Here is a 57,671-nt window from a genome sequence, read left to right as displayed (position 1 = left end):
GTGATCGCCGCGCTGCGCCGCTTCGTCACCACGTCCGCCGCGGTCGCCCTGGCCCTGCTGGCGATGATCGGCACCGCCGTGCTCGTCTCGGCACCCCGGCCCGCCGAGGCCGCCAGTGCCAATTCGGCGGTGACGGTCTCCGGCCAAGGCCCTTACGCGAACCTGAAGGTGACTGTCAGTCAGACCAGGGACCTGGTCAACCAGGTCCTCAAGGTCACCTGGAAGGGCGCCGCCCCCACGATCTCCGACACCACCTACGCCGCCAACTACCTGCAGATCATGCAGTGCTGGGGCGACGGCAAGTCCGGACCCGACCCCGAGCAGTGCCAGTTCGGCGGCTCCTCCGCGCTGGGCGCGGGCACCGGCAGCCAGGCCGCAGGCGCGTACACCAACACCCGGCAGCTGAACTACGGCTCGCTGGAGGACGGCGAGCAGAAGCTGCCGCCGCCCACCAAGACGGGCAACTCGTACGTCCCGTTCCACTCGGTCACCAACGACGTGAGCCAGCCGGGGAACTGGAACGATTTCTACGACGTCAACACGACCAACGAGGTCCCCTACGCCCGCACCGGCCCCGACGGCACCGGCGAGGTCTACTTCGAGGCCCAGACAGGCATCGAGGCACCCGGCCTCGGCTGCGGCGAGGTACCCGACGGGACCTCCGGAGCGACGTCGGGCCGTAAGTGCTGGCTGGTCGTCGTCCCGCGCGGCGAGACCGAGGTGGACGGCTCCTCGTACACCGAGCAGGCCAGCGGAATGCTCCAGTCGTCACCGCTCAGCGCGAGCAACTGGAAGCAGCGTCTCGTCGTACCGCTGAGCTTCGAACCGATGGGCAACTTCTGCCCGCTCGGCGCCGACGAGCGCAGCACCCTCGGCAACGAGATGGCCGCCGAGGCCGTCATCCGCTGGCAGCCCGCCCTGTGCCAGTCCAAGAGCAAGACGATCTACAGCTACGCGCAGATCACCGACGACACCGCCCGCGCCAAGCTGGTCTCCGGCACACCCGGCATGGTCTTCCTCGGCCGCCCCGCCACCGGCGACCAGGTCCCGGCCGACCAGCGGCCCGTCTACGCGCCCGTGGCCCTGTCCGGCCTGACCTTCGGCTTCTTCATCGAGAGCCAGGCCGGCTTCAGCGCGCCCGACTCGGTCAGAGCGCGTGACGGAGCCCGGCTGACCTCGCTCGACCTCACCCCGCGCCTGGTCGCCAAGCTGCTCACCGAGTCGTACCAGGACGGCAACTCGCGCTTCGCGAAGAGCACCGAGGGCAACCCCTTCAACCTTGCCCGCGACCCGGAGTTCCTCAAGTACAACCCCGGCTACCAGGACCTCGACTTCGGTGGCGCACTCGGTGACGTGATCGTGCCCGAGGCGCTGTCCGACTCGGCGTGGCAGCTGTGGAAGTGGGTGGACAGCGACCCGGCGGCCCGGGAGTTCCTCGACGGCACCCCCGACAACGAGGGCCGCTACGGCGATCCTGGCTTCGCGGGCATGAAGGTCAACCCGAACTACAAGAACATGTCGCTGCCGCGGGAGGAGTTCCCGAAGAGCGACCCGTTCTGCCAGCAGTTCGCGGACCACCCCGACAACCCGCTGTGCATCCAGGACAAGCACCCGTACGCCAACGACCTGCACACCGCCGCCCGTTCCGCGGCGCGTGGCGACACGCTGGCCCGCACCACCTGGGACGCGACCACGCAGCCGCCCGCCTACAAGAAGAACCCGCCGCAGGTCGCCGGCAAGCGGGCCGTCCTCGCCCTCACCGACACGGCGACCGCCGCACGCTACGGCCTGGTGACGGCCCGGCTGCAGAACGCCGCCGGCCGCTTCGTGGCACCCGGCACGACGAGTCTGCTCGCCGGGCAGGCGGCGATGAAGCCGAGCGGGGTCGCCGGAGTGGAGGAGCCCGACCCGGCCACCAAGTCCGCCGGCGCCTACCCGCTGAGCATGCTCACCTACGCGGCCACCGTCCCCGAGAAGCTCACCAAGCAGGAGGGCCACGACTACGCGGCCCTGCTGCGGTACGCGGTGGGCGACGGACAGCGGCCCGGTGTGGCGGCGGGCACCCTGCCCGAGGGCTACGCGGCGCTGCCCGCCTCGGTCCGCGCCGAGACCCGCGCGGCCGCCGACGCCATCGCAAGCCGCGCCGGCGCCTCGCAGCCCGGCTCGGGCGGCGGGGACACGGCGGGCGGTACGGGAGGTGGCTCCGAGAGCTCGGGCGGCGCAGGCACACCGGGCCTGGGCGGCTCCGCCGACGGCGGCGCCGGAGTGACCGGCGGTGCGGGGGCGGGAGGCAAGGGCGCCGGCGCCAACAGCGCCTCCCCGTCCGCGTCCGCGAACCCGGCCGGCAGCCCGTCCACCGCGCCCGCCGCCTCCGGCGAGGCGCTGCCGAACACACCCGACTGGGCGCTCGGCGCCGTGCGCTACGCCCTGCTGATCGCCCTGGTCACCGGCCTCGCCGCCGCGATCTGCGGCCCCGTCCTGCCAAAGGCGGTGCCGCGCCTCGTGGCCGGCGTCGCGGCCTGGCGCGCCAGGGACAAAACGCCCGGCAACCGAGGGAGGTGATGCCCAGACCCGACTCCACGACAGGTCCGCGCCAACGAACTGTCCGTAACACCGCGCCGGGCACCACCCGGCGAAAGCCTAACCCGAGAGGTATCGCACGTGAACAAGAGAATGGCAGGCGTCGCCGCTGTCGGCCTCGCCGGACTGCTGACCGGCACCATTGCTGTCACGCAGGCCGCCGCCGACCCGTCCGGCACGCCCACGTACCGCCAGCTGTCCGGTGTCGGTTCCGACACCACGCAGGATGTGATGAACGGCCTGGCGAACGTCATCACCATCAACGGCACCAAGGTGATCGGCTCCTACAACGCCGTCGGTACGGCCAACATCACCACCAAGGACCCGGTCGCCAAGCCGGGTTGCACCATGACCCGCCCGAACGGCTCCGGCGCCGGCCGCACCGCGCTGCAGAACTCGCTCGCGGCGAACAGCGGAGCCGGTGACGGCTGCCTGGACTTCTCCCGGTCCTCCAGCCTCAACCTGGCCGCCTCCAACCCGGGCCTGACCTACGTCCCGTTCGCCGTGGACGCCGTCACCTACGCGATCACGCCCACCGGCTCCCTGCCGCGCAAGCTGACGCTGACGGACCTCAAGGCGATCTACCACTGCGACCCCAACTTCGTGGGCACCGGCCCGAACTTCAACCTCAACGTGCTTCTGCCGCAGGCCGGTTCCGGTACCCGTAGCTTCTGGGAGTCCCAGATGGGCATCACGGACGCCGACGTGGTCGCTGGTGTCTACCCCTGCATCAAGGACACCAAGAACGGCAACCCGGTCCAGGAGCACGACGGCCGCGTCGTCGACGACAAGTCGATCGTTCCGTTCTCGATCGCCCAGTACAACTCGCAGGCTTCGCAGACCATCGCGGACCTGCGTGGACGGGCCATCCTCGGCACCATCGACGGGCTCGCGCCGACGGTCCTCAACTCCAACTTCGGTGTGAAGCGCGACGTCTACAACGTCATCCCGACCAGCAAGATCGCCACGGCGCCGTACAGCCAGGTCTTCGTCGGCTCCAACTCCCTGATCTGCCAGCAGACCTCGGTGATCAACACCTACGGCTTCGCGGCCAACCCGAACTGCGGCGACACCAGCAAGCAGACCCCCTGACCGTCCGCACGACTTCGAGATCCTCGTAGAAGGAGAGCACGACAGTGCTGAAGAAGACTCTCTCGCGGGCCCTGGCGGGCGGCCTTGCGAGCCTGGTCGCCGTGGTGGCGGGCGGCATGATCATGGCGCCCTCCGCGTCGGCCGCCGAGATCGGTACGGCCGTGGTCGACCCGGCCACCGGCTTCGACGACTCCGGCATCAGCCTCACGACGTCGGGTGCCTGCCCGGACACCGCGACCAACATCATGGTGCTGGTCAACGGCTCGGGCTTCCCGGTGGAGGGCCAGGGCGTGGTCGGCAACTCGCCGATCACCACCTACAACACCGACGCCAACGGCGGGATGATCATCCCGCTCATTCAGACCATGCGTGACTACGCCAACACGGCCGGTTTCTCGGTCCTGCAGGGCAAGTACACCTTCACGGTCATCTGCCGTACGGCGTTCAACGGCACCAGCCAGGGTGACTTCACGTCGTCGATCTGGTTCACGTCCAACACGACGTACCAGAACACCGACCCGGCGTCGAAGACCGACACCACCACCTCCCTCGCGGTGTCCCCGAACGCCCCGGTCACCGCGGGCACCCCGGTGACGCTGACCGCCGCCGTCGGCCCCGCGGGTACCGCCGGCCAGGTCCAGTTCAAGGACAACGGCCAGGCCCTGGGCAACCCGGTCACCGTCTCCGGTGGCCAGGCCCAGCTCACCACGAGCGCCCTGGGCACGGGCAGCCACTCGCTGACCGCCGCGTTCACCCCGTCGAGCACCGCGTTCAACGGCTCGACGTCCAGCGCGGTCGCCTACACCGTCGAGGCCGCCCCGGCGACCGCGACCACCACCGCGCTGGCCGTCTCCCCGGCCGGTACGGCCGACAAGTTCAGCCCGGTCAACATGACGGCCTCGGTGTCGCCGGCCGCCGCGGCCGGTTCCGTGAAGTTCCAGGACACCGTGGGCGGCACCACCACCACGCTGGGCACCGTCCCGGTCGCCGCCGGTCAGGCTTCCTTCTCCACCAGCAGCCTGCCCGAGGGTGACCACTCCTTCTCGGCCGTGTTCGTCCCGACGAACCCCGACGCGTACCTCGGCTCCACCTCCGGCGCCGTCCCGTACGTGATCGGTGCCTTCAAGGGCGTCACCGCCTCCGAGGACATCACCACCACCGTCCAGGCGGGTGCGCTGGTCATCAGCGTGGACAACCCGCACGTCACGCTGCCCTCGCCGCAGCTGAACGCCAACGGTGACATGCTCACCACCGCCGGCGCGATCAACCCGGTCACGCTGACCGACACCCGCGCGGGCAACCCCGGTTGGTCCGTCAGCGGCCAGGTGACCGACTTCTCCGACGGCGGTTCGCACTCGATCAACGGCCAGAACCTCGGCTGGACCCCGAACGTGGTCGACAAGGGCGCGTCCCAGACGGTCACCGCCGGTGGTGCGGTCGCGGCTGCCAACGGTGTCGCTCCCGCCGACGCTGGTGCGGCCGGCCTGAAGGCCTCCCGTTCGCTGGCCAACGGCACCGGTCTGGGCACCGCCCACCTCGGCGCCGACCTGGCCTTCAACGTCCCGACCTCCACGGTGGCCGGTACGTACACGGCGACCCTCACCCTGACGGCCATCTGATCCAGGCCGATGGCTGACGGGACGGATCCTCAACCCCTTTTGAGGACCGCCCCGGGCCGGGACAGGCGCCCCGCCTGTCCCGGCCACCTCCGTGCTTCCCCGCAACAACCGCTCACCACTGCTCGACCCCAGCCCCGCCCGTACCGGTCACGCTCGCGTTCGAACGGACACCCCGTCATGATCTCCACCTCAGCCCGCCGTATCGCCGCCGTCCTGGCCGCCTGTCTCCTCGCCGTACTGCCGGCCGCGCACGCGTCGGCCGCGGCACCGGAGGCCGGAGGAACGGGGCGTACGACGTTCGGTGTTCAGCCCTCGGCCGCGAAGAAGCCCGACGCGCGGCCCAACTTCTCCTACGGCGCCACTCCCGGCGCCCGCGTCGCGGACCACATCGCGGTCTTCAACTACGGCAAGAAACCCCTCACGTTGAGGGTGTACGCCCAGGACGCCTTCACCACCGCCGACGGTGGCTTCGACCTGTTCCCGGCCAAGCACCGGCCCAAGGACGCCGGCTCCTGGATCAAGGTCGGCAAGAGCCGTGTGAAGGTCCCGCCCCGCTCCCGCGTCATCGTGCCCTTCACCCTGAGCATTCCGGCGAAGGCGACCCCCGGCGACCACGTCGGCGGCATCGTCGCCTCGCTCGCGGCCACCGCCACCGACAAGAAGGGCGACCGGGTCGCCGTCGACCAGCGGGTCGGCGCGCGCGTCTACCTCCGCGTGACCGGTGAACTCACCGCCCGGCTCGCCGTCGAGGACCTGCACACCGCGTACCACGGCACGGCCAACCCCTTCGGCTCCGGCTCCGCGACCGTGACGTACACCCTGCGCAACACCGGGAACGTACGGCTCGCCGCCCACCAGTCGGTCCGGGTCCGCGACGGCCTCGGCGGCACCGCGAAGACGACGAAGGTCCGCGACCTCCCCGAGCTGCTGCCGGGTGACGCGATCCAGGTGAGCACGTCGGCCACCGGCGTCCGCCCCGCATTCCGGGACACGACCACGGTCACGGTGGACCCCGAGCCGGTGCGCGGCGATGTCAAGTTCCGCATCCTGCCCCGCGTCACCCAGACCGAAGCCTTCACCGCCGTACCGTGGGCGCTGCTGGCCCTGGTCCTCGTGCTGGCCGCGATCGTCACCTTCGAGGTGATACGACGCCGTCGGCGCCGCAACTCTGCGCCCCCGTCCGCCCGTTCACCGCGCAAGACGTCCGGTACCAAGCAGGCGGTCGGCCTCGCGGCGGTGCTGCTGGTCACCGGCGCGCTCCTCGCGGGCACCCCGACCGAGGCGCAGGCCGCCACCGGCGGCAGTCTCGCCGTCACCCCCGCGAAGGGCACCGACACCGAGCCCATCAACCTCACCGCCGAGGCGCCCTGCCCCAAGAAGACCGTCAACGTCATCGCCCGGGTCAGGGGAGCCGGCTTCCCGCGCGAGGGACAGATCGTCGTCGGCAACGCGCCGCTCTCCATCTACCAGACGGTGCCCGGCGGCGGCCTCGTGATCCCGCTGATCTACACGATGAAGGACTACGCCAGCATCGCCGGGTTCACCGACCTGCGTGGCAAGTACACCTTCACCGTCAGCTGTCTGAAGGGCGCTTTCGACCTGACGAGCCTGAAGGACTTCACCGGCTCGCTGGACTTCGAGCGGAAGAACGCGTACCAGGACGGCACCAAGGTCGCCCTGCCCAAGGCGGCGGCGAGCGCTGCGTCCACCCCGGCCACAGGCGGTACGGCCACCACGGCTCCGGGGCAGCCCAGCCAGCAGGGACAGCAGCAGGGCGAGCCCAACGGCCTGCCCGTGCCCGGTCAGACGCCCAGCGGCTCCGCCCCGGCGGCCGGCGCGGCACCCCTCGACCCGGCGCGCGCGGGTGCCGCCGAGGTCTCCACCGACTCCTCGCTCACCGCCTGGGCGGTGGGCGGCTTCAGCGTCTGTCTGCTGGCGCTCGTCGCCGGCGTCGTCCTCTGGGCGCGCGGCCGCCGAGCCGGGGCCGCACGGCCCGACACCGGCGAGTGAACGCCCTCGCCATCTCGTCCTGAACCACTGCCAAGGGAGAAACACCGTGTCTTTCACACCTCACCGACCCCGGATGTCCAGGAGGGCCACCGTCCGCGCCGGCACGTTGATCGCGGCCTGCGGCGCGGCGGGGCTGCTCGTCTCCGCGGTGACCGTCGCCCAGGCGTCGGCCGCCGAGTCCGCCGGCACGATGGAGGTGGCTCCCAAGACCGGCGCGGACACCGACGGGATGACCCTGACCACCTCGGGTCCGTGCCCCGACAACGCGACCAACATCATCATGACGGTGAAGGGCAAGGGCTTCGAAGCCACGCCCGAGGGCCTGGGCGTGGTGGGCAACTCGCCTGTCGGTACGTACGGGGAGGCGCCGAACGGCGGCCTCATCGTGCCGCTGACGTTTACGATGCGGGACTACGCCAGCCAGGCGGGCTTCAGCAAGCTCGAGGGCCGTTACGACTTCACGCTCACCTGCCGTACGGCGTTCAACCCCACCAGCCTCGGCGACTTCACGGCGTCGATCTGGTTCACCTCCAACACGAAGTACCAGGACACGGACCCGGCCGGCCCGAGCAGCACCCCGAGCAGCACCCCGAGCACCACCACCTCGGCCACCCCGTCCGCGACCCCCTCGGACACCACCCTGCCCTCGGACTCCGCGACCCCGAGCGACACGGGCGAGCCCACCGACACCGGCGAGCCCACGGACACCGGCGAGCCCACGGACACCGCCACCCCGACCGACACGGCCGCGGCCGACGGCGGTACCGACGGCGGCGGCTCCCAGGACGTGTCGACCGACGTCAACGGCGGTGCGTCCGGCGGCGGTTCGGGCAACGGTTCGCTCGCGGCCACCGGTGTCGACGCGGGCGCGCTCGGCGCCGTGTCGGCCGCGCTGGTCCTCGCAGGCGTCCTCGTCGTCCGCCGCGCCCGCGCGCGCGAGGACTTCGACGTCACCACCCACACGACCGACATCTGAGCCGGAAGAGAGAACATGCGCTTCACGACGACGCGTTTCACGACCGAGCGCCTCAAGGCCGCACGCAGACCGCTGGCCGCCGCGCTCGTGTCCCTGCTCGCCGCCGGCTCGCTCGCGCTCGGCACCGGCGGAGCCCGGGCCGACGTCCTCGGCACGATGGAGGTGGCTCCCAGGACCGGCGCGGACACCGACGGGATGACCCTGACCACCTCGGGTCCCTGCCCGGACAACGCGACCAACATCATCATGACGGTGAAGGGCAAGGGCTTCGAAGCCACGCCCGAGGGCCTGGGCGTGGTGGGCAACTCGCCTGTCGGTACGTACGGGGAGGCGCCGAACGGCGGCCTCATCGTGCCGCTGACGTTTACGATGCGGGACTACGCCAGCCAGGCGGGCTTCACCGAGCTCCAGGGCCGTTACGACTTCACGCTCACCTGCCGTACGGCGTTCAACCCCACCAGCCTCGGCGACTTCACGGCGTCGATCTGGTTCACCTCCAACACGAGGTACCAGGACACCGAGCCCGTCACCGTCACCGCCACGACGACCAAGCTCACGGCGAGCCCGGTGAGCCCGGTCGTCCAGGGCACGTCGGTGAAGCTGACGGCGGCCGTCACCCCGGCCTCCGCGACCGGCACCGTGCGCTTCCTCGACGGCACCACCCAGCTCGGCAGCCCGGTCATCGTCTCCGGCGGCACCGCCACCCTGAGCACCAGCTCGCTGGCCGTCGGCACCCACTCGCTCAAGGCCGAGTTCACCCCGGCCGACCCGGCGGTGTACGGCCCCTCGGTCTCCGGGCCGTTGTCGTACACGGTGAAGATCAAGCCCCCGGCGGTCGTCACCGCCGCGAAGATCACCGGCACCGTGCGCTCCGGGTCCACCGTGACCTGCTCCGTGAGCTTCAGCGGCGCGACCTCCGTGTCGTACGCCTGGCTCAAGGACGGCACGGTGATCAGCGGCGCGACCGCCAAGACCCGCACGATCAGCGGCACCGAGTACAAGCACAAGCTCGCCTGCCGGGCGACCGGCAAGAACACCACCGGCAGCACGACCTCGACCAGCCCGTCCGTGACCGTGGCGCTCGGCCCGGCCCTGGCGGTCGTGACGAAGCCGTCGATCTCCGGCACCCACAAGGTCGGCTACAGGCAGACCGCCAAGCCGGGCAGCTGGAAGCCGGCGGCCACCTCGTACAGCTACGTCTGGAAGCGCGACGGCAGGGCCATCACCGGCGCCACCAAGTCGACGTACACGCCCACCCGTTCGGACCGTGGCCACAAGCTCACCGTGACCGTCACGGCGAAGCGCGGTGGATACGCCAACGGCAGCGCGACCTCCGTCTCGGTGAAGATCGCATGACGGCACCGGTCACCGCCCCCGCCGGGCCCGTGGAAGCCGACACCTCGTCGGTTCCCGGGCCCGGCGGGGCGCGCCCCACCCGCCCGGTACGACCGTCGGTGGGCCCCGGACTGCGTGTCACCAGCGCGGCGTTGACCATCCTGGCCGCGCTGCTGCTCGGCTTCGTCGCCGACGCCGGCCTGGTCAGCGATCTGCGGCACGCCCGCGACCGTCAGGTCGACTACGCCACCTTCCGCGCCGACCTGGCCAACGGCGTCGCCCCCATCGGGCAGTCCGCGGGCGGCGGCCGGGCGCCGAAGAACGGTGAATCCGTGGCCCTCCTCGAGATCCCCGAGCTGGGGGTGCGCGAGGTCGTCCACGAGGGCACCACGGCCGACGACCTGTCCCACGGCCCCGGCCACCGCAGGGACACGCCCCTGCCCGGACAGGCCGGAGTCAGCGTCATCATGGGCCGCCAGGCGACGTACGGCGGCCCCTTCCGGCGCCTCGGCGAGCTGAGCACCGGCGACAAGTTCACCGTGACCACCGGTCAGGGCAAGCACACGTACCAGGTGATCGGGCCGCGCCGGTCCGGCGACCCGCAGCCGCCCGTGCCCGCGCAGGGCCGCGGCCGGCTCACCCTGATCACGGCCGACGGCACCCCGTTCATGCCCCGGGGCATCCTGCGGGTGGACGCGGACCTGGTCTCGGACGTGCAGGTCACTCCGGCGCCGGCCCTCGCGGCGGGCGCTCTGCCGGAGGAGGAGAAGCCGATGGCCACCGGGACCTCGGCCTGGCTGCCCCTCGTGCTGTGGGGTCAGGGCCTCGTCCTCGGCGCCGCCGGCCTCACCTGGGCCCACACCCGCTGGGGCCGGCGGCAGACCTGGGTCGTGGGCGTCCCGCTCCTGGGCGCGCTGGGCCTGGCCACCGCGGACCAGGCACTGATGCTCCTGCCGAACCTGCTGTGACCGCGCACCCCGCCGCTGCCATTGCCCCGACACTGCTCCACCGTTGACGAAGGACAAGCTGTGACCGACCAGATGACCCAGACCGAGACCACGCTGCCCCTCCCGGCGGCCGTACCCGGGGTGAGCGGCGCGACGCTCGAAGCGCGCCGCATCTCGGCATGGTTCGGCGACCACAAAGTCCTCGACCGGGTGTCGCTGACCATGCCTGCCGGCCTGGTTTCGGCCCTCATCGGCCCCTCCGGCTGCGGCAAGTCGACGTTCCTGCGCATCCTCAACCGCATGCACGAACTCGTCCCGTCCGCGTCGCTGGCCGGTGAGGTCCTGGTGGACGAGCAGGACATCTACGCCACCGGGCAGCGGCTGACCGAGGCGCGGCGCACGATCGGCATGGTCTTCCAGAAGCCGAACCCGTTCCCCGCGATGTCGATCTACGACAACGTCACCTCCGGCCTGAAGCTCACCGGGACCCGGATGAACGGCGACGCCAAGGACGACCTGGTGGAGGAGTGCCTGGCCAAGGCGGGCCTGTGGAAGGAGGTGCGGGACCGGCTGCGGCAGCCCGGTGGCGCGCTCTCCGGCGGCCAGCAGCAGCGGCTGTGCATCGCCCGTTCCCTCGCGGTACGGCCCAAGGTCCTGCTGATGGACGAACCCTGCTCGGCGCTGGACCCCACGTCCACGCGGCGCATCGAGGAGACGATCCGCGAACTGGCCCACGAGGTCACGATCGTGATCGTCACCCACAATATGCAGCAGGCGGCCCGCGTCTCCGACCAGTGCGCGTTCTTCCTCGCGGAGCAGAACACCCCCGGCAGCATCGTCGAACACGGGCCCACGGCCACGATGTTCGCCACGCCCCAGGACCCCCGCACCGCGGACTACGTGGAGGGCCGCTTCGGCTGACCCGCGCGCGGCCCTCGCGCCGACTCGGTCATGTTCCCCAGGCATGACACCTGCCTGCGTGGGCACGATGGTCCGTACCTGACCAGTGTCCGTGAGGCAGTTCGAGGTATGAGGAGGGCGACATGGAGCGTCGGATCCGTGTGCGAGTCAGCCGTCGGCCCGCCGCTCCCCGCGGCCAGGAGATCGACCGCAGGACACCCTCCGGGCGGATCCTGCCCTACTGACCCGCCCGCTCGTCCGCCCTGCGCTGCGCCGACTTCTGCCGATGAGGGGCAGAAGGCGCGGAACCGGGTGGGTGGTCACGCGGTTCGTCAGGCGCCAGCGGGTCCAGGACCAGCGGTTCCATCCTGCCCTCCAGCATGGCTCCGATGCCCTGTATGGCGCACAGTTCCGGCCGTTCCGCGATGTTCACCGGCATACCGGTCGCCTGACGCAGCATCTGGTCGAGGCCGGGGAGCAGGGCGGAGCCGCCGACCATTATGATCCCGCGGTCGACGAGGTCGGCCACCAGGTCGGGCGGGCAGCCCCGCAGCACCTTGCCGATGCCGTCGAGCACGGCCGTCAGCGGGGTCTGGATCGCGTCGCGCACGGCGGCGGTGTCGACCCGTACGGAACGGGCGAGGCCGGTGGCGATGTCCCTGCCGTGGATCTCGGTGGTGGCCGGACCGTGCGGGGTGAGGCCGTTGCCGGAGAGGGCGAGCTGCAGCGGCCGTACGGACTGGCTGGGCAGCAACAACTCGTGTTCGAGCCGCAGGTGCTGCACGATCGCGCGGTCGACGGCCTCACCGCCCACCGCTATGCGCTCGGCGGTGACGATCGACCCCAGGGACAGGACGGCGACCTGGGTGGCGGCGGCACCGCATATGATGATCATCATGCCCTCGGGCTGTTCGACGGGCAGTCCGCAGCCGACGGCGGCGGCGATCAGCGTGTCCACCAGCTCGACATGGCGCGCCCCGAGCCCCACCAGCGTCTCGATGGCCGCCCGCTGGGCCAGGGGGTCGGCGTCGTGCGGGGTGCAGGCCGCGCCCCGCAGCCGGGGCTTGCGTCGCAGGGCTCGGCGCATCTTGTCGCCGAGCAGATGGCGCAGCATGCGCTGGGCCATCTCGATGTCGACGACGGTGCCGCCCGAAACCGGCCGTACGACCCGGATATAGCTGGGCGTCCGTCCCGTCATCCGCTCCGCGAACTCGCCCACGGCGATGAGCGCGCCGGTACGGGTGTTCACGGCGGCGGCGGACGGCTGGTCGACGACGAGCCCGGCGCCCTTCACATATACCCGGGTACGGGCCGCCCCCAGGTCGACGGCGAAGTGGCAGCGGCGCAACTGATCCAGGCGGACGGTCATCGCAGTTCCTCCCGAGTGCGCGAGCGGCTCCGCCGGTGTGGCGTGCCTAGTACGCATCCTGCGCGGCGCCCGGGGGTGCGCGCCGCTTGGAGGGGGCCGGGTGGGGTGCGGCTGAACGGGGGGTTCGTGCGGCGTGTCGTCCGCCGGTTGCCGTGAGCGGGCGGATCGAGGGGGTTCGGGGGCGAGGGCGTCTACAGGGTCCGGGGGCGAGGATCAGCCGTTCTGCTGCCGTGGCTGCTGCGTGGGCAGCGTGCCCGAGCAGGTGGCACGGCCGTACTCGCCTCCGGCGGTGGCGCTGTTGACGTGCCGGCCGCGGATCGCGAGCGCGCAGCGGGCCTGACCGCCCCGTGCGCCGAGGGTGATGCTGATGACCGGGTTCTGCCCCAGCGGCACCTGGACCGTCCGGCGCCACGGCAGTGCCGCGCCCTTGACGGTCTCCGCGGCGCCGGCCTCGCTCTCGCCCTGGAACCTGAGGTCGGCCGTTCCCTCGCCGGTCACTTCGTAGGTCACCGGCGCGGTGGGAGTGGAGTGCTCGGACCGGGGAACGTCGTCGTCGCCGGACAGTCCGTAGAGGGTGAGGCCGGCGCCGAGCGCGAGGACGCAGGCGGCGGCCGCGATCAGTGCGGGGCGGCGACGGGAGCGGGCTCGGGTGCCGCCGTCCTCGGCCGGCGACGTGTCGGCTTGCGCCTGCTCGGTCTCGCTGTTCATCCGCATTCCCCTCGACTGACCGAACCGGGCATGGCCCTGCCCATCGAAGAGGGACGCTTCGATCGCTGTCAAGCGATCTTCGACGGCCGGTCGGAGTTGGCTCGATTCAGCACTCAACAACAGGTGACGGTTCCGTGTGCAAACAGTGAAGGCACAGGTCAGTCGCCATCGGGTGGCTGAATTCGGCTTTTTGCGAAACTTATTCCTTCTCTTGACGTGGACACGTGAATGGTGTGTACCTTCCGCCGGTTCCCGGCTGTGACCTGCAGCTGGGCTCTGGTTCCTCGAAAGGGAAACCCATGCGCAGACCAAGAGGCTTGAGGCTCTGGGCCTCAAGCACGGTGCTGGCGGTCGTGGCGACCGTCGCGCCGACGACGCCTGCCTTCGCGGCCGATCCACCGGATACGGGCCGACTCACCGATCACATTCGCGACCTGTTCTCGGACAACGACGCCGAGCGGTCGGATCCGCCCGAGCTGCCCGACACCGACGTCCCCGGCAACGAGAAGCTCGCTAAGGCACGGCCCGCCCAAAAGGCCGAGCGGGTCAAGGAACTGACGGCCCGCCGGACACCGTACTCCCGGTCCTGGCGGATGTCGGACGGGCGGGTGCAGTCCGAGGTCTCCGCGATACCCACCGCCTACGAGACGGGCAAGGGCGCGGACGCCGAGTGGAAGCCCATCGACACCGCGGTCACCGACACCGACCGCAAGGGCTTCGAGAAGGCCAACACCACCAACGTGGCGCAGACCTGGTTCGGTTCACGCCCCGGTGAGCTGGTCCGTTTCGAACTCGACAAGGGCCACTGGGTCGCCATCGGCCTGAAGCACCCGGCGAAGGCACTGACCCCGAAGGTCGACGGCAACGTCGTCACCTACAAGGGCGCGCTGGGCGACGGAATCGACCTCTCCTACACCGTCGGCAACGGCAGTGTGAAGGAGAACATCGTTCTGGGCGAGCGGCCGAGGACGGCGCCCGCTTTCGAGTTCACCCTCACCACCGGCGGCCTGACCGCGAAGTCGCAGAAGAATGGCGCCATCGCTCTCTACGGCGAGAACTCCCCGGTCGGCGCACCGGCGTTGGTGATCCCCGCGCCGTTCATGACGGACGCGAAGAAGGACGTCGGCTCCGCCTACGGCACCGCCGGCTCCGACGCCGTCCGCCAGCAACTCACGGGCGGGAACGGGTCGTACGGGATCATCCTGAAGCCGGACGCCAAGTGGCTGGCGGCGCCGGAGCGAGCGTTCCCGGTGACGGTCGACCCGACCGTCACGATCGCGCCGACTCCGTCGCAGTCCGCCGACACGATGATCTCCTCGGACGACGCGGCCGCCAACTACGCGGACCTGTGGCGTCTTTCCGTCGGCAACACCAGCTCAGGCACCTCGCGCGCCCTGCTGAAGTTCGGCCTGTCCGGCATCCCGGCGGGCACCCACCTGGATTCGGCCGAACTGAAGCTGTACTACGACCAGACCCACACCACCGGCGCCACCGAGGTCCAGCTGGAGGCGCACCGGGCCACGACCGCGTGGACGGAGGACGGCGCCACCTGGAACAACGCCAACGGCATCACCGGTGAGCTGTCCGGCACGTCGGTCCTCGTCGACGACGGCGACTTTGGCACCACCGCCGCCACGGGCGCCTGGCCGACCTCCGGAAACACCGCGTACACCCAGTACGCGATCGGTCAGGACTACCGCTACAACAAGGACGCCACGGCGGGCGACAAGTACACCTGGCGGCCGAACCTCCCCGAGAACGGCGACTACCAGGTCGACGTGCACTACGTCCCGGCCTCCGACCGCGCGACGAACGCGCCGTACACGGTGACCTACGCGGGAGGCACCAAGACCTACCAGGTCGACCAGCAGGCGGGCACCGAGGGCCAGTGGAAGGCGCTGGGCAAGCACCCGTTCACGGCCGGCACCACCGGGCAGGTCGTGCTCGGCGACGGCCCCGCTTCGACGTCCACCGCCGTCCTCGCGGACGCGGTGCGCTTCACCAAGGGCGGCGTGGTCACCAAGAAGCCGCAGGAGGTCAACACCTGGCACGCCTTCCCGGTGACCAAGACCGTCCAGCAGTGGCTCGACGGCACCTACGACAACAACGGCTTCGTGGTGAAGGCCGCCGACGAGTCCGCGAGCGCCCCCAAGGGCGGCCCGCGGTACGAGGCCGCCGAGTACGCCTACAAGGGCGAGGTCGCCAACTACCCGAAACTGGTCCTGACCTGGGGCAGCCAGGGAGTCGATGTCGACCCGCCGGCGGTCGTGCACTCGACGGGCGCCGAGCTGAACTGGCCCGCGTACACCGACCCGTCGACCTCGCCCGGCGACGACATCGTCGAGTACCAGGTCCACCGAAGCGTGTTCCAGCACTTCACGCCGGACTCGCGGACCCTGGTCTCGCCGATCGCCAAGGACACCCGTACCTACACGGACACCTCGGCCACGCCGACCCCCGCGGACTCCGCGGAGGAGTTCGGTGACGCGTACTACTACATGGTCGCGGTGAAGACCCGTGACGGGAAGATCCTCCCGTCGCGCACCGAACTGGTACGGCTGCCGAAGGCGGGCCGCACCACCGTGATCCTCCAGGCCGGCCAGAGCGACACCACCGTGTCCTCCACCGAATCCGGCACCGGCCACGACACCCTCACCGACACCGGGACCGCCCACACGTGGCTCTCGGTGGGCAACAACTCCGCCACCTACGGCAAGACCCGTGCCCTGCTGAAGTTCCCCTCGCTCAGCGAAATCCCCTCCGGCGCCCGGGTGCTCGAGGCGGAGCTGAACATGTGGGGCTTCCAGACGACGACGGACTCCTCCGGCGCCATCTACGAGGCACACGGACTGACTCGCGACTTCGACGAGGCGACCGCGTCCTGGACGAAGGCCGACTCCACCACGTCGTGGACCACGGCCGGCGGCGACATGGACGCGGCGGTCTCGGACACGGTGGGCACGGTCACCAACGACCCGGCACGCCAGTCCTGGTACGTCACCTCGCTCGCGCAGAGCTGGATCTCCGACCCGGCCGGCAACCACGGCGTCGCGGTCAGGCTGCGTGACGAGTCGACGGCCGGACCGCAGGAGCGGACGTTGTTCCTGTCCTCCGAGGCCGAGGAGGGGCAGCTGCGCCCGCAGCTGGTCGTGACCTACCTGTCGAAGTCGACGGAGAGCACGTACTTCGCGCCCTTCACCCCCTCCCGGCTGACCCCGGGCGACGAGTACACCACCGACGTCACGGTCACCAACACCACCACCAGCGTCTGGGAGGCGGGCACCCAGGCGCTCTCCTACACCTGGTCGCTGCCGGACGGCACGGACGCCACCACCGGTGGCAACCAGCTGGAGACCGCGCTCCCGGGGCGTGTCCTGCCCGGTGACTCGGTCACCGTGCCGGCCCGGCTGAAAGCCCCCATCAACGCGGAGTCGGGCAACAAGCGCCTGGACTACGTGCTCAAGTGGGACCTGAAGAACACCGCCACCGGCACCTGGCTCTCCCAGTCGGAGTCCATCGCCCCGCTCGCGCAGAACGTCCGCACCGAGGACCCGACCTCCGACCAGCTCGGCCTGGAGAAGTTCTACTCCTACGCGGGCAAGAACACCGGCGCCGGCTCGTCGCTGATGACGAACCTGTACGCGGGCAACACGGTCTGGCAGTACAACGCGTTCACCAACCCGGGCCGGGGCATCAGCACGTTCGCCCGGTTCGCGTACAACTCGCAGGACACCTCCGACACCGTGCTCGGCGCGGGCTGGTCGGGACAGGCCGCGAGCCCGCTCCGTCTCGGCGCCGCGCTGGACTTCCACCCCAACCCGAACCCCACCACGGTCACCCTCCCCGACGGTGACGGCACCACGCACGTCTTCCGCAAGCAGGACGACGGCAGCTGGAAGGCGCCGGCGGGCGTGCACTACCTGCTGCGGCAGGGCGCGGGCACGGACTGCGTCCCGAACAAGGACGGCGACCCGAAGGCATGGTCGCTGACCCGGCCGGACCGCACCCAGTTCTTCTTCGACTGTGACGGTTATCCGACATCGGTCGTCGACAAGAACGGCAACACGCAGACGTACACGTACGCCGTGCGCAAGTCCAACAACAAGCCGGTCAAGTTCCTCACGTACATCGAGGACCCGGAGCGGCGGCAGTCGCTGACCGTCTCGTACTGGACGAAGAGCGACACCAACAACCCGAAGATCATCGACCACGTCAAGTCGATGACCGACATCTCCGGGCGGACGCTGACCTTCGACTACTCGACCGAGGGCCTGCTGACCACCCTCACCGACGGCGCGGGCAGCTCCCAGCCGAAGGTGTTCCGCTTCACCTACGACGCGGAGCAGGGCAACAAGAACGTCAAGCTGGTCAAGGTCACCGACCCGCGCGGCAACGCGACCTCGCTCGACTACTACTACCCGAGCGAGGGTGACGATCCGAAGTTCCACTGGAACACCCAGACGATCACGGATCGCCTGGACGGCACCACCGGATACGTCTACAACGACCCGGACGGCACCGCGGGCTCGGTGATCCGGACGATGGTGACGGACGCGGAGAGCCACGCCACCGTTCAGACGCTCGACGGCTTCGGACGCCCCACTCAGATCACCAACGCCAAGTCGGAGACGACAAAGCTGGGTTGGGACGCCGACAACAACGTCACGCGCCTGGAGGAGGCCAACACGGCCGTCTCCACGTGGACGTACGACCAGAAGACCGGCTACCCGCTGGAGCAGAAGGACGCCGAGGCCAACAAGAACGGCACCGCGCCCCAGACCTTCACCTACTCCACCGGCCTGAACGGCTACATCGCGGACCTCTTCGAGAAGAAGTCCCCCGAGGGCCGCACCTACCGGTTCGGCTACGACACCCTGGGCAACCTGACCTCGGTCACCGACCCCAAGGGCGTGGCCACCGCCACCGACGGCGACTACACCGCCCGCACCGAGTACGACACCTACGGCAGGGTCACCAAGGAGACCGACGCCAACGGGCACTCGACCGCGTACAGCGCGTACGACCCCGTCGGTTACCCGGAGACCATCACCGACGCACTCCAGAAACCTTCGTACTTCGTGTACGACGTCCGGGGCAATGTCACAAAGGTGACCAACGCCAAGGGCGCCGAGGTCAGCCAGACCTATGACGTCTTCGGCCGGCCGCTGGAGAAGAAGGAGCCGGTCAAGCAGGCCGACAACGACTTCATCGTCACGCCCGCACCGGTCTACGACGCCAACGACAACATCACCAAGGTGACGGCGCCCAACGGAGCGGTGTCCACCTCGGTCTACGACAAGGCCGACCAGGTCACCGAGTCCGTCGCCCCCGGCGACGAGTCCACCGACCCCGGCCGCAGGACGACCACGACCTACGACAAGGTCGGCAACGTCCTCACGGCGACGGCCCCGCAGGGCAACCTGACGGACACCGTGGGCGACTACACCACCACGACCCGGTACGACGAGATCTACCAGCCGGTCGAGATGGTCGACGCCGAGGGTCACCGGGCGACGACGGAGTACGACAACGTCGGCAACGTCACCAAGGCCGTCGACCCGCGCAAGAACGCCACCGCGAACCCCGACGACTACACCACCCGCTACCAGTACGACCAGAACCACCGGGTCGTCCGCACGATCGACGCCCTGGAGTGGGCCACCTCGGTCCGCTACGACAAGGACGGCCTGCAGATCGCGCAGACCGACGCCGAGGGCAACGAGTCGCTCGCGACGTACGACGAGCGCGGCGCCCTGGTGGAGTCCAAGGTCCCGGTCAGCGAGGACAGTCCGGGCGACATCTCCTACCGCACCACCCGCTACGAGTACGACCAGGTCGGCAACCAGACGAAGACGATCACCCCGCGCGGCGTCGCCACCACTGACGACGCCACGGACTACACGGCGGAGACCGTCTACGACGAGCTGAACCGGGTCAAGGAGGAGCGCTCACCCTTCGACAAGGACGACTCCCGCTACTCCTCACCGGACTCGACGTACTACTTCTACGACACGGTCGGAAACCTCAGCTCGGTCTCCGCACCGCCGTCGGACGGCCAGTCGGTCCGCAACGTCACCGAGTACACGTACTTCGACAACGGCTGGACCGAGACGTCCAAGGACCCGTGGGACATCACTACGTCCTACGCGTACAACGACCTGGGCCAGCAGACGAAGAACACGCTGACCTCGGCGGGCGGTTCCCAGCAGCGCACGATGACCTGGGACTTCTATCCGTCGGGCAACCAGAAGGCGCACTCCGACGACGGCGTCCCGGTCGGCAAGCAGGTCGTGGTCGTCGACAGCTCGGACTTCAACAACACGGCGACACAGGGCAGTTGGTCGCCGACGCAGGCCGAGCAGCAGTACGGCTACGACACCTACTCGCACGCCGCCGGTACCGGCACGGCGTCGTTCTCCTGGCAGCTCAACATCCCGCAGGACGGTACCTACGAGGTGTTCGTCCGGTACCCGAAGGTGACGGGTGCGGCCAGCGACGCCAAGTTCAAGGTCGACCACGACGGCGGCAGCACGACGCAGACCGTGGACGAGACCAAGAACACCGGCAGTTGGGTCTCGCTGGGCAGCTACTCGTTCGTCGAGGACGGCCCGCAGAAGATCACGCTGACCGACGCGGCGAACGGCACGGTGCTCGCGGACACGGTGAAGCTGGTCCGCTCCAACACGGGCGAGACCGACAACGAGAAGAAGGACTTCACCTACCGGTACAACGCCAACGGCAACATGACCGAGGTCGGCGACCACTCGCCGGGCGCGAAGATCGACACGTACAGGATCGCGTACGACGGCCTCGACCAGATCAGCAAGGTCGAGGAACTCGCCGGCAGCACGGTCAAGACCACCACCGCGCTGACCTACGACGAGAACGGCAACCCGCTCACCTCGACGCACGACCTCACCTGGTCGAAGATCGACTACGACGAGCGCGACCTGGTCGCCAAGGTGACCAACGCGGACTCGCCGACGGCGGGCAACCAGCAGATCACGTCGATGACGTACACCGGGCGCGGCCAGCTCCTGAAGCAGACCAAGCCCAACGGCAACACGCTGGACATGCAGTACTACCTCGACGGCTCGGTGAAGCAGTCGCTCGAGAAGAAGTCCGGCGGGGCCGTCGTGGCCCAGCACGACCTGGAGTACTCGCCCAACGGGCACCGCTCCAAGGACGTACTGAAGTTGATGAACGCCGACGACAACTCGGCCTACATCAACAACACCTACACCTTCGACTACGACCCGCAGGACCGACTCACCAAGACCACCAAGGCGGGTGACAACCCGTCGACCGAGTCGTACACCTACGACCGCAACAGCAACGTCGTCTCCCAGACCGTGGGCGGCGTCACGACGACCCAGCACTACGACCGCAACCGCCTGCTGTCGGCGTCCGCGGACGGCGTCTCCTCCACCTACAACTACGACCCGCTCGGCAGGCTCGACACGGTCAGCACCGGCGGCCAGACGGCGGAGAAGTACTACTACGACGGCTTCGATCGCACGGTGAAGACACGCGCGGGCTCCGGTGCCGCTGCCGTGACCACGTCGTACGTCTTCGACCCGTTCGACCGCACGGTCTCCCAGACCACGACCGGAACGAACGGAAAGACGACCGCCTTCACGTACCTCGGGCTGGATAACACGCTCCTGCGCGAGACCGTCGACGGCAAGGCCGACAAGGACTACCAGTACCTCGCCGGCGGCCAGCGCTCCACCCAGATCAAGCACAAGGACGGTGGGGGCGAGGAGTACTCCCAGTACGTCACCAGCCCGCGCGGCGACGTCGAGGCGATCACGAAGGAGGACGGCAACACCCGTGCCACGTACGGCTACACGGCGTACGGCAGTGACGACGAGTCGCAGATGACCGGCGCCGACAAGCCGGACGCCGGCGGTGCGGAGACGGACGACTACAACGCGTTCCGCTTCAACTCCTCGCGCTGGGACGGCGCTTCGGGCACGTACGACATGGGCTTCCGCAACTACGACCCGGGCCTGAACCGCTTCCTGACCCGGGACTCCTACAGCGGAGCCCTGGGCGACATGTCCCTGGCCACCGACCCGTTCACCGGCAACCGCTACGCGTTCGCCGGCGGCAACCCGATCAGCTTCGTCGAACTCGACGGCCATCTGTTCGGCATGTCGCTGTCGGACCTCGGCCATGCCGCGCTGGACGTGGTGGGCCTGGTCCCGGTCGTCGGCGAGGTCGCCGACGTCGCCAACGGCATCTGGTACGCGGCCGAGGGCAACTACGTCGACGCCGCGCTCTCCCTGACCTCGGCGATCCCGCTGGTCGGCTACGGGGCGACGGCGGTGAAGGCGGGCAAGTACGCCAAGAAGGGCATCGAGGCCGCCGACACGGTGAACGACGCGCGGAAGGCGGGCAAGAACGCCGAGAAGGCAGCCGGGGCGGGGGCGGACGCCCGCAAGGCGGACGCGCCTTCTTCCGGCAAGCCGAAGGCGCCGAGTTGCAAGAAGAACAGCTTCGTCCCGGGCACCAAGGTGCTGATGGCCGACGGGTCCACGAAGAACATCGAGGACCTGGACGAAGGCGAGTTCGTCCTGGCTTCCGACCCGGAGTCCGGTGACCTCCAGGGACGCCAGATCACCGACACCCGCAACCACGCGGGCGACAAGACCCTGGTCACCCTCACCGTCGACACCGACGGGGAACAGGGCAACGCCAAGCCGTCCGAGATCACTTCAACTGACGAGCACCTGTACTGGCTGCCGGACTTCGGGAAGTGGCTCAAGGCCGGCGAACTCAAGCCGGGCATGTGGCTGCAGACCTCGGCCGGCACATGGGTGCAGATCACCGCCGTCGACGAAGCCCACCGCAGCCAGCGGGTCTACAACCTCACCGTCGATGGCCAGCACGACTTCTACGTGCAGGCGGGCGGCGTCGATGTCCTCGTCCACAACGAAGACCGGCCCGTCGCCCCGGGCACCTGCCCCATCTCGCAGGGCGAGGCCAAGCAACTGCTCGACGACGCCGAGGCCATCCATGACGCGAGGACCACGGGCATGGTCCCGAACTCCACAGGTGCTCGGAGGGCCGAACAGGGAACCACCGTGGCCACTGGAAGGTTCGGGAACACGAAGTGGTACACCACCAACAACAACAGGGCCACGCCGGCCATGAAGGCCAAGGCGAAGGAACTGGGGTACGAGAGGCTCTCCGGAGTCGAGCACACCACCCCAGGCCTGGAGACCGATGCCGAGCAGATCTTCATGAACGCGTTCGAGGACGGGACGCTGGTCGGCCCCGGCACCGTCGCGTCGTCACGCAAGGCCTGCGGGCCGTTGCGTCAGAACTGCGCGGGGCGGGCGAACGGACCAGACTTCGCTGACATCGAACTCTGGGAGAGGGACCGTATAGCCCCCTGGGACCGATAAGGAGGAGTGAGAGCCGAGCGGCTTCCCTTCGGGAGGCCGCTCGGCTCGTTCCAGGGGCAAGTTGCACGGATGATAAGCTCAGCCAAAATTTGAATTGACGAGGGGATGGGATGACTCTTTGGGGTGAAGAATTCTCCGATACGGCTTTCGAAGATGTTTTCCGGACGCGTCGAGAAGCGGTTGGAGCGCTCCTCGATGTACTGGATTCCACTTTGACGCTTCTGAACAGTCCGCGAGAAGCGTTGTTCGATGCCGATACACTTGCCTTTGTCGCCCAGGCGTCCGGCATGCTGCGGGGTTTTGTGAATTCCGGCGAGGTGTCACAGTTTGATGAGGAAGCGTTCTTCGACGCGGCGTTCCTGGAATCCGACTCCATTTCCCCGTATACCGGTGCTGCTCTCCGAATGTTCTTCGGGCAGACAGTGCAATTCGCCACTGACCAGATGGACTGGACCGGAGTGGGGGATGGGCTCGACGCCTGCTATGAGATCGTCCTGCAGCAGCAGGCGATGGGTCCGGTGGTGACGGTCGAGATGGAGCGGGAGAACTCTCTGTGTCGCCAGGCGATCCACTTGCAGAAAGAAGTTCTGGCGGAATTCGGGGTGACCTGAAAGACGTGAGAGGCTGATGAACTCGGTGGCGAGAGACACGCTGAGCGATACGATTCGGCGGGCCAAGGGCTTTTGACAGGTCTGTCCGGTTGGAGTGGGAGCGGGAGACGCTTCCCCCTCCACCGGTCACACCGCTCTTCGCAGTGAAGGAGTGAGGTGATGATCGAGCATGTTTCGCGCGACGTGCAGAAAAGGTTGCCGTCTCCACCTCGGAGACCTGGCCTGAGGCCGTGCGCGAGGCTCTGAAGGGCGTCCGGAATTTCGGTTTGCCCCAGGAAGCGGCCTTGTTCTACCCGAGCATGGGTGGCGCTCCCTTCCCAGACGTCTCCGACGACAAGACCGGTGAGCGGTACTGGCGACTGGGCCAGCACGACACCCAGCTGAATCCCGGCTACTACGTGTTCGAGTACGTCCTCGACGCCGACGGGCGGGTGCTTCTGCTCGGCCCGTCGTTGCCGGAACCCCGATTCGTGAACTCGTCGCTGATCGCGTTCCTCGACGCGCTGGCCGCCTGGGACTACCGGTGCGAGCACGTCGACGACTTCGACGACCTCGAGCCGGAGGACGACGAGGACGACGAGGACCCGGCGGAGGCGGCGCGCGTCGCATTCGGCCTGGAGATCAGGGACCGGCTTCGTGAGCTTGATCCCCCGGCGTTCGAGATGGACACCTGGTGGGACCGGGTCTATGAGGAGGTGGAATACGACGCGATCTGATCCGGCTGCCGGATGACGTGATCGCGTGAGGTACGCCCGCCGGGCGACCGGCGGGCCGTACCCCTGTCGCAACGTGTTCGGCCTGTTGGAAGAAGGGATTGTTCCGTCGATGAGCCTGGACGGGGACATCAAGCAGGTGTCGGCCTTGTCGCCGGCGGATCGGTCGCGGGTGGCGGCGCTGCTCGTCGTGCGGTACTGCGGTTTCCACGGGGACCCGCACTTCTCGCCGTGGTTCGAGACGCACCGCGACGCGTTGGCCAAGGTACGGGAGCTGGCCGTGGACATCTGCCGGCAGGCTCTGCCCGGCGTGGCCGAGGTCACCCGTGAGGCGCTCGAGGTGGTCAGGGAACTGCTGGACGAGGTCATCGAGGGCAGCGACCCGGACGGCCCGCCCTTCGAGACGGAGGTGGTCGACCATCTGGTGTTCGCCACCGAAGTGCTCGACTTCCTCCTGTCTCCCCAGGAGACGGGGGCGCTGTCCTACGCGTTCGAGCGCGCTCTGGAACTGGCCGAGGCCCGGCGGGAGATGGGAGAGGAGGACTACCCGGACAACGCCTGGGAGCCGGTCGACTTCGAGGCCCTGGAGGCGGCCGCGCGCCATGCCGACATCGGGGAACTGCTCGCGGCCGAGCAGGAGGGGATCCTCGACCCCGCACCGATGCCGGCCCGCAGCGAGGAGTTCGCCCGGCGCTACGCGGATGTGATCGCGCACTGTTACACGGACGAGGAGGCCGGTCAGCAGGGGTGACCTGAAAGAAGTGAAGGGCGAGCGGCCCGCCGGTCTCCACCGGCGGGCCGCTCAGGTTTCTTCGGCCCTCCGCCACAGGTGCACGGCCGTCTCGTCCGCCGAGACCGTGTACCAGGTGCCCTCGCCCGCCGGGCGGGCCGGGCCGGAGACCGGGAAGGGGTACGAGACACGGCCGCGCAGGGTCGTCCCGGCCACGTCGACCAGCCAGTGCCGGGTGGCGTACGCGTTCACATCCGTGTCGGTGCCGATGACGACGGTGCCCTCGGCCACGTAGGCCGCCTCGTAGTCCCAGCGCGCCCTGTCGTCGTCGGCGCTCCCCGGGGCCACCGGCACGGTGTCCTCGGCGTCCAGCCGACCCAGTTCCGTGCCGTCCTCCGCCCGGTGCAGATAGAGGGACCACTGCTCCGGATCCGTGGTCAGGAAGTGCCCGCCGGAGGGGCTCACCCCGAGGAGGACCTCACCGGGGAACCGCCGGACCGTGAGCGTCGTGCCGTCGAAGTGACCCCACAGCACAGGCGAGTCCTCCTCGCCCTCGCCCACCGTCAGCCCCATGTACGCCGGGTCCGGATGGGGGTACTGGAAGGAGCCCGAAGCCACGGTCCCCGTCTCGGCCCGGCCCAGCACCGTCCCGTCGACGGCGTCCAGGACCAGCCACTCCTCCTCCACGCCGTCTCCTGTGCTGTCGCGGACGTGGGCCCAGACCAGCTTGCCGTCCGGGGAGAAGGCTGCCGAGCCGTGGTCCGCATGGGTGTGGTCGAAGTCGTCGGCGTACTCCGTGTACGAGACGTGTCTCTGCTCGCACACGGCGGTGGACCAGCAGCCGTGCCGGATCTCCCACCGCACGCTGCCCGTCGCATCCACGGCCCGCAGTGCGTGCACGCCCGCGAACACGGCGAGGTCGCCGCCGGGTGAGACCGTCACCGTGCCGAACGGGCGCGGCCAGGGCGCCGGAAAGCGGACCTCCGTCCCCACCCCGCCCAGGTCACGAACGGCAAGCTCCATGTCGCCGCGCTGCACGAGCAGTTGGCGCCCGGCGAGATACAGAACCTGCGGAGTGTCCGCGGACGCCGGGTCCAGCGGTGCGGCGACGGTGGCGACGTGGTGGGCGGCCTGCGGTGCGGGGCCGTCAGGGGCTGTCTCGGTCGGCATCCCGGCATGGTGCCACAAGCGGACCACCCTCTGGTGAAGCCGACGAGCCGTCCTGTGACGACCTGTTTCAGAGGTGTGTGCCACTGGCACCCGACTCCGCGGTTCGCCAAGCACTTGGCGGGAACCTGCCAGGACGTCTTTCCGCCACTCCCGCTCAACCCCCAGGCAACACAAGCCCCCTGACACTCTTCGCAGCACTCACCGCACTCGAACCAGAAAGAGGCGTGGATGACCAGAGGACCAGTCAGACGTGGGGCAACCCTCCTGTCGGCGGGGCTCGTGCTCGCGATGGTGCCGATCGTTCCGGCGGCCGCACAGGATGCCGCCGTCACGGGCACGCATCCGCAGGACGCCGCCACCACCGTGACCCTCGTCACCGGCGACAAGGTGACCGTCACGGACCTGGGGCAGGGCAAGAAGACGGTCACCGTGCAGCGGCCCCGCGGGGCCACCGGTGTCGTACGGACGCAGATGAGCGATGGCGACATCACCGTCGTACCGGACGAGGCACGGAAGTATCTGCAGGCGGGCACCCTGGACCGCCGGCTGTTCGAGGTCAGCGGGCTGATACGGCAGGGGCTCAGCGACAAGAAGAGCGATGAACTGCCGCTGATCGTCACCTACGACAAGGGTGCGCGGACCGTCACCCCGCGCGGTGCCGAGCGGACACGGAGTCTTACGAGTCTGCGCGGTGCCGCCGTCGACGCCGACAAGGGGCGTAACTTCTGGCGGTCGTTCACCGCGCAGGGCGGGATCGACAAGGTCTGGCTGGACGGGCGTGTGAAGGCCGACATGGCCGAGAGCAACGCGCAGATCGGCACCCAGGCCGCCTGGGACGCCGGGCTGACCGGCAAGGGTGTCACCGTCGCCGTGCTCGACACCGGCGTCGACCTCAGCCACCCCGACCTCACGGACCGCGTCAGCACCACCAAGAGCTTCATCGAGGGCCAGGAGGTCGCCGACCGCAACGGCCACGGCACCCACGTCACCTCCACCGTCGGCGGCAGCGGGACAGCCTCCGAAGGCAAGGAGAAGGGCGTCGCGCCCGAGGCCACCCTCGCGGTCGGCAAGGTGCTCAGCGACCAGGGCTCGGGCAGCGAGTCCCAGATCATCGCGGGCATGGAGTGGGCGGCGCGGGACGTGCACGCCCGGATCATCTCCATGAGCCTCGGCTCGACCGAGGCCAGCGATGGCACCGACCCGATGGCGCAGGCCGTCAACACCCTCTCTCAGGAGACCGGCGCCCTCTTCGTCGTCGCCGCGGGCAACACTGGCGCCCCCTCGTCCATCGGTTCGCCCGGCGCCGCCGACTCCGCGCTTACCGTCGGCGCCGTCGACTCCGCCGACCAGGCCGCCTACTTCACCAGCGCCGGCCCCCGCTACGGCGACAACGCCCTCAAGCCCGACGTCTCGGCGCCGGGCGTCGACATCCTCGCCGCCCGCTCCCAACTCGTGGGCGGCAGCGGCTACTACACCAGCATGAGCGGTACGTCGATGGCGACTCCGCATGTCGCCGGCGTGGCCGCCCTGCTTGCCCAGGAGCACCCCGACTCGACCGGCGCGCAGCTCAAGGACGCGCTGATGTCCACGTCCGAGCAACTGGACGAGTCCGCTTATGTGCTGGGCTCCGGACGCGTCAGCGTTCCCGACGCGATCGGCGCGAGCCTCACCGCCACCGGCAGCGCCGACCTCGGCTTCTACAGCTGGCCGTACGACGCGAACAAGCCGGTCACGCGGACGCTCACCTACACCAACTCCTCGGACGACGCTGTCGAGTTGAGCCTGTCCGTGCAGGGCGCCCCGGACGGCGTCGCCACCCTCGCCGACACCAGCCTCACCGTCCCGGCGCACGGCACCGCGTCCACGACCGTGACAGGTGACGGCTCCAAGGCGAAGGTCGGGAACACCAGCGGGCAGATCGTGGCTGCCGTCGCCGGGACCCCGGTCGCGCACACCGCGTTCGGGCTGGTCAAGGAGGAGGAGCGGTACAACCTCACCGTCCACGTCAAGGACCGCGACGGCGCGCCCGCCGCGGCCTGGCTCGCCCTGCAGCAACTCGCCGCAGGCACCGACCCCTTCTCGGCCCAGGTCGGTGACTCCGGCACCCTCACGCTCCGCCTGAAGCCGGGCACCTACACCCTGGCCTCCTTCCTCGACGTGCGCGGCAGCCACGGCGCCGACTCGCTCGGCCTCGGCTTCCTCGCCGCACCCGAGATCAATCTCGACCAGGACCGCGAAGTCACCCTCGACGGGCGGAAGCTGCGTGAGATCAAGGCCGAGGTCGACCGGCGCACCGAGACGCAGCAGCTGATCATGGAGTACGACCGGAAGGCGAACGGCGCCGACCTGTTCGACGCGGCCCAGGTGCCGCTGACCTACGACAGCATCTTCGCCGCACCGACCGGCAAGGTGACGCAGGGCAGCTTCCAGTACCGGACCGTGTGGCGGCTCGCCAAGCCGACGCTCGAGGTCAAGGGGATCGGCGAGGCCACCGTCCAGTCGGGCGGCACGCTGATCGAGGGCCACACCAGGCTGCCGCTCGTCGACATCGGCGACGGTCCCGTCACCGGCGACGTCCAGGGCAAGGCCATCCTCGCCCGCCTCGCCGACGGCGCCGACCCGAACGCGCTGGCCCAGGCCGCGCAGGACGCGGGCGCCAAGGCACTGTTCGCGACCGACGACGCGCCCGGACGGCTCATGGCCTGGTGGGGCGCCGACGACGGCTCCGACCGGTCCCTGCAGATCGCCACGGTCAACGCCGCCGACGCGGCACGGCTGCGCGACTCCGGACAGGTCGACATGACGGGGACGCGCAACTCGCCGTACGTGTACGACCTTTCGCAGGGCCTTCCGGGCGGGGTCCCGGACCGTGACCTGACCTACCAGCCCACCGACAGCCAACTCGCCCAGCTGGACGCGAAGTTCCACGCGGTGAAGCCGGCCTCCGGCGGCGAGTTCCGCTACTCGCTCACCGACGCCTTCCCCATCGGCCTCGGCTTCCAGCAGAGGATCGACTTCCCGGCCGAGCGCACGGACTACGTCTCCACCGGCCCCGGCCAGCAGTGGCACGAGTCAGTGGCCCTCGGCGACGGCACACTGGAGGAGCGCAGCGGACTGGTGCGCTACTCGGGCGGGACGCATCCCACGCTGAACTGGTTCAAGCCGGTGTGGCACCCGTGGCTGGGCACCGGGCTCGGCTTCGGGCAGCAGCGGATCGGAAACCAGATCCAGTTCAACACTCCCGGCTGGGGCGACTCCGGGCCCGACCACACCGGCTTCGGTGACGTGTGGAGCGGCGACACCGGGATGGACCAGTACACCACGGTGTATGTGGACGGCACCCAGGTCGACCGGCGCAAGAGCTCCGCCGCGTATGTGTGGACCGCGCCCGCCGACGAGCACACCTACAAGGTCGCCACCGACACCACGCTCGACCCCGAGCGCTGGGGACTGTCCACGAAGGGCCACGCCGAGTGGACCTTCAAGTCAGCGGTCACCCCCGAGGACCACTGGACCTACCTCCCGCTCATCAACCTCGCCTTCGACGTCGACACCGACCTCGCGGGTGATGTGCGCGGTGGTGGCCGGGTGCCGATCGGGCTCAGCGCCGAGTACGTGGCCAAGGCGTCCGGCACCGGGACCCTCGGCGGCGGCAGGCTCGAGGTGTCGTACGACGACGGCGCGACGTGGCGGACCGTCCAGCTCACCGACGATCGGGGCGCCTCCTGGCACGGCACGCTGAACGTGCCGCGCGACGCCGGCCACATCTCGCTGCGGGCCTCCGCGCGTGACGACCGGGGCGGCTCGGTGACGCAGGAGATCATCCGGGCCGTAGGGGTCAAGTAGCCCGTACGGCACGCAAGAAGGCGGCGCCGCCTCCCTGCGACGGGGAGGCGGCGCCGCCGGCTTCTCAGCGACGATCACCTGTTCAGGGAACTACTGCTTCCCCGTTCGGATCACGCCCAGCTCCGCCAAGTCCTGTGGCCGGATGCGGAGTTGGTTCGCCGTCGCCTCCGCCTCCTCCGGCGGCCGCTTCAGGATGGCGGCGGCCGGCTCCGGAGCGATGACGGAGAAGTAACTGTCCGGCGTGGCCCACGTGTTGCCGGGTGCGGCCAGCGCCAGCGCGCCACCCGAGCCGCCCTCGCCGATCACCAGCGTGGTCACCGGCGTGCGCGCGGTCGCCACCGCCGTGAACAACTCGGCGATCGAGGCACCCGCGCCCTGCCGCTCCGCCTCGGCGTCATTGGCCGCGCCCGGTGTGTCCACCAGGGTCAGCACCGGGATGCCGAGCCGGTCCGCGAGCCGGATCAGCCGGGTCGCCGTACGGTAACCGGCCGGCCGGGTCGCCGCCCCGGTCTGCGCCGCGTACGCCACCGTACGACCCTCGTGGGTGCCGAACCCGCACAGCATGCCCTCGGGATCCCGCCCGCCGCACCGGTCCCCGCCGATCTCGACGCGCTCGGTGAAGTAGGCGGCCAGGTAGGCCTGCGCGCGCGGACGTTCGGGAGAGCGGGCCCGCTGAACGGCCGCCCATCCGGTGGCCGGAAGATCTGTCCGGCCCAGCGCGGCGGGTGGGGGCGCGGACTCGGCCGACGCGGTCAGCAGCCGCAGCCACAGCGCCAGCGTCTCCCGCAGTTCCCCGGGCCGTACCAGCGCGTCCGCCGAACCCGCCGCCACCTGCGCCTCCGCCGTGTACGCGGCCGGGTCGGCGTCCGGCGGGCGGACCCGGGAACCGGCGAAGCCGACCTGCGCGCCCGGCAGGGCCAGGATCACATCGGCACCCGCGCCCAGCGTCGCCCAGCCGCCGCCCGTCGTCGGGTCCCGGAGCACCGCGATCTGCGGCAGGCCCGCCTCCCGGGTGAGCGCCGACTGCCGGGCCACACGCTGGAGTTGGGTGAGCGCGAGCATGCCCTCCTGCATCCGGCTGCCGCCCGTGGCGACCAGCGGGACGACCGGCAACCGGTGGGCGCGGGCATGGACGTACGCCGCCTCGAGGCGGTCGCCGGTGCGCTCGCCCAGCGAGCCGCCGAGGAAGCCGAACTCGAAGGCGATCAGTACGGCCCGGGTGCCCCCGACGCTCGCGGTGCCGCAGACGACGGACTCCTCCTCGCCGGTGCGCGCGGCTGCGCGGGCGCGCGAGGTGTCGTAGCCCGGCCAGGAGATCGGCCCGTCGGGCCTGGACTGCCTGTCCGGGTGCGGGAGTTCGTCGAAGGTGTCGTGGTCGGCCACCAGGGCCAGGATCTCGCGCGCCGACGGCCGTCGCTCAGGCACTGCCCAGCGCCCGCTTCATGATCTTCCCCATGTCGTTGCGGGGCAGGGTGTCCAGGTAGTGGACGACACGGGGACGCTTGTGGGGGGCGAGGCGACGGGCCACGTGCTCCGCCAACTCCTCAAGGGAAGGCGGCGATTGGGGATCGGCCGGCACGATCCACGCCACGATCCGCTCGCCCAGGTCCGCGTCCGGCTCCCCGGTGACGGCCGCCTCGCGCACCCCCGGATGCTCCAGGAGCGCGTTCTCGATCTCGCCGGCCCCGATCTTGTAACCGCCGCTCTTGATCAGGTCGGTGGCCTTGCGGCCGACGATCCGGACATATCCGTCGGGCTCCCGCACGGCCATGTCCCCCGTCCGGAACCAGCCGTCGGCGGTGAACGCGGCGGCGGTGGCGTCGGGCCGGTTGAGGTACTCGGTGAACAGGTTCGGGCCGCGCACCTGGATCTCGCCGACGGTCTCCCCGTCGTACGCGGCGAGCTCCGTCCCGTCCTCCTCCACCAGCCGCAGCTCCACACCCGGCAGCGGCAAGCCGACCGTCCCCGCCCGCGCCTCGCCGTCGGCGCGCACGCTCGTGTTCATGAGGGTCTCCGTCATGCCGTACCGCTCGATCACCCGCTGCCCGGTCGCGGCCGTGATCCGCTCGTGGTCATGCACGGGCAGCGCGGCGGACCCGGAGACCAGCAGCCGGGCCCGGCCGAGCGCCTTGGCCAGCCCCGGGTCGTCGGGCAGGGCCTCGGTGATGCGGTGGTACATCGTCGGCACCCCGAACACCATGGTCGCGCCCCCGTTCAGCTCGCGTGCCACGCCCTCCGTGCTGAACCGCCCGAGGTGGCGCACGGATCCGCCGCGCCGCAGCGGGCCGAGGATGCCGAGGACCAGCCCGTGCACATGGAACAGCGGCAGCCCGTGCACCAGCACGTCGTCGCCGGTCCACTGCCACGCGTCGGCCAGCGCGTCCAGGGTCGAGGCGAGCGCCCGGCGGGGGATGACCGCGCCCTTGGGCGGGCCGGTGGTGCCGGAGGTGTAGACGATCAGCGCGGGGTCGCCCTCGGACGTACGGTCCTCGGGGACGGCGCCGGTACGGTGCGTGTCCACGTCGACGCGCGGCAACTCCGCGAGCGGTTCGGGGAGTTCGGTGCCCGGGGCGGCCAGGACCAGCGTCGGTGCGCTGTCGGAGAGGACGTGCGCCAGTTCCTTCTCGCCCGACTTCGGGTTGAGCGGCACCGCGGCGACCCCGGCGAGCAGGGCGCCCACGACACCGACCGCCGTCTCCAGCTCCGGGGTCGCCCAGACGGCCACCCGGCCCGCGTCCCGCACCCGGGCGGCCACGGCACCCGCGGCGGCGGCGAGTTCCGTGTACGTCAGTGACCGTTCGCCGAACAGCAGGGCGACTCGCTCGCCCGGACCGCCCGTCAGGGCCGGAAAGAGGGTGGACACGCGGCGCACTCCTTGGCTGGCAGGGACGACAGTGCTGTCAGGCACCCTTCCTACACCAGGCGCCGCGTCCCCACGACCGTGCTCAAGTCGGGTGCAAGCCGCAGTTCGGCCGACCGCAGCGCAGGATGCTCCAGCCAGTGCAGCCGGGCCAGGTCCGGGACGCCGTCGTGCAGCGGCGGCCAGGTGGTGGCCGGGGTGAAGTCGTCGACGACGACGGTTCCACCGGGGGTGAGCAGCCGCTCGACGTCGGCCGGGCTGTCACAGGCCACGAGCCGCGCCCGCTCCAACTGCGCGAGGGCGTAGTAGCGGTAGCCGGTGTCCGGATCGACCCGCGCGGGGCGCAGCAGGTCCAGCTCGTCGTACAGCCGCAGCGCCTTGGGCGACAGCCGACTGGCCGCGGCGAAGGCCCCGATCGTCAGCATGGTCTCCATACGTCACCCCCGTCCGTACGTTCGTCCGCTCGTCGTTCCGCCATCGATGCTGTGGCTTCACCAAAGGGGAAGGTCAAACTCGTTGTCGTGGTTGCCGTCCGCACGGTTAGCCTGCGATGGATCAGCCGACCGTTCGTACGACCCTGGAGTCGCCGTGCCCCGCATAGCCCTCGCCACCTACGACCCCGGAGCCGAGCCGAACAGGGACCGTGATCTGCCGGTGCTGGAGCGGGCGCTGACGGATGCCGGGGCGGAGGCTGCCGCCGTCGCCTGGGACGACATCGACGTCGACTGGGCGGGGTTCGATCTCGTGGTCATCCGTTCCACCTGGGACTACAGCTGGCGGGCCGAGGAGTTCGCGGCGTGGGCCGAGCGGGTCGGGAAGGTGACGCGCGTCGCCAATCCGGCCGAGGTCGTGCGCTGGAACAGCGACAAGCGGTACCTCGGGGACCTCATGGCGGCCGGTGTGCCCGTCGTGCCGACCCGCTATCTCGCGCCGGGGGGCGCGGTCGAGCTGCCCGACGGGCACGAGTTCGTGGTGAAGCCGACCTTCGGCGCGGGCGCCCGGTTCGCGGCGCGGTACACGCCCGGGGAGCGGGAGACGGCCGTACGGCAGCTGGCGCGGATGCACGAGGATGGGCTCACGGCGATGGTGCAGCCGTACATGGCGGGCATCGACGTCGCCGGTGAGCGGGCCCTGCAGTTCTTCGGCGGCCGTCTGCTGCACGCCAGCCGCAAGCGCGCGGTCCTCTCACCCGGCACGGCCTACGACGCGGACAAGGTGGCCCACCCCGACCTGGAGCCGTGGACCCCGACCCCGGGCGAACTCGCCGTCGCCGAGCGGGCGTTGGAGGCCGTACCAGGGACCCCTGACCTCCTGTACGCGCGCGTGGACCTGGTCGACGGCGACGACGGGGAACCCCGCCTGATGGAACTGGAGCTGGTCGAGCCGAACCTGTTCCTGTTCCTGCACCCCGGCTCGCTGGAGGGGGTCGTGGAGGCGGTGCTGGCCGCCGCTAGTCGCTGACCGCCGTACGTTGCAACAGTCCCCATGTGAACTCGGCGGCGACTTCGTGCCGTACGCCGTGTGCGTCCGGGGCCGTGAAGGCCAGGCCCCAGCGGGTGGGGGCCGTGCCCTCCAGGGGGCGGGCCGGGGCGAAGGCGTGGGCCGCCTCGTCGATCGTGCAGGACCAGGGGGTCAGGTCCTCCAGGGTCTTCAGGGCCGGGGCGGCGGCGCCGGGGGCGCGGACCAGCCACTCGTTCCAGACCGCGCCGTCGGGGGAGACCAGCACCTCGAAGCGCAGGTCGGCCCAGAGGGGGAGCGGCCACTGCCAGGCCGTGCACTCCAGGTCGCCGATCGTGCGCTTGGCCTCGGACTCCGGGGCGCCGAGGACCGAGCGGTACCGGGAGGCCGCCGAACGCGCCCAACGGGAGCGGACCATCGCCTGCCACCGCTTGTTGGCCTCCCGCATGTCGCCCATCGACGCGCCCAGCTCACGGCGGGCGTCCTCGACCAGGCCGGGGTTGTGGTCGGCCATGCGGCGGAGCAGCACGAGCTGGAAGTCGAGCGGGGTGAAGGGAGGGGCGGGACGCTTTCCGGAGGAGGCAGGCATGCCATCCATCGTCGCGCACCCACCGGCGACCGTCCCGGGCGGTGGCCGGAAGCGCGCCCATTGCCCGCGCATGCGTCCATGACTAGCCTGTGTTCGTCATGCCGATCGTCTGTTGAAATCTCGAACACAGGCGCCGACCCAAGCCGATCCAAGGGAGGGAGCCGGACATGGGACGCCTCGTACCCGCCGTGACCCGGGCTCTCGACATTCTCGAGCTCTTCCTCGACGGGGACGGGACGCTCTCCGCCCCCGACATCGTGCGCAAACTCCAGCTCCCGCGCACCACCGTGCACGAACTGGTCACCACCCTCGCCGCCCGGTCGTACATCGTCCCCGTGCCCGGACAGCCCGGACGCTACCGGCTCGGCGTACGCCCGTACCAGCTCGGCAGCCGTTACGCCGAGCAGCTCGACCTCGCCGCCGAGGGTCAGCAGGTCGCCCGGTCGGTCGCCGAGACCTGCGACGAGACGGTTCACGTGGCCATCCTCGAAGGCACCGACGTCATCTACATCGCCAAGGTCGACTCCACGCACGCGGTGCGCATGGTGTCGGCCGCGGGGCGCCGGCTGCCGGCCCACTGCACCTCGGTCGGCAAGATGCTGCTCGCCTCGCTGCCCGAGCCGGAGCTGACCGCGCGTATCCCGGACGGCGCCGAACTGACGGCCATGACCCCGAACAGCATCACGGACCCCAGTGCCCTGCGCGAGGCCCTGGCCGGGATCCGGGAGCGCGGCATCGCGGTCGAGAGCCGCGAGTCCAACCCGGACGTGTCGTGTGTGGCCGCGCCGGTCCGCGACCGCACGGGGCAGGTGGTGGCCGCGCTGTCCATCTCCGTCCCGATGATCCGCTGGAGCGACGAACGCCTCGCCGAACTGGAGCAGTTGGCCGCGAAGGGTGCCGCCGAACTCTCCGAGCGCCTGGGCCACAGGGGTGTGGCATGACGGCGTACGAGGTCGCGGTGCGCGCGGAGGCGACGCTCGGGGAGGGCCCCACGTGGGACCCGGCGACCGGTCGCCTGATCTGGATCGACATCCTCGGGTCGCGGATCCACACGTACGACCCGACGACCGGGCGGCGTACGGTCCGTACGACGGACCAGCACGTGGGCGCGGTCAGGCCCAGGGCCGGCGGGGGCCTGGTCCTCAACCTCCGTGACGGGGTGGGTCTGCTTGACCCGGACGACACCTTCCACTGGCTGCACCGCGAGCCTGTCCCCGGCCGTCGCGCCAACGACGCCGCCGTGGCGCCGGACGGTTCGCTGTGGGCGGGCACGATGCGGTACGACGAGGCGACGGGCGGCGGCACGCTGTCGCGGATCACGGGGACGGGCGAGGTCCGCACGGTCCTGCCGTCGGTGACGGTGAGCAACGGCACGGGCTGGAGCCCCGACGGCACCCTGATGTACTACATCGACACCCCCACCCGCCGTATCGACGTCTTCGACTACGACGGCGAACAGGCCGCGAACCGCCGCCCGTTGACGACGATCGAGGAAACGGCGGGCTACCCGGACGGCCTCACGGTGGACGCCGAGGGCTGCGTCTGGGTGGCGCTGTGGGACGGCGCGGCGGTACACCGCTACACGCCTGCCGGCACGCTGGACCGAGTGATCCCGCTGCCGACGCGACGTACGACGGCGTGCGTGTTCGGGGGACCGGACCTGACGGACTTGTACGTCACGACGGCCCGGGTCGGCCTGGACCGACCCCATCCGGTGGCGGGCTCGGTACTGGTGATTCCGGAAGCGGGCAAGGGTTTGCCACAACCGGCGTTCACGGGCTGACGAACTGCAGGCAGTCGTGCCTCCCCCACTCTTCGAGCGAAGCCGAGAGTGGGGGAGGCACCCCGCAAGCGCGGGCAAGCGAAACCCACCCGCCCCCAGCCACCCCCGCCTACAAAACCCCCGCAGCCTTGAGTTCCTCCGCAGTCAACGGCGGAGCCGCAAGCGTCGGCTTCAACGGCCCCACCACCGCCGCCAACAGCACACTCGGCGCCAGCAGCACCTCCGCCCCGCGCTCCAACGACGTGACATCGGTCACCCGCCGAGCAATACGCCCATTCCCCGTAGCCGCGTACAACAGCCGCCCCACATACGCCGCAGTCACCCGCTCCCGCAGCGTAGGCCCGCTCTCCGTCGCCCCCGGATAGAAGACGTCCGACCCGGTCGACAGATCCCACGCGGCCCGAGCCGCCCGGCTCACCGCCTTCTGCAACTGCCGGGCAAGACCGGGCGCGTCCAACCCACCCTCACGCGAAACGATCTCCCGTACGGCCAACGCCCCTTGCGCCGCCACCGACATCCCATGCCCGTACACCGGATTCAGCGCACACAACGCATCACCGAGCACCACGAAGTTCTCGGGCCACACCGGCATCCGCTCATAGAAGTACCGCCGGTTGGCAGTCGCCCGGGTGAACGCGACCTCGTCGCCCAGCGGTTCGGCCCGCGCCATCAGTTCCGCGATCACCGGATGCGCCAGCTCCTCCCGGGCGTACCGTGCGAAGTCCCCCGCATCCGTGCCCGGTTCACCACCCCGGCTGCCGTACAGCGTGATCATCCACTTGCCGTCCTCGATGGGCATGAGCACACCGCCCCGCCCGGGCCGCCCGTCCACCGCAGCCGCCTGGATGTTGATGATCGGAAACCCGGCCCGCGCCTGCTCAGGCGCCCGGAACACCCGTGTCGCGTAAGCGATCCCGGAGTCGACCTGGCGCCGCTCCGCCGCGGGCAGCCCCAGCGAGGTCAGCCAGTGCGGAGCACGCGAGCCGCGCCCGGTCGCGTCGACGACCAGATCGGCGGACAGTGCGCGCTCCGCGCCGGCGCCCTCCCGGACCCGTACACCGGTCACCGCCATGTCCGTGCCGAGAAGACCGAGCACCTCGGTCCGCTCCAGCACCTCGATCCGCCCGTCGGCCAGGACCTCCGAGCGTACGACCCAGTCCAGCAGGTCCCGGCTGCTCGGCAGCAGGAACGCCGACTCCTCCCAGCGCCGGTACCAGCCGTGCGGCGACAGCGCCACCATGTCCGTCGTCACGGGCAATCGCCGTACCCCTGCCGCCAGCAGCCGCTCCGTCACCCCCGGCAGCAGCCGCTCCAGCGCCTTCGCGCCGCCCGACCACAGGTGGTGCACGTGCCGGGCCTGCGGCAGTCCCTTGCGCGGCTCGGGTCCGGCGGGCAGCGTGTCCCGTTCGACCACGACGACACGGTCGGCGAAGGAGGCCAGGGCGCGGGCCGCGAGCAGCCCGGCGAGAGAGCCGCCGAGGACGACGGCGGTGGCGGTGCGCTCAGTCATGTACGGCAAGACTCTCTGCTGGGGTGGCCGCACGCGCGCGTACCGCCTCGATGTCGTCGGGGTGACGGAGGACTCGGGAGATGGCCCCGATCTCCTGGAGCAGGTTCGTGGTGTCGGGCCCGGCGGAGGCTTCGGGCGGTTCCGGTGTACGGCGACGGGTCTCGACGGCGTCCAGGATGCTCACGGCGCAGGCCAGCGCCTTCGCCCGGCGCGGCGGGTGCCCGAGGCCGAGCGCCGCGTCGTACGCCCGTCTGCCCAGGTCCGGGTCGATGTGCCGGGCCAGCGGCAGCAGCACGTCCCGGATGAACGTCTCGCGCCGGGTCAGCCGGAGTTCGGGCGTGGCGCGCAGTACGAGGGGTACGCGGTTGCCGCTGACCGTTTTCATCAGCTGGTACAGGGGCCGCAGTTCGCGGTGGGCGAGCCGGAGCCGCCAGCGGTCGTGCGCATACTGGCCGGCGTGCGGCAGGATGAAGCCGACCGCGATCAGGATGGCGGACAGGGCGGCCACCGGCGGCGCCAGGTTGGTGCTCAGCCAGTCCAGGTCCTGCCCGAACCAGCGCGCGACCACGGCCGTCAGCTTGGAACCGTCGAAGATCAGGTTCAGCACGTAGCCCGCGCCCAGCAGCTTCAGACCCCAGCGCAACCAGGCGTCCAGGCCCTCCGTGCGCACCCAGTTCCAGATCAGCCGGGACGTGATGAGACAGGCCACGGCGTGCGCTCCGAGGTAGAGCAGGATCTCCTCTCGCATGAACGGCGTGGTGGCGTAGTAGGTGTCCAGGTCCCGCAGCCGCTCCACCGGCGCGTCCGCGAGCGCGAACAGCACCCACAGCGCGGCGATCACGCCCAAGTAGACGGAGACGACCCAGCGCATCGCGCGGCGGGTCGCCGCCGAGCGTTCCGACAGGCCGTTGCGCCAGGCGATGATCAGCAGAAGGCAGGAGCCGCAGAACGCGGTGAGCAGCGAATAGCACCAGGGCGCCGAGATGTTGGGCACGCCGGTGACCCGGTTCGTCCAGGCGATCGTCGACGGCGTCACGAACACGAACACCGTGCAGGCCAGCAGCAGCAGTCCGCCGACCGCGCGAAGCAGCGGGTCCCGCCACAGCCGGACGATCGTGGGCAGCTTGATCACCAGGGCCGCGGTGAGGACGGCGGTGGGGATCCAGAAGGAGATGTAGAACTGGCTGAGGACGCCCGAGGGGTCCAGTGCAAGGTGGTCGTTCACCGCACCGCTCCGTCGCGGCCTCGGTAGCCCAGGGAGCGCTGGACCGGGTCCAGGGGCGCGGCGGGGCCGGTGAGTTGGGACCGGAACAGGGCGGCCAAGCGGTGGCCGAAGTCGTCGGCCTCGGCCTCGTCGGCCTTGCGGGAGCCGTTGCGCGCGGCCACCGTGAGGGCGGCGTCACTGAGACCGGGCGCGTCGGCCAGGGCCCGGGCGGCCTCGGCACCGAGCAGGTGGTGGTGCCGGTGCCCGGCGTGCAGATGCCACAACTCGTGTCCGAGTATGACCAGTTGCTGTACGGCCTCGGCGCGCTCCTCGACGATGACCAGGTCGAAGTCCGCGAACTCCAGCCACAGACCGGTGACTTCGATCTCGTCCGGGAACCGCTCGAAGCGCAGCTCGACGGGACGCCCGCCGCGCCGCGCGCTCATCTCCTCGCACAGCGCGCCGCATAACTCGTGTACGTCGGCCGGGGGAAGGCGCCTTGCGCGCACCGCACGGGCGAGGCCGGCGGCGAGCCGGCGCTTGCCGGAGCCGGGTCGCGGGCCGAGCAGCCTCGCGGCGATCCGGGCCGCCCCCTGCCGCGCGCCCGCGATGTCCATCGCCTCCCCCTTCGCCCCGCCGGACGGCGGCTCGTCAGAGATTACGCGTCCGGATGTATCCGCGTCATGCGATACGGCGACCGTTGTTCAACCGGGAACCATCGCCGGCCACGTGGTACGCATCGCAGGTCCCGCCCGCCCCATTGACGCACAGAACGTGATCCGGCCGGCCCAGTCGCTAACGGCCCGGGGAGTCCACCGCCGTCACCGGCAGTCCTCCGGCCGCGTTCCCCAGCAGCGTCAGGCGTACCTGTCCTGGTCCCGACTCCGTGGTGCCGTCGGACAGCACGGCCAGGGCCAGGGTGTTGGTGCCCCGGGTGCGGAGGATGCCGTTCGGCAGGACGAAGGTGTGCTGCGGACCCACGTCGTTGACGTACTGGCCCATGTTCCAGCCGTTCAGGAAGATCTGCGCACGGTAGGCGCGGGCCGGGTCGTCCTCCAGGACCAGCCCCACCGAGGCGTCGATACCGCCCGGCACCGACAGCTTGAAGGTGGTCCGGTACCAGGTCACGCCCTGCCCCCGGTCGGCGCGCGGGAAGTCGGCAGGCGTCCAGTCGCCGTCCGTGAATCCGGGCAGATGCCAGCCCTCCCGCTCCCCGTAGAGGCCGCCGTTGTTCTGCGGCCCGCGCACCGGGTCGGGCGTGGCCTCGCCCTGGATGCGCCAACTCACCTTGGGCGAGGCTCCCTTGAAGGTGACCTCGGTGAGCCCGCGCGCCACCTTGTGCGTGTCGAGGGCCTTGCCGTCCTGGTCGTGCTGCATGCGCCGCACGAGCACGGACAGGACGTGCGGGCCGGGTGCCGTCAGCTTCTCGTGCACCTTCTTGGGCAGGTTGCTGAGGGAGAAGGTGGCCGTGGCGGACCAACTCCCCTTGCGCACCGTGTCGTTGCCTGGCACCGGCATCCGGTGCGAGCCCAGCGGCGCACCGTCCAGCCAGGCCATCAGCATGCCCTGGGTGCCCGTGCTGTACGCGAGGGAAACGGACTCCAGACCGGCGCCGCCGCCGTCGAAGTGCCCGCGGTACCAGACGTCGCCGTAATGGAAGCCGTAGTCGTCGGCGAACAGGACCGGCTGCCCCTTGGGCACGGGGGTCGTACTGAACGAGGTCGTCTTGTCGGCCGCCGTCCACGCCGAGTCGTCGAAGCCGGCTGCGGACTCGGGGTTCTCCGCCTTGCGCCGCCAGCCGCCCAGCGCGGGCAGCGTGGTGTTCGGCACGCCCGGTAGCAGCGCCTCGGACACCAGGCTTCCGGCCATCGCGGCCCGCATCCGCACGGCCTGCCCATTCCACTCGACGCTCGCCATGCCGCGCGGCCCCCAGACCTCGAGCCCGGTCTCCTGGACGACGTCACCGGTCAGCCGCACCGTCGAGCCGTCGAGGGCGACGTCGCGCAGCAGCTCCGGGCCATAGACCAGCACGGTCCCGGACGGAGTGTCGTACGGGAAGAGGCGCATGGCGGTGGCGTCGTCGGCGAAGAGGAGCAGCAGCGGTGTCTCGCTCTCGCCGTGCTCGACCAGCACCCGGGTCAGCCCGCCCTGGCCGAGGGGCGCGGTCACGTACAGCGCGCCCCGGTCGTAGACCCAGGCGGCCTCCGGGTCCAGCCGGTTGACCACGGGCTCGCTCGGGCACTCGAGCACGAGGTGCGCCATCTCGCCGTACCGCCCGCTGAACAGTGCGATGTCCTGCCGCCCGGCGGTGAGCACGGCCATCGGCTGGGCGGTGCAGTAGCGCAGCCTTCGCTTGCCGAGGGAGAGTCCGGTGCTCAGCAGGCGGGCGTCGTGGGCCGGGACGGTGAGCTGGAGGTCGCCGCCTGCGGTCGGCAGCGTCGAGGTGACCTCCTTGTCCCCGTCGTTGCGGGCCACGTAGACGTGGGCGCCGGTGTCGGGGTTGGTGAGGTGGTAGACCTTCAGGCTCTGCGCCTTCACCTCGGCCGCCTTGTCCAGCTTGGCGAAGTCGGGGACGCGTTGCAGCATGTGCCCGAGCGTATGCATCGGGGCCATCTTGGTGGTGACGTTGCGGCCCTCGTCGATGGCCGCCCCGTAGTCGTACGACGTGTAGACGACCGGCGCGGGCAGCCAGCCCCACGAGGTGCCGCCGAAGGTCATGTACACGTTGTGGAGCGTGAGCCCGTTGGCGACGTTGGTCAGATAGAAGCGCCGCTCGTAGGCCGCGTCCCGGGTGCGCCGCGACTCGGCGTACCCCTTCCCCTGGAACTGCACCCCGCCCCAAGGATCGAACCAGCCGCCCCCGAACTCCGGCACGAACCCGGGCGTACGCGGGCTGGCCGTAGCACCGCCCTTGAGCCCGCCGACCCCGAAGTGCCCCCAGTCGGGCGGCACTTGGGAAGGCGAGGGATACCCGTCGAACCCGTACAGCCACCCCCCGCTCTCTCCACCGGTGTCGAAGGACCCGGGGATCCAGTACCCGTTGCGCCCCTTGTCATTGTGGAAGAGGGGTACGTCGATGCCGTCGGCCCGCACCTTCTTGTACAGGTGGGACATATAGGCGCGGCCGGTGGCCTCGGTGACGTGGGCGTCGTACTCGTTCTCGATCTGGTACAGCAGAACCGTGCCGCGGCCCTCGGTGAACAGATGGCGCCGGGCGATCCGGTTCACGGCGGTCAGCCACTCGTCGACGTACGACAGATGGTCCGGATCGGCGGTCCGCGCCGTCCCCCGGGTGGCCGTGAGCCAGCCGGGGAAGCCGCCGGCGTCGATCTCGGCGTTGATGTAGGGCCCGGGACGGAGGATGACGTACAGGCCGGTCTCGGCGGCGGTGCGCAAGAACAGATCCAGATCCCGGACGCCGGAGAAGTCGTACTGCCCGGGGGCAGGGGAATGGAAATTCCAGGACACATAAATACTGACGGCGTTGAAGCCGTGCGCGCGCATCTTCTGGAGGATGTCGCGCCACAGGGAGGGGCTCGGCAGCCGGAAGGGGTGCATCTCGCCGGACCACACGACCAGGCGCCTGCCGTCCACGAGCAGCGAATAGTGGTCGTACCCGATGGTGTGGGTGCGTCCGTCCGCGCCGGGCGGGGCGGGCGCGGGCCCGGTCGGCACACTGCGCGCGGCGTACGCCGAAGGCGCCCCGGGGCCGCCGCTGCCGCCCAGGGCGAAGCCGAGCGCGGCCGAGCCGGCCAGGGCACTGAATGAACGTCTGCTGAGCGCCAAAGGTTCCTCCCGGGCGATCCTACGGGGCGCGGGTCCGGTCATTCTCCATGGGCACACGCCTCACGATGGACCCATGAGGATCTCGGCGCGGGCGGATTACGCGGTACGGGCGGTACTGGAGCTCGCCGTACGGCAGGGTGACGCCCCGGTGAAGGCAGAGAAAATCGCCGCCGTACAGGACATCCCTCACACGTTCCTGGAGGGCGTGACCCTGTCCGACCTGGCGACGGACACCCTGCCGGAACCGGTACGGCAACTGGCGGCGGGACCGGAGGCTTGGGAGAACCCGTAGTGCCCTTTCGGGCATCGCCTCTCCGCTGTGAAATCCGCGCCTGTGAATGGCCTGAGATCGCCCTGGCTGCGCCGTGTGCGGCTTCCTACGATGCGAGCGCCGCCTCGGCCTTCACAGATTTTCCATAGGTTCTTCAAAGGTCGAGGTGATCAACCCCCCACTCGACGACACGGAGAAACCATGACTGGTGGACTCCTCGTGAGCGGCGCGCTCGCCGCTCTCCTCAGCGCCGGGCTGCCTGCCCACGCGCCCTCGTCCGGGTTCGACGACCCGCCCCCGGACAAGATCGTCATCAAGGTCGCCACGGTGAACGGCTCGGGCTGTCCGCAGGGCACGACCGCCGTCGCCGTCTCGGAGGACAACACGGCGTTCACGGTGACCTACAGCGCCTATCTCGCCCAGGCCGGCGGCAACTCCGACCCCACGGCCGCGCGCAAGAACTGTCAGCTCAACCTCGTGGTCCATGTCCCGCAGGGCTTCACCTATGCCATCGCCAGCGCGGACTACCGCGGTTACGCCGCCCTCCAGTCCGGCGCGAGCGGCACGCAGCGAGCCTCGTACTACTTCCAGGGCTCCTCGAACACGGCGGCCAAGACCCACCCCTTCGGCGGCCCCTACGACGACAACTGGCAGGCCACCGACAGCACCGACTGGGCCCAACTCGTCTGGGCACCCTGTGGAGTCCTGCGCAACTTCAACATCAACACGGAGATCCGCGTGAACGCGGGCGGCGCCAACCCGGACAAGGTCAGCTTCATGACGATGGACTCCACGGACGGAGACATCAGCACGGTGTACCACTTGGCGTGGAAGGAGTGCCCGAGCACGCGTGCGTGAGGAAGGCGATCCAGGCGGGCGGAGGTCAGGGCGAGCCCGGACCCCCGCCGGTTCTTGGTGTCGCGTACGTGTATGGAGGCGGGGGTGAGGGCGACTTCGACGTAGTCGCCCTCACCCCCGCTGCCATCAACAGGGCGAAGAACTCCTCGGGCAGGCCGGCGCGAAGGGATGCGTAATAAACGAAGCCAATGCAACCGAGTCTGCGTAACGATCCCGGAAGGCTATCTGGGCAAGCCCGGGTCTGTCGGCCGGTTACCGGGTGTGATTGAAGATCATCGGCGATTGGAGCGGAACCAGGCGAGCTAGCCCGCCTGTCCCATGCCCGCCGCGTTCGGCCAGCTCTGGGCGTTGGGCCAGCCCGTCGCGGGGGCCGGGGCCAGGCCCTGGGCCGGGACGGGTGTCGGGGCCGGGGGTGCCGGGGCCGTCATGCCACGGACCTGCGCCGCAGTGAGGCCGCCGCGGGCCGGAACGCCGGGCGGGGTGAGACCGCTCGCCACGGCGGGGACGGGCGCGGCGGGTGCGGGGAACGGTGTCGGAGCCATGACCGGAACCGGTACGGCCGCTGCGGCAGGAGCCGGGACCGGAACAGGCATGGGGCCCGCAGGGCTGGGGACCGGGACGGGACCCGGCATGGGCTCCGCAGAGACCGGGACCTGCATCGGCACCTGCTGAGCCGCCGCCGGCACAGGCATAGGCATAGGCATAGGCATCGGCATCCCGCCGGTCGCCTGTGCGGCGGCGGGGAGCGGCATGCCGGCGGCCGCGACCGCCTGCGCCGCAAGCCCCCCGAGCCCCGGAATCCCCGCCCCGTTCGTCTCGCTCACCAACCGGTCCACCGCCGCCGTACCCGAGCTGTAGTTGGTCCCTGTACCCAGCTCGGGTACGGCGGTTCCCCTCCTGGACCCGTAGAGCACCTGCTCCAGGCCGGACACCAGGCGACGCACGTCGACCTGGGGGCGGACCACGAGTCTCAGGAAGCGGCTGGACGAGCCGATCTTGTTGCCGCACTCGCGGACCAGGATCCGGTGCTCGGTGAGCATCCGGTCCCGGACCACCGTGCCCTCGGCACCCACGGGCAGGCGCACGAAGAGGAAGTTGCCCTGCGAGGGGTAGACCGTCAGGCCGGGGAGGACGGACAACTCGCTGGCCATCTCCAGACGGTCCCGGCGCACCTGCATCAGGCTCTGCGCGTACTCCGCCCCGTGCTCCTTCAGCATGAACACCACGTGTTCCGCAAAGGAGTTGAGGTTCCACTTCGGAAGCATCGAGCGGACGCGACCGGCTACCGCCGGGTTCGCCACCAGGTAGCCGAAGCGAATGCCGTGCAGGCCGAAGTTCTTGCCCAGGCTGCGCAGGACGACGACGTTCGGGCGCAGCATCGCCTCCTGGACCACGCTCGGTTCGGCCTCCGCGTCCGCGAACTCCAGGAACGACTCGTCGATCACCACCAGGTCCAGGTCGGCCATCGCGTCCATGAACTGGACGAGCGTGTGCCGAGGGACGTAGCCGCCGTCCGGGTTGTTCGGGTTGCAGATCACCGCCACCCGGGTGCCGCGGGCGCGGATGAACTCCGCGTACTGAGCGAGGTCCAGCGCGAAACCGTTCGACTCCTGGAGCGGAAACATGTCGACCCGCTTGCCCGTCTCCATCGGCTGGTCGGTCCAGCGGCCGAACGTCGGGACTGGTATCGACAGCGACTCGCGGACCAGCAAGTGGTCGATCCAGGTGATGAGTTCCGTCGAGCCGTTGCCCATCGCCACGCACTGCGGGGGCAGTTGGAGCAGGCTGCACAGTTCGGCCGTGATGGTGTCGGCGCTGCTCGGGTAGTACGTGATGATGTCCCGCAGCCGGGCCGCCAGTTCCTCGAACATCGCCTGGGTGGGGAAGTACGGGTTGCAGGGGATGCAGAAGTCCACGGGCCCGGCACCTTCGCCGCCCTCTCGCGTCAGCGCCGCCATCGACGGGCTGTGCGCCGCGGTGCCGCGGAACAGCGAGGTGACGTTTTCGGCCATGGAACCTCCGTGTGAGGCGGGCCCGGCGGGGACGACCGGGCCCGTCGTCTATGGGTGGCCCGTGCGGGGGAGCACGGGCCACCCATCAGTACGGGGGCCGTGGCGTCGCCGTTCAACTCATGTGAAAGAAGTGTGAGCTGATGACTCTGCGGGCTCGATCCGTCACGCGCCGAACGAGTGGAGCGTCGACGTCCGGTACGTCCGTCCCGGCCTGAGTACGGTCGACGGGAAGTTCGCGTGGTTCGGCGAGTCCGGGAAGTGCTGTGTCTCCAGGCAGAGCGCGTCGCCCTGGCGGTAGGTGCGGCCGCCGGTGCCGGTCAGGGTGCCGTCGAGGAAGTTGCCCGAGTAGAACTGCAGCCCCGGCTGGTCGGTGGCGATGCGCAGGGTGCGCCCGGAGTCCGGGTCGCGCAGGGTCGCCACGTGCTCGGGACCGGCCGTGATGCCCTTGTCCAGCGCCCAGTTGTGGTCGTACCCCTTCGCCTGCACCTGCTGCGGGTGCGCGGCGCGGATGTCGCGCCCGATCGACTTGGCCCCTCGGAAGTCGAAGGGGGTGCCGGCGACCTTGGCCAGTTCGCCGGTGGGGATCAGGCCCGAGTCGGTGGGTGTGTGGTGAGGCCCGCTGCCGCCGCGCCCGCGATGACCGTACGTCTGCTCATGCTCATGTCCATTGCGGCTCCTGCAAGTTGAGGGGCCCCGCCGAAGTGGGCGGGGCCCGGGGTGACTTACGAACCGGACTTGCGCTTGTTCCACACGTCGAAGCCGACCGCTGCGAGCAGGGCCAGGCCCTTGATGACCTGCTGCCAGTCGGTGCCGACGCTGAGGAGGTTCATGCCGTTGTTCAGCACGCCGAGGACGAGACCGCCGATGATGGCGCCGAGGACGGTGCCGACACCGCCGCTCATGGACGCGCCGCCGATGAACGACGAGGCGATCGCCTCGAGTTCGAAGTTGACACCCGCCTTCGGCGAGGCCGCGTTCAGCCGGGCGGCGACCACCAGACCCGCCAGGGCCGCGAGCACGCCCATGTTCAGGAAGACGTAGAAGGTGACCTTCTTGTCCTTCACGCCGGAGAGTTTCGCCGCCGGCAGGTTGCCGCCGATCGCGTAGATGTGGCGGCCGAACACCGCGTTGCGCATCACATAGCCGTACCCGACCACCAGCGCACCGAGGATGATCAGCACGATCGGGGCGCCCTTGTAGCTGGCGAGCAGCAGGGTCAGGACGAGGATCGCGGCCACCAGGGCGACCAGCTTGAGCAGGAAGAGCCGGGTCGGCAGGACTTCCAGCGCGAACTCCTGCTGTCGGCGCCGGTCGCGGAACTCCTGCCATACCACGGCGGCGACGAGGACGAGGCCGAGCAGCAGCGTGAGGTTGTGGTAGTTGGTGTTCGGGCCGACCTCGGGCAGGAAGCCGTTGCCCATCTTCTGCAGGCCGCCCGGGAAGGGGCCCAGGGTCTGGCCCTTGAGCAGGATCTCCGTGAGGCCTCGGAAGAGCAGCATCCCCGCGAGCGTGACGATGAACGACGGTATGCCCAAGTACGCGATCAGGAAGCCCTGCATCGAGCCCGCCACCGCGCCGACCAGCAGACACAGCACCAGCGCGAACGGCCACGCCATCCCGTGCTGCACGGTCAGCACCGCCGCGAACGAGCCCACGAACGCCGTCAGTGAGCCGACCGACAGATCGATGTGCCCGGCGATGATCACCAGCATCATGCCGATCGCCAGGATCAGGATGTAGCTGTTCTGCAGGACCAGGTTGGAGACGTTGCGCGGCAGCAGCAGGTCGCCGTCGGTCCAGATCGCGAAGAGCACGACGATCAGACCGAGGGCGATCAGCATGCCGTACTGGCGCATGTTGCGGCGCAGGCCGTTCAGCACCAGCTGGAGCAGGCCCTCGCCGGTGGCCGACCCGCTCCTGCCCGGCGGCGCGGGGGCCGGGCTCTTGGCGGTGACATCCGTGCTGCTCATCGCGTTACCTCTTTGTCCATGTCAGCCTCGGGCATGACGTCCTTCGTCATACGGCGCATCAGCACTTGCTGTGTCGCCTCGGCCCGCGGCACCTCACCGGTCAGCCGCCCGGCGGCCATCGTGTAGATGCGGTCGCACATGCCGAGCAGCTCGGGCAGCTCGGAGGAGATGAAGACGACCGCCTTGCCCTGGGCGGCCAGCTGGTCGATGACCGTGTAGATCTCGAACTTGGCGCCCACGTCGATCCCGCGGGTCGGCTCGTCCAGGATCAGCACATCGGGACCGGCGAAGATCCACTTGCTGAGGACGACCTTCTGCTGGTTGCCGCCGGACAGCTTCCCGACCGGCTCGAAGACGGTCGGGGTCTTGATGTTCATCGACGTGCGGAAGCCCTCGGCGACCTGCCGTTCCTCGTGCTCGTCGACCACGCCTCGCTTCGCGACCTTGCCGAGCGCGGTCAGCGAGATGTTCCGGTTGATCGTGTCGATGAGGTTGAGGCCGTAGTGCTTGCGGTCCTCGGTGACGTACGCGATGCCGTGCCGGACCGCCTCCGCGACGGTCTTGGTACGGATCTCGGTGCCGTCCTTGAGGACGGTGCCGCCCGCGTACCGGCCGTACGTCCGCCCGAAGACGCTCATCGCGAGCTCGGTACGGCCGGCGCCCATCAAGCCCGCGATGCCGACGATCTCCCCGCGCCGGACGTGGAGTGACACATCGTCAACCACCTTGCGCTGCTGGTCGATCGGATGGCGCACGGTCCAGTTGCGGATCTCCAGGGCCGGGGCCGCGCCCTCCTCCGCCTCGTGCGGGGTGCGCTCGGGGAAGCGGTGGTCGAGGTCGCGGCCCACCATGCCCGAGATGATTCGCTCCTCGGTCGTCTCCGGCGCCTTCACGTCCAGCGTCTCGATGGAGCGGCCGTCGCGCAGGATCGTCACCGAGTCGGCGACCCTGCGGATCTCGCCCAGCTTGTGGGAGATGATGATCGAGGTGATGCCCTGCTTCTTCAACTCCAGGATGAGATCCAGGAGTTTGCCGCTGTCCTCGTCGTTCAGGGCCGCCGTCGGCTCATCGAGGATGAGCAGCTTCACCTGCTTGGACAGCGCCTTGGCGATCTCCACGAGCTGCTGCTTGCCCACGCCGATGTCGGCGACGCGGGTCTCCGGGTGCTCGTCGAGGCCGACCCGGCGCAGCAGTTCGGTGGCGTGTCTGAGGGTCTCGTTCCAGTTGATCAGTCCGCGGTTCGCGTGCTCGTTGCCGAGGAAGATGTTCTCCGCGATCGACAGGAACGGCACCAGCGCCAGCTCCTGATGGATGATGACGATGCCGTGCTGCTCGCTCGCCCGGATGTCCCGGAAGCGGCACACCTCCCCCTCGAAGAGGATCTCGCCCTCGTAACTGCCGTGCGGATGGACGCCGGAGAGCACCTTCATCAGGGTCGACTTCCCGGCGCCGTTCTCCCCGCAGAGGGCGTGGACCTCGCCCTGGCGGACGGTCAGGGTGACGTCCGACAGCGCCTTGACACCGGGAAAGGTCTTGACGATCGAGCGCATTTCCAGGACGGGTCCCGCCATGGTCGTGCCTTCCAATCCGTAGTGTCGGTCGGTTACTTGAGCTCGGCGTCGGTGTAGTAGCCGCCCTTGACCAGCACGTCCTCGTAGTTCGTCTTGTCGATGCTCACCGGCTGGAGCAGGTACGAGGGCACGACCTTGCTGCCGTTGTCGTAGGTCTGGGTGTCGTTGACCTCGGGCTTCTTGCCGTTCAGCACGTCGTCGACCATGCCCGCCGCGACATCGGCGAGCTTGCGGGTGTCCTTGTAGACGGTCTGCGTCTGCTCACCGGCGATGATCGACTTCACCGAGGCCAGCTCGGCGTCCTGGCCGGTGACGACGGGCAGCGGCTTGCCCTTGGAGCCGTAGCCGTCCGACTTCAGCGAGGAAAGGATGCCGATCGAGATGCCGTCGTACGGGGAGAGGACCGCGTCGACCCTCTGCGACTTGTACGACGACGTGAGGACGTCGTCCATGCGCTTCTGCGCGGTCGCGCCATCCCAGCGCAGGGTGGTCACCTGGTTGAGCGCGGTCTGGCCCGAGCGGACGACCAGCTTCTTGCTGTCCATGTACGGCTTCAGGACGCTCATCGCGCCGTTGAAGAAGTACTTGGTGTTGTTGTCGTCGTTGGAGCCGGCGAACAGCTCGATGTTGAAGGGGCCCTTGCCGTCCTTCAGGCCCAGCTTGTCGACGATGTAGTTGGCCTGGAGCTCGCCGACCTTGGTGTTGTCGAAGGAGGCGTAGTAGTCGACGTTCTTGGTGCCGAGGATGAGACGGTCGTAGGCGATGACCGGGATGTTCGCGTCCGCGGCCTCCTGGAGCACGTTGTTCAGGGACTTGTTGTCGATCGCCGCGACGATCAGGCCCTTGACGCCTTGGGTGATCAGGTTCTCGATCTGCGAGACCTGCTGGTCCGGGTCGTCCTCGCCGTACACCAGCTTGGTCTTGTAGCCCTTGGACTTGAGGTCCTTGACGACGTTGTTGCCGTCCGCGATCCAGCGCTCGGAGGACTTGGTGGGCATGGCGATGCCGATGGTGCCGCCCTTGGTACTGCCCTTGTCCTCCTTGCTGCCGCCCGAGCTGCTCTGGCCGCAGGCGGACAGGGCGAGGGCGAGGGACGCGGCTCCGGCTACGGCGGCGAGAGCGGCTCTGCGGTTGCGCATGTGATCAGTCCTTGTTCTTCTCGTCGTTGAGAGGGGAGAGGGGTGTCACGCGGTGGCGGGAAAACGGTGGAGCGGGCCGGGCAGCCGGGAGCCGAGCGGCGCCATACCGCCGTCCGCGCCGTGCCGGGCGAGCAGGTCCAGGGCGAGACGGCCGCGCCGCACCCGCTCCCGGGCGGTGTCCAGGGTCACGTCCCGCAGATGGGCGCCGTACGGGTAGATGCCGGGAGCCTTGGACAGGCCGAACTTCAGATAGATCGGTGCGCCGCGCCGGATCAGCTCGGCGACCTCGTACATCCGGACGTAGCCGCCGAGGTCGTCGGGGGCCTCGATGTACATGTCCACGGGAGCGGCGGACACCCGCCGGATCTCGGTGAGGTGATCGAGCGTCAGATCGCTCGGCACGTTGACCGAGTCGGCGCCGAGCCGTTCGAAGACGGCGTACGACGCCGGGTTGACCGGTCCGACGAGCGCGGACACCTTGAGCGTGGTCTCGGCCGGGATGATCCCGGCCTCGCGCGCCCGGTGCAGCGTCCACAGCACGCCCTCGTCGGCGACGAGCAGGCACTTGACGCCCAACTCCGTTGCGCGGACGGCGTCTTCGACGCAGCCGGCGACCGCGTCGTGACCGCGGGCCCTGAGGCCCCCGCCACCTGAGTCGGAGCGCACCGAGCCGCCGGTGTCCCAGGTGCCGCGCGGGCCGGTGAACAGGGAGAGCTCGATATCGCGTTCGCCGGTGGCCTCGACCATCTCCGTGATCTCGGAGTCGGTCAGCATCCACACGCCGCTGCCCTGGCTGATCCGGTGGATCGGCACGTCGAGCCGCGAGGCCTCCTTGAGCACGACCGCCAGCGCCTCGGGGCCCTCGCACGAGGGGATCTCGGTGCGCCAGCGGCCACCGCCCGGGAACGTGTGGGTGGAGGTGTCGGCGGGGTCGAGGGCGGGCGCGCCGAGGCCGAGGGCGGAGAGCACCTGCTCACCGGGCCTACGGGCTGCCGTGGCGGGAGTGTCTGTCACTAGCTGTCCTTCATGTCTGCATGTTCGAAATCTCGGACGAGGTTCGCAGCTCTGGGCGTGAAAGGGGCCTGGGTGTGGATGTATGGATACGGCTCGGGTGGTACGCCGGTCACGGCGCCGTCGGGTCGCACCGTGACCGGCGTACGGCTAGGGGCGGAGCAGCACCTTGCCCACCTTCGGATCACCGGCCCCGACCAGCTCGATGGCCTGCGAGAACTCGGTCAGCGGCAGCTCGTGCGTGACGAGCGGCAACGGGTCCAGGAGCCCGGCCCCGAACACCCGCACCGTGTGCGCCCAGGCGTCCGGCGGCGCCCCGAACACGGTGTGCACCTCCAGCTGCCGTACGACCAGGTCGGTCGGGTCGAGACCCTCGGCGCCCGGCGCCGGGATGCCCGTCAGGACCAGGCGTCCGCCGCGCCTGAGGAGGGAGGCGGCGGTGCGCGCGGCGGACGCGGACCCGGCGGTCTCGACGACGACGTCGAAGTCAGCCGGGAGTTGCTGCTCCCTCGTACGGAAGTCGGTCGCCCCGAACTGCCGTGACAGCGCCTCCCGTTCGCGCAGCGTGCCCACGACCAGCAGCTCCGCCGGCGAGACGGCCTTCAGGAACTGCACGGCGAACATCCCGAGCGTGCCCGTGCCGACGACCGCCACCCGCTCGCCCGGCCGGGCGCCCGCCTTGAGCGCGGCGGCGGCGATGCAGGCGGCGGGCTCCAGGAGGGCGGCGGCGGTGAGGTCGGCCGCGTCCGGCAGGACGTGCAGCAGCCGGGCCGGGAGGGTGAGCGTGCCGGCCATGGCGCCCGGCTGGGTGAAGCCGGTCTCCTCGTACCCGGCCGTGCACAGGGTGGTCTCGCCGGCGTGACAGCGGTCGCACACCTGGCAGTTGCGGAAGCCCTCGCCGACTACCTTGCGCCCGACGAGCGTCGACGGCACTCCGGCACCCGCTGCCCGGACGGTCCCGGACCACTCGTGGCCGGGGGTGAGGGGGTAACGGACGTATCCCTCGGGCCGGTTGCCCTGGTAGACCTCGCGGTCGGAGCCGCAGATCCCGACCGCGTGCACGGCGACCAGCGCCTCGCCGGGACCGGATTCACGCGGCTCGTGCGGAACGATCCGGTGCGCGCCCGGCGCCTCGATCAGTACGGCGGTGCTCACTGCTCGCTCCCCTTGGGCCTGCGCTGCTCCCAGCCCTCGGCCCACAGGTCGAACCGGGCCTGCTGCTGCGGGAATTCGGCAGCCGCGTCGGTGTCCAGCTCGACGCCGAGACCGGGCGCGTCGGAGAGCTGGAAGTACCCGTCGACGACCTCGGGCGCTCCCTTGACGACCTTCTTGATCTCGGCGTCGGCGAAGTCGTTGAAGTGCTCAAGGATCTTGAAGTTCGGTGTGGAGAAGCCGACTTGGAGCGAGGCGGCGGTCAGGACGGATCCGCCGACGTTGTGCGGGGCGACGAGTACGTAGTGCGTCTCGGCCGTGGCCGCAAGCTTCCGGGTCTCCCAGATGCCGCCGATGTGGCCGACGTCGGGCTGGACGATGTCGGCGGCCTGGCTCTCGAACAGCTCGCGGAACTCGATCCGGTCGTGGATCCGCTCCCCGGTGGCGATGGGCAGCTCCAGCTTGTCGGCCACCTTCTTCAGCGCCTTGAGGTTCTCCGGCGGCACCGGCTCCTCCAGCCAGGCCGGCTTGAAGGGGGCCAGCTCGCGGGCCAGCCGTACGGCGGTGGCGGGGGAGAAGCGCCCGTGCATCTCCAGCATCAGCTCGGTGTCCGGGCCGACCGCGTCGCGCACGGCCTCGATCAGCGACACGGAGTAGCGGGTCTGCTCATGATCGAGCTCGTAGTGCCCGGTCCCGAACGGGTCGATCTTCAGGGCCTTGTACCCGCGCGCCACGACCTGCTGTGCGGCCTTGTGGTACGCCTCGGGGGTCCGCTCGGTCGTGTACCAGCCGTTGGCGTACGCCTTCACCCTGTCGGTGACCTTGCCGCCCAGCAGCTGCCAGACCGGCACCCCGAGGGCCTTGCCCTTGATGTCCCAGCAGGCCATCTCGACGACCGCGATGCCGGACATCACGATCTCGCCGGCGCGCCCGAAGTCGCCGTACTTCATCCGGCGCACGAGGTCTTCCAGTGCGAACGGGTCGGAGCCCTGGATGTGGTTGGCCTCGGCCTCCCGCAGATAGCCGATCAGCGCGTCGGTGCGACCCAGCATCCGGGTCTCGCCGACTCCCGTGATCCCCTCGTCGGTGTGCACCTGCACGTAGGTCAGGTTGCGCCACGGCGTCCCGACCACGTGTGTGCTGATTCCGGTGATGCGCACGGCAGTTGCCCCTCGACTCTTCGCTATTGTTCGAAATTTCGACACCCGTTCGAAATGCTGGCGTGACAGTAAGGACGGGGCGACGGAGGTGTCAATGGGCCGAACAGGTAACGGTTCCGACAAGGCTCTCGTCAACCGCCTAGGGGATGGGGCTCAACTCGCCACACCGATATGGCGGGTTCCCCACACAACTTTCACAGCAGCCCCTATGAACGTTACCTACGAGGAACTTAGTCTTCCCGCGTCATGGACTACTGCCACCCGTGCCGACGGCACCTCAATGGCGCCCTCGCCTGCCCGGGGTGCGGCACACCGATCGAACAGCTCCGCGCGTACGCGCGCGACATGGACATGCGCCAACAGGCGTCGTACGGCAAGGAGTACGCGTACGGCGGACAGGGCTCCGCGGGTGACGTAGGCGCCGCACGCGACGCACATACCGACGCCGACGATGCCGACGCCGACATATCGGATGACGACCCGGACGAGGACGACGAGCCGCGCGGCCGGGCGGCCCGGCGCCGGGAACAGGGCCGCGGCCGGGGCCGCTCGCGCGGCAGCGGCGGGGTGGCCGAAGGTCCGGCCGGTGGCGAAGCGAGCCGCCGCGACCGCAAGGCGGCGGCGCACCGCAGACGGCGGCGCCGGATCCTGCTGGTCACCGCGGGCTTCGTCCTGGCGGCGGGTGGTCTGAGCCTGGCCGAACTCGGCACGGACGCCCCGTTCTCCCTCCCCAAGCCGGCCGCGGCCGAGGGCGATTCGGCCGACGGCGGTTCGGTCACCTCGCAGCCGAACGAGACGACCGAACCGAGCTCGAAGGCCCCGGCTTCCCCGGATGCGTCCGCGTCCCCCTCGGTCTCCGAGTCGGCCACGGACAAGGCGTCGAAGTCGCCGGACGCCAAGCCCACGGACAAGTCGGAACAGTCGGCGACGACGGGCCCGCGCCCGACCGCCCGTCCCACCCGACCGGCTCCCCGTCCATCGGCCACCCCGACGTCGAGGCCCTCGACGTCCAACCCGACCCCGGTGCCGTCCCCCACGAAGACGTGCAACCGGTTCCTGTGGTGGTGCACCTGAGGTGAGCTGAGCGACCGGTGGACAGCCCGTGGGCGACCGGCGGTCAGGCCAGGGTCACCGTGATGTTGCCGCGCGTCGCCTTCGAGTACGGGCAGACCTGGTGGGCCTGCTCGATCAGCGTGCGCGCGGTGGCCGCGTCGACGTTCGGGATGTGCGCCGAGATCTCGACGATGATCCCGAACCCGTCCTCGTTCTTGCCGATGCCGACCTTCGCGGTGACGGTCGACCCGGAGATGTCGGCCTTCGCCTGGCGCGCGACCACGCCGAGGGCGCCCTGGAAGCAGGCGCTGTACCCGGCGGCGAACAGCTGCTCCGGGTTGGTGCCGGCGCCGCTGCCGCCCATCTCCTTGGGCGGGCTCACGACGACGTCGAGCTTGCCGTCGTCGGTGGCGACCCGGCCGTCGCGACCGTTCTCGGCGGTGGCGACGGCGGTGTACAGGACGTCGGACTGCTGAATGGGCATGCGGTTGTCTTTCTCCTAGGGCCGCCGCGACTCGCGCCCACGATCGCGACGGAATTCGGAAAGAAGTTACCGCATGTCGGAAGCCGGAGGGTATCCCTACAGCTTGACGATCATCTTCCCGGTGTTGTCCCCGCGCAGGACGCCGAGGAACGCCTCCAGGTTGTTCTCGATGCCCTCGACGACCGTCTCGCGGTACTTGAGCGCGCCCGAGGCGACCCAGGGGCCGACCTCCTGGACGAACTGCGGCTGCAGGTCGTAGTTGTCACCGACCAGGAAGCCCTCGATACGGCCGCGGGTCTGGATGAGACGGGCCAGGTTCCGCGGGCCGGGCGCGGGCTCGGTGTTGTTGTAGACGGAGATCATTCCGCAGATCGCGATACGGCCGCGCAGATTGAGGGAGCCGATGGCCGCCTCCAGGTGCTCGCCGCCGACGTTGTCGAAGTAGACGTCGATCCCGTCGGGCGCCGCCGCCCGCAGCTGCTCGCTCACCGGCCCCTTCTTGTAGTTGAAGGCGGCGTCGAAGCCGTACTCCTCGACGAGCAGCTTGACCTTCTCGTCGGACCCGGCCGAGCCGATGACCCGCGAGGCGCCCTTGAGCTTGGCGATCTGGCCGACCTGGCTGCCCACGGCACCGGCCGCGCCGGAGACGAACACGATGTCGCCCTCCTTGAAGGAGGCGGTGCGCAGCAGGCCGGCGTAGGCGGTCAGGCCGGTCATGCCGAGGACGCCGAGGTACGTCGACAGGGGCGCGGCCTCGGAGTCGACCTTGACGGCGTGCTTGGCGTCCATGACCGCGTACTCGCGCCAGCCGAAGAAGTGCAGGACGTGGTCGCCGACGGAGATCCCCTCGGCGTTGGAGGCGACGACCTCACCGACGGCGCCGCCCTGCATGACCTTGCCCAGCTCGAAGGGGGCGGCGTACGACTTGGCGGCACTCATTCGGCTGCGCATGTACGGGTCGACCGAGAGATACTTGTTCCGCACCAGCACCTGGCCTTCGCCGGGCGTCGGGACAGCCGTCTCGACCAGGGCGAAGTCCTCAGGCTTCGGCCAGCCGACGGGACGGCTGAGGAGGTGCCATTCGCGGTTGATCATGACGGTGCCTTTCGGGTTTGCTGCAGCATTTACTTCAGTGCCATTACTTCGGTGCCATTTACTTCAGCATCTGAAACAACCATGCTCCTGAATATTTCAGCATGTCAAGTAACGGGTTACGCTGGAGGGCATGTCCACCCCACACAAGACCCGCCCGGACGCACTGACCCTGGAAGTCGTCGAGCTCATCGGTGACGTGGTGGCCCGGTTCTACGCGGACTACGAGGACGTGGCGGCCGAACACGCGCTGACCGGCGCCCAGGCCCGTCTGCTGAGCCTGCTGTCGCTGGAGCCGCTGCCGATGCGGAAGCTGGCGAACAAGCTCAAGTGCGAGCCGTCGAACGTCACCGGGATCGTGGACCGCCTGGAGTCCCGCGGCCTGGTGGAACGCCGACCCGACCCCTCGGACCGCCGGGTGAAACTCGCGGCGACGACGGAGGAGGGCCACCGCGTCGCCCGCGCCCTGCGCGAGGACCTGCGTTTCGGCCGCGAACCCCTCGCGGGACTGACGGGCGACGAACGCCGGTCGCTGCGGGACCTGTTGAGGCGGATGCTGGACGCCTAGCATCGGCCGGCCTGTCAGCCGAAGGCGAGCAGCGTCGCTCCTCGGCCGGTCAGGTGCGCCGACCCTGTCGATCACCGCTCACAACCGGGCCCGCCAGCCTGCCCGATAGGGTTCCCCCATG

General features: G+C 69.9%; 41 protein-coding genes and 4 pseudogenes (2 of these 45 only partly in view). 22 read left to right on the top strand and 23 right to left on the bottom strand.

Annotated features, from left to right (window positions below; all coding sequences use genetic code 11):
* Window positions 1-4, top strand: partial view of a phosphate ABC transporter substrate-binding protein PstS gene (pstS, locus tag ACFYXB_RS21100; protein ID WP_389584453.1) — the 3' portion only. Its footprint begins 1,724 nt before the window's first position; the window shows 4 of its 1,728 coding nt (coding positions 1,725-1,728); its start codon lies off the left edge, out of view; its stop codon occupies window positions 2-4.
* Complete coding sequence (locus ACFYXB_RS21095) at window positions 1-2,562, top strand: hypothetical protein (protein ID WP_389584452.1); 2,562 nt, start codon at window positions 1-3, stop codon at window positions 2,560-2,562. Before pstS ends, ACFYXB_RS21095 begins: the two co-directional genes overlap by 4 nt.
* A 99-nt stretch (window positions 2,563-2,661) precedes the next feature.
* A complete protein-coding gene (locus ACFYXB_RS21090) occupies window positions 2,662-3,672 on the top strand; it encodes a hypothetical protein (RefSeq protein ID WP_389584450.1) in 1,011 nt (336 codons plus the stop codon).
* Between the two features lie 44 nt (window positions 3,673-3,716).
* Entirely contained in the window at window positions 3,717-5,291 is a 1,575-nt protein-coding gene (locus ACFYXB_RS21085) for an Ig-like domain-containing protein (RefSeq protein ID WP_389584448.1), read from the top strand.
* A gap of 177 nt (window positions 5,292-5,468) precedes the next feature.
* Window positions 5,469-7,301, top strand: coding sequence for a WxL protein peptidoglycan domain-containing protein (locus ACFYXB_RS21080; protein WP_389584445.1), 1,833 nt, complete (start codon window positions 5,469-5,471; stop codon window positions 7,299-7,301).
* Between the two features lie 73 nt (window positions 7,302-7,374).
* Window positions 7,375-8,277 (top strand): hypothetical protein, encoded by a 903-nt coding sequence (locus ACFYXB_RS21075; RefSeq protein ID WP_389584443.1) that lies wholly within the window; start codon window positions 7,375-7,377, stop codon window positions 8,275-8,277.
* A gap of 15 nt (window positions 8,278-8,292) precedes the next feature.
* A complete protein-coding gene (locus ACFYXB_RS21070) occupies window positions 8,293-9,633 on the top strand; it encodes an Ig-like domain-containing protein (RefSeq protein ID WP_389584440.1) in 1,341 nt (446 codons plus the stop codon).
* The gene (locus tag ACFYXB_RS21065) at window positions 9,630-10,580 is read left to right on the top strand and encodes a sortase (RefSeq protein ID WP_389584437.1); all 951 of its coding nucleotides are present in this window, start codon (window positions 9,630-9,632) and stop codon (window positions 10,578-10,580) included. The genes ACFYXB_RS21070 and ACFYXB_RS21065 overlap by 4 nt, the downstream gene beginning before the upstream one ends.
* A gap of 72 nt (window positions 10,581-10,652) precedes the next feature.
* Window positions 10,653-11,480 (top strand): phosphate ABC transporter ATP-binding protein, encoded by an 828-nt coding sequence (locus ACFYXB_RS21060; RefSeq protein ID WP_389584563.1) that lies wholly within the window; start codon window positions 10,653-10,655, stop codon window positions 11,478-11,480.
* Window positions 11,481-11,697: 217 nt separating this feature from the next.
* On the opposite strand, the gene ACFYXB_RS21055 is transcribed toward ACFYXB_RS21060, so the two are convergent.
* Together ACFYXB_RS21055 and ACFYXB_RS21050 are read right to left on the bottom strand one after the other, a co-directional pair.
* Window positions 11,698-12,828: a rod shape-determining protein gene (locus ACFYXB_RS21055; RefSeq protein WP_389584434.1), complete on the bottom strand. Its 1,131-nt coding sequence runs from the start codon at window positions 12,826-12,828 to the stop codon at window positions 11,698-11,700.
* 213 nt (window positions 12,829-13,041) lie between these two features.
* Complete coding sequence (locus tag ACFYXB_RS21050; protein WP_389584432.1) at window positions 13,042-13,536, bottom strand: hypothetical protein; 495 nt, start codon at window positions 13,534-13,536, stop codon at window positions 13,042-13,044.
* Window positions 13,537-13,835: 299 nt separating this feature from the next.
* On the opposite strand from ACFYXB_RS21050, the gene ACFYXB_RS21045 reads away from it, so the two are divergent.
* The 4 genes from ACFYXB_RS21045 to ACFYXB_RS21030 all read left to right on the top strand — a co-directional run bounded on the left by ACFYXB_RS21045 (window position 13,836) and on the right by ACFYXB_RS21030 (window position 25,024).
* Window positions 13,836-22,949 carry a DNRLRE domain-containing protein gene (locus tag ACFYXB_RS21045; RefSeq protein WP_389584430.1) on the top strand — a complete coding sequence of 3,038 codons (9,114 nt, stop codon included), beginning with the start codon at window positions 13,836-13,838 and terminating at the stop codon, window positions 22,947-22,949.
* A 110-nt stretch (window positions 22,950-23,059) separates the two neighbouring features.
* Entirely contained in the window at window positions 23,060-23,560 is a 501-nt protein-coding gene (locus tag ACFYXB_RS21040) for a hypothetical protein (protein ID WP_389584428.1), read from the top strand.
* 230 nt (window positions 23,561-23,790) lie between these two features.
* Window positions 23,791-24,276, top strand: a complete 486-nt coding sequence (locus ACFYXB_RS21035; protein ID WP_389584425.1) for an SUKH-4 family immunity protein — start codon at window positions 23,791-23,793, stop codon at window positions 24,274-24,276.
* Window positions 24,277-24,385: 109 nt separating this feature from the next.
* On the top strand, window positions 24,386-25,024 hold the full coding sequence (locus ACFYXB_RS21030; protein ID WP_389584422.1) for a hypothetical protein: 639 nt from the start codon (window positions 24,386-24,388) through the stop codon (window positions 25,022-25,024).
* A gap of 51 nt (window positions 25,025-25,075) precedes the next feature.
* On the opposite strand, the gene ACFYXB_RS21025 is transcribed toward ACFYXB_RS21030, so the two are convergent.
* Window positions 25,076-26,173 carry a hypothetical protein gene (locus tag ACFYXB_RS21025; RefSeq protein WP_389584419.1) on the bottom strand — a complete coding sequence of 366 codons (1,098 nt, stop codon included), beginning with the start codon at window positions 26,171-26,173 and terminating at the stop codon, window positions 25,076-25,078.
* 228 nt (window positions 26,174-26,401) lie between these two features.
* Between ACFYXB_RS21025 and ACFYXB_RS21020 the strand changes: the two genes are divergently transcribed.
* Window positions 26,402-30,019, top strand: a complete 3,618-nt coding sequence (locus ACFYXB_RS21020; RefSeq protein WP_389584416.1) for a S8 family serine peptidase — start codon at window positions 26,402-26,404, stop codon at window positions 30,017-30,019.
* A gap of 90 nt (window positions 30,020-30,109) precedes the next feature.
* Here ACFYXB_RS21020 and ACFYXB_RS21015 read toward each other — a convergent pair whose 3' ends face one another.
* The 4 genes and pseudogenes from ACFYXB_RS21015 to ACFYXB_RS21000 all read right to left on the bottom strand — a co-directional run.
* Window positions 30,110-31,444 carry a carboxyl transferase domain-containing protein gene (locus ACFYXB_RS21015; RefSeq protein WP_389584414.1) on the bottom strand — a complete coding sequence of 445 codons (1,335 nt, stop codon included), beginning with the start codon at window positions 31,442-31,444 and terminating at the stop codon, window positions 30,110-30,112.
* The gene (locus ACFYXB_RS21010) at window positions 31,437-32,882 is read right to left on the bottom strand and encodes an acyl-CoA synthetase (protein WP_389584411.1); all 1,446 of its coding nucleotides are present in this window, start codon (window positions 32,880-32,882) and stop codon (window positions 31,437-31,439) included. The genes ACFYXB_RS21015 and ACFYXB_RS21010 overlap by 8 nt, the downstream gene beginning before the upstream one ends.
* Window positions 32,883-32,932: 50 nt before the next feature.
* Window positions 32,933-33,142 (bottom strand): annotated as a pseudogene (locus ACFYXB_RS21005) (SAM-dependent methyltransferase); the annotation flags it as partial.
* Window positions 33,143-33,145: 3 nt separating this feature from the next.
* Window positions 33,146-33,304: pseudogene (locus ACFYXB_RS21000) on the bottom strand (MerR family DNA-binding transcriptional regulator); the annotation flags it as partial.
* Window positions 33,305-33,467: 163 nt separating this feature from the next.
* Here ACFYXB_RS21000 and ACFYXB_RS20995 point away from each other — a divergent pair.
* Window positions 33,468-34,340, top strand: coding sequence for a RimK family alpha-L-glutamate ligase (locus ACFYXB_RS20995; RefSeq protein WP_389584408.1), 873 nt, complete (start codon window positions 33,468-33,470; stop codon window positions 34,338-34,340).
* On the opposite strand, the gene ACFYXB_RS20990 is transcribed toward ACFYXB_RS20995, so the two are convergent.
* The gene (locus ACFYXB_RS20990) at window positions 34,330-34,926 is read right to left on the bottom strand and encodes a hypothetical protein (RefSeq protein WP_389584406.1); all 597 of its coding nucleotides are present in this window, start codon (window positions 34,924-34,926) and stop codon (window positions 34,330-34,332) included. The genes ACFYXB_RS20995 and ACFYXB_RS20990 overlap by 11 nt on opposite strands.
* 167 nt (window positions 34,927-35,093) lie before the next feature.
* Here ACFYXB_RS20990 and ACFYXB_RS20985 point away from each other — a divergent pair, with 167 nt between their 5' ends.
* Together ACFYXB_RS20985 and ACFYXB_RS20980 are read left to right on the top strand one after the other, a co-directional pair.
* Entirely contained in the window at window positions 35,094-35,867 is a 774-nt protein-coding gene (locus ACFYXB_RS20985; protein ID WP_389584403.1) for an IclR family transcriptional regulator, read from the top strand.
* Window positions 35,864-36,709: an SMP-30/gluconolactonase/LRE family protein gene (locus ACFYXB_RS20980; RefSeq protein ID WP_389584402.1), complete on the top strand. Its 846-nt coding sequence runs from the start codon at window positions 35,864-35,866 to the stop codon at window positions 36,707-36,709. Before ACFYXB_RS20985 ends, ACFYXB_RS20980 begins: the two co-directional genes overlap by 4 nt.
* A 109-nt stretch (window positions 36,710-36,818) precedes the next feature.
* Here ACFYXB_RS20980 and ACFYXB_RS20975 read toward each other — a convergent pair whose 3' ends face one another.
* The 4 genes from ACFYXB_RS20975 to ACFYXB_RS20960 all read right to left on the bottom strand — a co-directional run bounded on the left by ACFYXB_RS20975 (window position 36,819) and on the right by ACFYXB_RS20960 (window position 43,209).
* Window positions 36,819-38,219, bottom strand: coding sequence for an NAD(P)/FAD-dependent oxidoreductase (locus tag ACFYXB_RS20975; protein WP_389584400.1), 1,401 nt, complete (start codon window positions 38,217-38,219; stop codon window positions 36,819-36,821).
* Window positions 38,212-39,444: an MAB_1171c family putative transporter gene (locus tag ACFYXB_RS20970; protein ID WP_389584397.1), complete on the bottom strand. Its 1,233-nt coding sequence runs from the start codon at window positions 39,442-39,444 to the stop codon at window positions 38,212-38,214. The genes ACFYXB_RS20975 and ACFYXB_RS20970 overlap by 8 nt, the downstream gene beginning before the upstream one ends.
* Complete coding sequence (locus ACFYXB_RS20965) at window positions 39,441-40,040, bottom strand: toxin-antitoxin system, toxin component family protein (RefSeq protein WP_389584395.1); 600 nt, start codon at window positions 40,038-40,040, stop codon at window positions 39,441-39,443. Before ACFYXB_RS20965 ends, ACFYXB_RS20970 begins: the two co-directional genes overlap by 4 nt.
* A 178-nt stretch (window positions 40,041-40,218) precedes the next feature.
* The gene (locus ACFYXB_RS20960; protein ID WP_389584393.1) at window positions 40,219-43,209 is read right to left on the bottom strand and encodes a beta-galactosidase; all 2,991 of its coding nucleotides are present in this window, start codon (window positions 43,207-43,209) and stop codon (window positions 40,219-40,221) included.
* A gap of 73 nt (window positions 43,210-43,282) precedes the next feature.
* On the opposite strand from ACFYXB_RS20960, the gene ACFYXB_RS20955 reads away from it, so the two are divergent.
* Both ACFYXB_RS20955 and ACFYXB_RS20950 read left to right on the top strand, forming a co-directional pair.
* Window positions 43,283-43,501 (top strand): Rrf2 family transcriptional regulator, encoded by a 219-nt coding sequence (locus ACFYXB_RS20955; RefSeq protein ID WP_389584391.1) that lies wholly within the window; start codon window positions 43,283-43,285, stop codon window positions 43,499-43,501.
* 180 nt (window positions 43,502-43,681) lie between these two features.
* Window positions 43,682-44,338 carry a DUF4360 domain-containing protein gene (locus ACFYXB_RS20950; RefSeq protein WP_389584389.1) on the top strand — a complete coding sequence of 219 codons (657 nt, stop codon included), beginning with the start codon at window positions 43,682-43,684 and terminating at the stop codon, window positions 44,336-44,338.
* A 59-nt stretch (window positions 44,339-44,397) separates the two neighbouring features.
* Here ACFYXB_RS20950 and ACFYXB_RS20945 read toward each other — a convergent pair.
* From ACFYXB_RS20945 to ACFYXB_RS20905, 9 genes and pseudogenes are all read right to left on the bottom strand, one after another.
* Window positions 44,398-44,532: pseudogene (locus tag ACFYXB_RS20945) on the bottom strand (hypothetical protein); the annotation flags it as partial.
* A gap of 108 nt (window positions 44,533-44,640) precedes the next feature.
* Window positions 44,641-46,350 carry a pyridoxal phosphate-dependent aminotransferase gene (locus ACFYXB_RS20940; RefSeq protein WP_389584386.1) on the bottom strand — a complete coding sequence of 570 codons (1,710 nt, stop codon included), beginning with the start codon at window positions 46,348-46,350 and terminating at the stop codon, window positions 44,641-44,643.
* Window positions 46,351-46,512: 162 nt separating this feature from the next.
* Window positions 46,513-46,959 (bottom strand): annotated as a pseudogene (locus tag ACFYXB_RS20935) (galactose-1-epimerase); the annotation flags it as partial.
* 113 nt (window positions 46,960-47,072) lie between these two features.
* Window positions 47,073-48,320, bottom strand: a complete 1,248-nt coding sequence (gene mmsB, locus ACFYXB_RS20930) for a multiple monosaccharide ABC transporter permease (protein ID WP_389584383.1) — start codon at window positions 48,318-48,320, stop codon at window positions 47,073-47,075.
* Window positions 48,317-49,891 (bottom strand): multiple monosaccharide ABC transporter ATP-binding protein, encoded by a 1,575-nt coding sequence (gene mmsA, locus ACFYXB_RS20925; protein ID WP_389584379.1) that lies wholly within the window; start codon window positions 49,889-49,891, stop codon window positions 48,317-48,319. Before mmsA ends, mmsB begins: the two co-directional genes overlap by 4 nt.
* Window positions 49,892-49,923: 32 nt before the next feature.
* Window positions 49,924-51,030: a multiple monosaccharide ABC transporter substrate-binding protein gene (gene chvE / locus ACFYXB_RS20920; RefSeq protein WP_389584376.1), complete on the bottom strand. Its 1,107-nt coding sequence runs from the start codon at window positions 51,028-51,030 to the stop codon at window positions 49,924-49,926.
* A gap of 45 nt (window positions 51,031-51,075) precedes the next feature.
* A complete protein-coding gene (locus ACFYXB_RS20915; RefSeq protein ID WP_389584373.1) occupies window positions 51,076-52,044 on the bottom strand; it encodes a hypothetical protein in 969 nt (322 codons plus the stop codon).
* Window positions 52,045-52,191: 147 nt separating this feature from the next.
* The gene (locus ACFYXB_RS20910) at window positions 52,192-53,196 is read right to left on the bottom strand and encodes a zinc-binding dehydrogenase (protein WP_389584371.1); all 1,005 of its coding nucleotides are present in this window, start codon (window positions 53,194-53,196) and stop codon (window positions 52,192-52,194) included.
* Window positions 53,193-54,353, bottom strand: coding sequence for a mandelate racemase/muconate lactonizing enzyme family protein (locus tag ACFYXB_RS20905; protein ID WP_389584368.1), 1,161 nt, complete (start codon window positions 54,351-54,353; stop codon window positions 53,193-53,195). The genes ACFYXB_RS20910 and ACFYXB_RS20905 overlap by 4 nt, the downstream gene beginning before the upstream one ends.
* Before the next feature lie 246 nt (window positions 54,354-54,599).
* Between ACFYXB_RS20905 and ACFYXB_RS20900 the strand changes: the two genes are divergently transcribed.
* A complete protein-coding gene (locus ACFYXB_RS20900) occupies window positions 54,600-55,427 on the top strand; it encodes a hypothetical protein (protein ID WP_389584365.1) in 828 nt (275 codons plus the stop codon).
* A gap of 43 nt (window positions 55,428-55,470) precedes the next feature.
* Here ACFYXB_RS20900 and ACFYXB_RS20895 read toward each other — a convergent pair whose 3' ends face one another.
* Together ACFYXB_RS20895 and ACFYXB_RS20890 are read right to left on the bottom strand one after the other, a co-directional pair.
* Window positions 55,471-55,890: an organic hydroperoxide resistance protein gene (locus tag ACFYXB_RS20895; protein WP_389584364.1), complete on the bottom strand. Its 420-nt coding sequence runs from the start codon at window positions 55,888-55,890 to the stop codon at window positions 55,471-55,473.
* Between the two features lie 96 nt (window positions 55,891-55,986).
* The gene (locus ACFYXB_RS20890) at window positions 55,987-56,985 is read right to left on the bottom strand and encodes an NADP-dependent oxidoreductase (RefSeq protein WP_389584361.1); all 999 of its coding nucleotides are present in this window, start codon (window positions 56,983-56,985) and stop codon (window positions 55,987-55,989) included.
* A 130-nt stretch (window positions 56,986-57,115) separates the two neighbouring features.
* Here ACFYXB_RS20890 and ACFYXB_RS20885 point away from each other — a divergent pair, with 130 nt between their 5' ends.
* Window positions 57,116-57,550: a MarR family transcriptional regulator gene (locus tag ACFYXB_RS20885; protein ID WP_351351012.1), complete on the top strand. Its 435-nt coding sequence runs from the start codon at window positions 57,116-57,118 to the stop codon at window positions 57,548-57,550.
* Between the two features lie 118 nt (window positions 57,551-57,668).
* On the top strand, window positions 57,669-57,671 hold the beginning of the coding sequence (locus tag ACFYXB_RS20880; RefSeq protein WP_389584357.1) for an EI24 domain-containing protein. The gene runs 792 nt beyond the window's last position; the window shows 3 of its 795 coding nt (coding positions 1-3); it begins with the start codon at window positions 57,669-57,671; its stop codon lies beyond the right edge, outside the window.

It is taken from the genome of Streptomyces sp. NPDC002619, from assembly GCF_042889305.1.
In the GTDB taxonomy this organism is placed as follows: Bacteria; Actinomycetota; Actinomycetes; order Streptomycetales; family Streptomycetaceae; genus Streptomyces.
Note: the sequence above shows the minus strand (reverse complement) of the source record. Positions and strands in the feature narration are given on the sequence as shown.

Excerpts from the sequence above, each read along its gene's own strand:
- ACFYXB_RS20990 (WP_389584406.1), bottom strand. The coding sequence starts at position 34,926 with ATGCCTGCCTCCTCCGGAAAGCGTCCCGCCCCTCCCTTCACCCCGCTC.
- ACFYXB_RS20955 (WP_389584391.1), top strand. The coding sequence starts at position 43,283 with ATGAGGATCTCGGCGCGGGCGGATTACGCGGTACGGGCGGTACTGGAG.
- ACFYXB_RS21045 (WP_389584430.1), top strand. The coding sequence starts at position 13,836 with ATGCGCAGACCAAGAGGCTTGAGGCTCTGGGCCTCAAGCACGGTGCTG.
- ACFYXB_RS20895 (WP_389584364.1), bottom strand. The coding sequence starts at position 55,890 with ATGCCCATTCAGCAGTCCGACGTCCTGTACACCGCCGTCGCCACCGCC.
- ACFYXB_RS21055 (WP_389584434.1), bottom strand. The coding sequence starts at position 12,828 with ATGACCGTCCGCCTGGATCAGTTGCGCCGCTGCCACTTCGCCGTCGAC.
- ACFYXB_RS20940 (WP_389584386.1), bottom strand. The coding sequence starts at position 46,350 with ATGGCCGAAAACGTCACCTCGCTGTTCCGCGGCACCGCGGCGCACAGC.
- ACFYXB_RS21060 (WP_389584563.1), top strand. The coding sequence starts at position 10,653 with ATGACCCAGACCGAGACCACGCTGCCCCTCCCGGCGGCCGTACCCGGG.
- ACFYXB_RS20980 (WP_389584402.1), top strand. The coding sequence starts at position 35,864 with ATGACGGCGTACGAGGTCGCGGTGCGCGCGGAGGCGACGCTCGGGGAG.
- ACFYXB_RS21050 (WP_389584432.1), bottom strand. The coding sequence starts at position 13,536 with ATGAACAGCGAGACCGAGCAGGCGCAAGCCGACACGTCGCCGGCCGAG.
- ACFYXB_RS21030 (WP_389584422.1), top strand. The coding sequence starts at position 24,386 with ATGAGCCTGGACGGGGACATCAAGCAGGTGTCGGCCTTGTCGCCGGCG.
- ACFYXB_RS20950 (WP_389584389.1), top strand. The coding sequence starts at position 43,682 with ATGACTGGTGGACTCCTCGTGAGCGGCGCGCTCGCCGCTCTCCTCAGC.
- ACFYXB_RS21080 (WP_389584445.1), top strand. The coding sequence starts at position 5,469 with ATGATCTCCACCTCAGCCCGCCGTATCGCCGCCGTCCTGGCCGCCTGT.
- ACFYXB_RS20965 (WP_389584395.1), bottom strand. The coding sequence starts at position 40,040 with ATGGACATCGCGGGCGCGCGGCAGGGGGCGGCCCGGATCGCCGCGAGG.
- ACFYXB_RS20985 (WP_389584403.1), top strand. The coding sequence starts at position 35,094 with ATGGGACGCCTCGTACCCGCCGTGACCCGGGCTCTCGACATTCTCGAG.
- mmsA (WP_389584379.1), bottom strand. The coding sequence starts at position 49,891 with ATGGCGGGACCCGTCCTGGAAATGCGCTCGATCGTCAAGACCTTTCCC.
- ACFYXB_RS21020 (WP_389584416.1), top strand. The coding sequence starts at position 26,402 with ATGACCAGAGGACCAGTCAGACGTGGGGCAACCCTCCTGTCGGCGGGG.
- ACFYXB_RS21040 (WP_389584428.1), top strand. The coding sequence starts at position 23,060 with ATGACTCTTTGGGGTGAAGAATTCTCCGATACGGCTTTCGAAGATGTT.
- ACFYXB_RS20890 (WP_389584361.1), bottom strand. The coding sequence starts at position 56,985 with ATGATCAACCGCGAATGGCACCTCCTCAGCCGTCCCGTCGGCTGGCCG.
- chvE (WP_389584376.1), bottom strand. The coding sequence starts at position 51,030 with ATGCGCAACCGCAGAGCCGCTCTCGCCGCCGTAGCCGGAGCCGCGTCC.
- ACFYXB_RS20975 (WP_389584400.1), bottom strand. The coding sequence starts at position 38,219 with ATGACTGAGCGCACCGCCACCGCCGTCGTCCTCGGCGGCTCTCTCGCC.
- ACFYXB_RS20900 (WP_389584365.1), top strand. The coding sequence starts at position 54,600 with ATGGACTACTGCCACCCGTGCCGACGGCACCTCAATGGCGCCCTCGCC.
- ACFYXB_RS21075 (WP_389584443.1), top strand. The coding sequence starts at position 7,375 with ATGTCCAGGAGGGCCACCGTCCGCGCCGGCACGTTGATCGCGGCCTGC.
- ACFYXB_RS20885 (WP_351351012.1), top strand. The coding sequence starts at position 57,116 with ATGTCCACCCCACACAAGACCCGCCCGGACGCACTGACCCTGGAAGTC.
- ACFYXB_RS21070 (WP_389584440.1), top strand. The coding sequence starts at position 8,293 with ATGCGCTTCACGACGACGCGTTTCACGACCGAGCGCCTCAAGGCCGCA.
- ACFYXB_RS21065 (WP_389584437.1), top strand. The coding sequence starts at position 9,630 with ATGACGGCACCGGTCACCGCCCCCGCCGGGCCCGTGGAAGCCGACACC.
- ACFYXB_RS21025 (WP_389584419.1), bottom strand. The coding sequence starts at position 26,173 with ATGCCGACCGAGACAGCCCCTGACGGCCCCGCACCGCAGGCCGCCCAC.
- mmsB (WP_389584383.1), bottom strand. The coding sequence starts at position 48,320 with ATGAGCAGCACGGATGTCACCGCCAAGAGCCCGGCCCCCGCGCCGCCG.